Source organism: Streptomyces sp. NPDC030021, from assembly GCF_055574035.1.
The window spans coordinates 294,382-350,674 of sequence record NZ_JBVIAH010000006.1; the positions used below are offsets into that span (position 1 = coordinate 294,382).

Consider the following 56,293-nt stretch of genomic DNA (forward strand, 5'->3'; position numbering starts at 1 on the left):
CGCGTCCGGCGTCCTGGTCCCCGGTGAACTCCATCGCGTGCAGCTGGTGGTGCCCGCGCACCAGGGGCCGTACGCCCGGGATCGGGGTGAGCCCGGAGGCGTCACCGGCCCGTACGAGGTCCACCGTGCGCGCGGTGTCGGAGGCGGCCAGCAGCTCGACGGCCGTGGTCTCCAGCGCGTCCGCGACCCGCTCCAGGGAGCGCATGCTGGGCCGGGCCCGCTCGTTCTCTATCTGACTCAGGAAGGGCACCGACAGGCCGCTGCGCGCCGACACGGCGGCCAGCGTGAGATGGAGCGCCCGGCGCCGCTTGCGCACGGCCACGCCCACCCGGAGCGGCTCCTTGCCGTCCTTGTCCTTGCTCTTGTCGTCCCTGTCGTTCAGCTTGCCGTCCATGCCATCGCTGCCGTCGGTGCCGTCCCTGTCGTTCATGTCGGGGCTGCCCTCCCCATGTCTGTCGCACATCGGTGTGCTGTAAGCACCTTACGCAGCAACCGCCTCCGGTTTCGCGTGCACGGCTGTTCCCGTACTCATCCGCTCACTGTCCGTCCCGGCGCGGGCTGTCCGGGCGGCCGGGGCATCCGCCGGGGTGCGTTGCGGCATCATCGACTCCGTGACGACACGACGCCTGATGCTCCTGGACACCGCCTCCCTCTACTACCGTGCCTACTTCGGTGTGCCGGACTCGGTGAAGGCCCCCGACGGCACCCCGGTCAACGCCGTGCGCGGGCTGCTCGACTTCATCGGCCGGCTCGTCCAGGACCACCGGCCGGACGATCTGGTGGCGTGCATGGACGCCGACTGGCGGCCGCACTGGCGGGTGGAGCTGATCCCCTCCTACAAGGCGCACCGGGTGGCCGAGGAGACCGAGACCGGCCCCGACGTGGAGGAGACCCCGGACACGCTCGCCCCGCAGGTCCCGATCATCGAGGCGGCGCTGGACGCCTTCGGCATCGCCCGGGTCGGGGTCGCCGGGTACGAGGCGGACGACGTGATCGGCACGCTCACCGCCCGCGCGAGCGGCCCGGTGGACATCGTCACGGGCGACCGGGACCTGTACCAGCTGGTGGACGACGCCCGGCAGCGGCGGGTGCTGTACCCGCTCAAGGGCGTGGGCACCCTGCAGGTGACCGACGAGGCGTGGCTCCGCGAGAAGTACGGGGTGGACGGCCCCGGTTACGCGGATCTGGCGCTGCTGCGCGGCGACCCGAGCGACGGCCTGCCGGGCGTCCCCGGCATCGGCGAGAAGACGGCCGCCAAACTCCTGGACGCCTATGGCACCCTGGCCGGGATCATCGCGGCGGTCGACGATCCGAAGTCGAAGCTGACGCCGACCCAGCGCAAGCGGCTGGACGAGTCCCGGCCCTATCTGGCGGTGGCCCCGAAGGTGGTCCAGGTGGCCTCTGACGTGCCGCTTCCGGCGTTCGACCCGGCCCTTCCGGCGGCCCCGGCGCAGCCCGAACTGGTGGATGCGCTAGCCCGTCGGTGGGGTCTGGGGGGCGCAGTCGCTCGGCTGGGCAGCGTGCTGCGCCCATGAGGTGATAACTTAGGTAAGGCTAAGTTTCATGGAGTCAGGGGAGTCACCGTGGCAGAAGGACGCGCCCGCACCGTCGGCACCGCCGTCGTCGTACGCACCGAGCGGCTGTCGCCGCACATGGTGCGCCTCGTGCTGGGCGGTGAGGGCCTCCGGGAGTTCGGCGCGGGCGAGTACACCGACCAATACGTCAAGCTGCTGTTCGCCCCGGCGGGCGTCAGCTACCCCGCGCCGTGGGACCTGGACCGGATCCGCGCAGACTTCCCCCGCGCGCAGTGGCCGCGCCAGCGCGCGTACACGGTGCGGAGCTGGGACCCCGCGCACCTGGAGCTGACCCTCGACTTCGTGGTCCACGGCGACGAGGGCCTGGCCGGCCCCTGGGCGGCGCGGGTGCAGCCGGGCGAGCTCGTACGCTTCCTCGGCCCGGGCGGCGCCTACGCCCCGGACCCGGTGGCCGGCTGGCACCTCCTGGTGGGCGACGAGAGCGCCCTTCCGGCGATCGCCGCCGCGATGGAGCGGATGCCGGCGGGCGCGCAGGTCCACGCCATCGTCGAGATCGACGGCCCGGCCGACGAGCTGAAGATCGCCACCCCGGACGGCATCGTCCCGATCTGGCTGCACCGCGGCGACCGCCCGGTGGGCGAGGCCCTGGTGGAGGCCGTCACCGCCATGGAGTTCCCCTCCACGGACGTCCACGCCTTCGTCCACGGCGAGGCCGGCTTCGTCAAGGACCTGCGCCGCCACCTCCGCATGGAGCGCGGCGTCCCGCGCGAGCGCCTGTCGATCTCGGGCTACTGGCGCTTGGGCGAGACGGACGAGGGCTGGCGCGCGATCAAGCGCGACTGGAACGCCTCGGTCGAGGCCGAACAGGAACACCGCGCAGCCGCGTAAAGGTTTCTTTTCAGCCCCGCCGGCGTTCGAGGCGCGGGGCCGGGGGTGGAGCCCCGGTCTTTCAGCCTCGCCGGCGTTTGAGGCGCGGGGGTCCGGGGGCAGCGCCCCCGGCAACGGCGCCGCGCGCTGCGCGGCCCCCGGCAGGACAATGACCCCATGCGTACCCGCCACGCGCTCGGGGCAGCCGGGGCCGCGGTCTTCCTGACCACGGTGGTGGCGCTGTCGGCAACGGCCGCGCCCAGCCCGCCCCCCGCCCCGAAGCCCCAGATCACCGACGCCGCCGTCGACAAGGCCGTCGCCCGCCTCGACCGCACCGTCGAGGACATGATGCGCCGCACCGGGGTTCCCGGCGTGTCGGTGGCCGTGGTCCACGACGACAAGGTCGTCCACATCAAGGGCTACGGGCTCCGCAGGACCGGCGAGAGCGCAAAGGTGGGCCCCGGCACCGTCTTCCAGATCGCCTCGCTGTCCAAGCCCGTCTCCTCCACGGTCGTGGCCGGCACGCTCACCGGTCCCCAGGAGTGGGACGACCGCACCGTCCTGCCCGGGTTCTCCCTGAAGGACCCCTGGGTCACCGGCCACGTCACCACCGCCGACCTGTTCTCCCACCGCAGCGGCCTCCCCGACCACGCCGGCGACCTCCTCGAAGACCTCGGCTACGACCAGGCGTACATCCTGGACCACCTGCGCCTGGAGCCCCTCGGTCCGTTCCGGGCGAGCTACGCCTACACCAACTTCGGGTTCACCGCGGCCGCCGAGGCGGTCGCCCGCGCCAAGGGCACCAGCTGGCAGAAGCTCAGCGCCGACACCCTGTTCAAGCCCGCCGGCATGACCCGTACGAGCACCGAGTTCTCCGCCTTCGTCAACTCCCCCGACCACGCCGCCACCCACGTCAAGAACGCGGACGGCACCTGGAGCCCGCGCTTCGTCCGCGACCCGGACGCCCAGGCCCCGGCCGGCGGGGTCAGCTCCACCGCCACCGACATGGCCCGCTGGCTGCGGCTGCAGCTGGCCGGCGGCACCCTCGACGGGAAGCGGATCATCCCGGCCGATACCCTCGCCCGGACCCACGTGCCCGCGATCGTGTCGCAGCCGACCAACGCCGTCGGCACCACCAGCTTCTACGGCCTCGGCTGGAACGTCAGCTACGACAGCGCCGGCCGCCTGCGCCTGAGCCACTCCGGCGCCTTCGAACTCGGCGCCAACACCAACGTCACCATGCTCCCGCTGGAGCGGCTCGGCATCGTCGTCCTGACCAACGGCGCCCCGGTCGGCCTGCCCGACGCCGTCGCCCTGGACTTCTTCGACTACGCCGAGCACGGCAAGGTCTCCACCGACTGGCTCGCCCTGGCCGCCTCCGCCTACGCGGCGGCCCTCGAACCCCCGGACGGGTCGACCACCGACTACGCCCATCCGCCCGCCGGAGCGCAGCCGGCCCGGGACAGCGCCGCGTACACCGGTACCTACGACAACCCCTACTACGGCAAGGCCACCGTGACCGCCGACGACAAAGGCGCGCTCACCCTCGCCCTCGGCCCCGAGCCCCTGCGCTTCCCGCTGACCCACTACGACGGGGACACCTTCAGCTTCATGACCGCGGGGGAGAACGCGGTCGGCCGCACCGGTGTGATCTTCGCCGACGGCACCCTGCGCATCGAATACCTCGACGCCGGCCACCTGGGCACTTTCACCCAGCGGTAGCCGCATAGCCTGTTCCCCGATGAGACGCAGAGCCCAGCCACCCCCCTCGCCCCTCCCCCAGCGCGCCGGCATCGACCCGGTCCGGCTGCGGCTCCCGCCCGACCCGGACGGGACGTGGCACGATCTCGGCGACTACCTCGCGGCGCGCTACGCCGGCACCCGCGGCGCCGACTCGGTCGCCCGCCTGCTGGCCGCGGGCCGGGTGCTGGGCCCCGGCGGGCGGGTCCTGCGCGCGCAGGACCCGTACGAGCCGGGCGCCTACCTGTGGTTCCACCGGGACATGGAGCCGGAGCCGCGGGTGCCCTTCCCGATCTCCGTCGTCCACCGCGACGCGCACCTGCTGGTCGTGGACAAGCCGCACTTCCTGGCCACCACCCCGCGCGGCTCCCACATCACCGAGACCGCCCTGGCCCGGCTCCGCGAGGAACTGGACCTGCCCGGCCTCAGCCCCGCGCACCGGCTGGACCGGCTGACGGCGGGACTGGTGATGTTCAGCGTCCGCCCCGAGGACCGCGGCGCCTACCAGCTCCTCTTCCAGCGGCGCGAGGTGCACAAGGAGTATGAGGCCCTCGCACCCCACGACCCGGAACTCGCCCGCACCCTCCCGCGCACGGTCCGCAGCCGGATCGAGAAGGCCCGAGGGGTCATCGCGGCGGTCGAGGTGCCCGGCGGCGAGCCCAACGCCGAGAGTCTGGTCGAATGCGTCGAGGCCCGGGGCGGGCTGGCCCGCTACCGGCTGACCCCGCGCACCGGCCGCACCCACCAGCTGCGGGTCCACATGAACAGCCTGGGTCTGCCCATCCTCGGCGACCCGGTGTATCCGCAGGTCACCGACCCGGCCCCGGACGACTACCGCAGGCCGCTGCAACTCCTGGCCCGGATACTGGCGTTCACCGACCCGGTGACCGCGCACGTGCACCGCTTCGAGAGCGGCCGCACCCTCCAGGCGTGGGACGACCGCGCGGGCTGGGAGGCCGGCACGGGTGGCTAGTGCTGTGACCGGCAAGGTTCACCGGGTTGCGACGCCCGGCACGGCACTAGTCGCCGGGGAGACCGACACCCGCGATCCGCAGCGCGGCGTCCGCGGTGGCTTCGGCGAAGGCCACGGCCGGCCGTGCCGGATCCGCACGGTGGATCAGCATGACGCCCTCGATGAGACCGAAGACCAGATCGCCCCGGAGCATCAACCCCGCCTTGTTCTCGGCCAGTTGGGCCCCGACGCGGGTCCCGGCGAGCAGCACCCGGTAGGCGTCCTTGAGTTCCCCGCGCATCCGGCGGAACCGCGCGAGGCGCGAGCCGCCGAGCTCGGGCAGCAGGTAGAGCGCCCCCAGGCTGTACGGCCCGCCGCACAGGAGCAGGACGTCGGAGCGGCACAGCTCCCACAGCCGCCGCGCGGCGCACCGCCCCTCGTCCGCGAGCAGTTGCCGGGCCAGCACCAACGAGGGCGCGACCGTGGACTCCAGCAGTTCGGCGAGGAGTTCCTCCTTGCCGCCGAAGTAGTGGTACATCGTGGCCTGGCGCATCCCGGCCCGTTCGGCGACGGCCCGCGTGGTGGTCGCCGCGTATCCCTGGTCGGTGAACAACTCGGCCGCCGCGCAGAGGAGTTCCTCGCGCGGCGGCCGGCCGCTCTCCGGTCGCAGCCGGTCGGCACGTGGCCGACCGACCCGTCTCGGACCATCGTCCGCTTCCCCGCTCATGACATCGATCGTCGCACAGAGCAGGCCGATTCGATCATGGCAAGAGATCAGATCGAGCCATCCCTGCTCTCGGAGGAAGCCCCAAAACCGCCTAGCCGACCGAGCTGTAGGCCACTACACCCCGAAGCAGTGCGTCCACGGCCTTGCGGGCATTGCGCGCCACCGTGCTCCCGCTGTCGCCGGAGGCCGCCGGAGCCGCCGCCGCGACCTGCCCGAGCACGTCGATGACCTGCTTGCACCAGCGCACGAAGTCACCGGCCGGCATCTCCGCCTCGCGCAGCACCTCGTCCAGGCTCTTGTCGGAGGCCCACTGGTACGCCGCCCACGCGAAGCCGAGGTCCGGCTCGCGCTGGCCCACGCCCTCCGCCTGGTTGATGCGGTGCTCCTCCTCCAGCGCGTCGAGGCGGCCCCAGATCCGGACCATCTCGCCCAGCGCCTCCTTCGCCGCGCCGCCGGGCACCTTGGGTGCGACCGCGTCGTCGGACTGCCGCGCCTCGAAGACCAACGCCGAGACACAGGCTGCCAGTTCGGCCGGACTCAGGCCCTCCCACACCTTGGCACGCAGGCATTCGGAGGCCAGCAGGTCCAGCTCCCCGTACAGCCGGGCGAGCCGCTTGCCGTGCACGGTGACCTCGTCCTCGCGCAGGTAGTCCAGCTCGGTCAGCAGCGCGTGGATCCGGTCGAAGGTGCGGGCGATGGTGTTCGTCCGGCCCTCGATCCGCCGCTCCAGCTGCTGGGTGTCCCGCTTGAGCCGGTGGTAGCGCTCCGCCCAGCGGGCGTGGTCCTCGCGCTCGTCGCAGCCGTGGCAGGGATGCGCCCGCAGCTCACTGCGCAGCCGGGCGATCTCACGGTCGTCGGCGGCCGCGGCCCTGCCGCGGGAGCGCCGCTCCGGCGTGATGTGCCCGGCCTTGGTCCGCAGCTGGGACGCCAGGTCCCGGCGGGACTGCGGCGAGCGCGCGTTAAAGGTCTTGGGGATCCGCATCCGGTCGAGCGCCTCGACCGGGACCGGGAAGTCGATCGCGGCGAGCCGCTTGACCTGCCGCTCGGCGGTGAGCACCAGCGGGCGCGGACCCTCGGCGTACTCGTGCCCGCGATGCCCGTTGACCCGCCCGGCCGGTACGCCCGGGTCCAGGACCAGCGCCAGCCCGGCGAACTTGCCGGTCGGCACGTGGATGATGTCGCCCGGCTTGAGCTTCTCCAGCGAACTGGCCGCCTGCACCCGGCGCTGCGCCGCGCCCTGCTTGGCCAGGTCCGTCTCGCGGTCCTTGAGGTCACGGCGCAGCTGCGCGTACTCCTCGAAGTTCCCCAGGTGGCAGGTCATGCCCTCCTGGTAGCCCTCCAGGCCCTCCTCGTTGCGCTGGACCTGCCGGGAGATCCCGACGACCGAGCGGTCGGCCTGGAACTGCGCGAAGGAGGTCTCCAGGAGCTCGCGCGAGCGGTGCCGCCCGAACTGGCTGACCAGGTTCACGGCCATGTTGTAGGACGGCTTGAAGCTGGAACGCAGCGGATACGTACGGGTACCCGCGAGCCCGGCGAGCCCCGCCGGGTCCATGCCGCGCTGCCAGAGCACCACCGCATGGCCCTCGACGTCGATGCCGCGCCGCCCGGCCCGGCCGGTCAGCTGCGTGTACTCGCCGGGGGTGATGTCGGCGTGCTGCTCACCGTTCCACTTGACCAGCTTCTCCAGGATCACCGTGCGCGCGGGCATGTTGATGCCCAGCGCCAGGGTCTCCGTGGCGAAGACGGCCTTGACCAGGCCGCGTACGAAGAGCTCCTCCACGACCTCCTTGAAGGTGGGCAGCATGCCCGCGTGGTGCGCGGCGATGCCCCGCTCCAGTCCTTCGAGCCACTCGTAGTACCCCAGGACGTGCAGGTCCTCGGTGGGGATGGAGGCGGTCCGCGCCTCGACGAGCTCGCGGACCCTGAGCCGTGCGGACTCGTCGTTGAGCCGCAGGCCCGCGTACAGGCACTGCTGGACGGCGGCCTCGCAGCCGGCCCGGCTGAAGATGAAGTTGATGGCGGGCAGCAGCCCGTCGTTGTCGAGGCGGGCGATGACCTCGGGGCGGGACGGGGTCCAGATCCGGCCGCGGGAGCGCCGCTCACGCTCGCGGTCGGCCTCGCGGACCATCTTGCCGCGCCGCCGGTCCTTCGGACTGTAGGTGCGGCTGTTCTCCTCGCGCGCCATGCGCAGCAGATCGGGATTGACCTCCCGGCGCGCGGAGCCGCGGCCGCCGTGGTCGGACTCCTCCTCGAAGAGGTCGTAGATCCGGCGGCCGGCCATGACGTGCTGCCACAGCGGTACGGGCCGCTCCTCGGAGACGATCACCTCGGTGTCCCCGCGCACGGTGTCCAGCCAGTCGCCGAACTCCTCGGCGTTGGACACGGTGGCCGACAGGGACACCAGGGTCACCGACTCGGGGAGGTGGATGATCACTTCCTCCCAGACGGCCCCGCGGAACCGGTCGGAGAGGTAGTGGACCTCGTCCATCACGACGTAGCCGAGGCCGAGGAGCGACTGGGAGCCCGCGTACAGCATGTTGCGGAGCACCTCGGTGGTCATCACGACCACCGGCGCCTCGGAGTTGACGCTGTTGTCACCCGTCAGCAGGCCCACCTTGTCGGCACCGTAGCGCTTGACGAGGTCGGCGTACTTCTGGTTCGACAGTGCCTTGATCGGCGTCGTGTAGAAGCACTTTCGGCCCTGCTGGAGGGCCAGGTGCACGGCGAACTCGCCGACGATGGTCTTGCCCGAGCCGGTCGGGGCGGCGACGAGGACGCCTTTGCCGGCCTCCAGCGCCTTGCAGGCCTCGACCTGATACGGGTCCAGATCGAATTCGTACATCTCGCGGAAGGGGGCCAGGGCAGAGGCCTCTTCGGCGGCGCGGATCCGGGCAGCGGCGTACCGCTCGGCGGGTGAGAGTTCTTCGGTCATCTTGCTGTCGAGCCTACCCGCCACCTCCGACAACAGTCGCGATCATTTAAGTGAGCAGCCGGACCGCCCGGGGAACGCACTCCGCCGTCACCGGCAGCACCCCGAGCGGCTCCCCGTCCGCGTACGCGCCCAGGCCCGCCGCCTCCAGGGCGATCTTCCTGGCCCGGTGGACGGTCACCTTCGGATGGCCGAGGTGGCGGCCCTTGTAGACCTGCGGGAACACCTTGAGCAGGGTGGCCCGGCTGCAGTCGCCGACTACCGTGACGTCGAAGAGCCCGTCGTCGGGGACGGCGTCCGCGCAGATGCGCATGCCCCCGCCGTAGGAGGACCCGTTGCCGACGGCCACCAGCGTGGCCTCGGTCTCGATCACCGGCCCGTCGTCCAGCGTGATCCGGTACGGGAACGGCCGGAAGGCGGCCAGCTCCGCGACCATCGCAAGGTCGTACTTGAACCGGCCGACCGGCAGCCGCATCCGGTTGCCCCGGTCGTTGACCCGCGAGTCGAAGCCGGAGCACAGCACCGTCCCGAACCACTTCTCGTAGTCGGCACCGCCCACCCGGCCCAGGTCGATCTCCCGGATCCGGCTCTCCTTGAGGGCTTCGGCGGCCATCCGTCCGGCCCGCTCCGGATCCCGTACGGGCAGCCCCGTCGCGCGCGCGAAATCGTTGCCGGTGCCCACCGCGACCACCCCGAGCGGCACCGGCGTCCCCGCCAGGGCCTGGAGCGCCAGGGAGACCATCCCGTCACCGCCCACCGCGATCACCGCACCGGTGCCCTCCCGGACGGCGGCCGTCAGCCGGGCCAGCGCGTCCGGCGCGTCGGCGCCCACCACGGTCCGTACGGAGAAACCGGCCGCCCGGACAGCCGAAGCGGCCGGCTGCGCGGCGTGCGCGCCCCGGCCGCGTCCGGCTGTGGGATTGACGAAGAGGGTGACCTCGTAACTCATCCACGGGAATGTACCGGAGCCCGTTCCCGGGCCTCGGCCGCCCCCGGGGACACCTCCCGGCGGCAGCCGGGGGCGTACCCGTCAGGGGGCGTACCCGTCAGGTGGCGTCGTCGTAACCGTTGATCCGCTGGCGTCCGCCGTCGGCCTGCTCGGGCAGCGCCGCGGGAGCCGGGACGGATTCCAGGTCGCCGATCGGCGTCGGGGTGAGATCCAGCTGGGAGGCCTCGTCGTCGCCGAGATCCGCGTCGGGGTCGTTGCGCCTGCGCCTGCGGTCGTTGAGGAGACAGAGGCCGAGGGCGGCGAAGTAGAGGGCCACGATGGGCACGGCCAGCGCGAGCATCGTCGGCGGGTCACCGGTGGGGGTCGCGAAGGCGGCGAAGATCGTGATGCCGAGGACCATCCCCCGCCACCAGCTCGCCAGCCGCTTGCCGGTGAGCACACCGGTGAAGTTCAGCAGGATCAGCAGCAGCGGCAGCTCGAAGGCCAGGCCGAACACGATCACCATGCGGGTGACCAGGTCGAGGTAGTCGTCGACCGGCAGCAGGTTGCGCGCGTGGTCGGGGGTGAACTCAAGCATGATCGTCGCGGTCTGCGGGAGGATCTTGTACGCGATCACCGCGCCGGTCAGGAAGAGGGGCACACCGACCGCGACGAAACTCCGCGCGTACTTCTTCTCGTGACTGTGCAGCCCGGGCGCGGCGAACGCCCACAGCTGGTACAGCCACACCGGGGCGGACAGCACCACACCGGCCATCAGCGCGACCTTCAGGGCGATCGAGAACGCCGAGATCAGGCCGTTCACGGTCATGTCGGCGCAGGGGCGACCGTTGCGCTGGGTCACCACACCGTCCGTACAGCCGACGGAGTCCAGCATCGGCTTCAACAGGAAGTTGATGATCTCCCGGTAGAAGAACGCGGCGACGATCGTGATCACCACGATCGCCAGGACCGACTTCAGCAGGCGGTTTCGAAGCTCACGCAGGTGCTCGACGAGAGGCATGCGCCCTTCGGCGTCCTTCGCCTGTCGTTCCTTCTTCTCCTGCTTGCGGGCAGACTTGAGCAACCCACGTCCCTTGTCTCGTTGCAGATGACTGGCGTGTACGGCGGGTGTCAGCCCTGGGCGGTGCGGTTCGGCTCGCCGACCGGACGCGAGCTGCTGACGTCACCCGGAGCGGCCTGGATGGTACGCGGGGCGACGGGCTGCGCGGACTGGTCCGCGGGCGCGGCGGCGGCGACGTCGTCGCTCTCGCCGTCCTTCTTCATGGCCTTGGCCTCGCTCTTGAGGATGCGGGCCGACTTGCCGAGGGAGCGGGCCATGTCGGGAAGCTTCTTGGCGCCGAACAGCAGGATGACGAGTCCGACGATGACGAGGATTTCCCAACCCCTGAAGTTGCCCATAGGTATCTTCCTTTTTCTCCGAGGTTCACAGCACGCCGGACGGGCGCCTAGGACTTGCTCTACCGAGGATCGTAACCCCAGGGGGTTAACGCCCGGCAATCCCCGGGGGTCCTCCCGCTTGCACTCGGGCAGGTTCACAATGCCCCGGACGCACACATTCGTCCTGCGGGCAGGGGACACTCAGGTACGTACGCCGTGTCCGGCCCGGGCCAGGTCGACGGCCGCCCGCTCGAGATCCGCGGAGGCGTCGGTGACCCGGCGGCTGGCCTGCGCCACCTGGGAGGCCAGCCTGCGCACCTCCACGTACACCCGCACCGCGAGCACGGCGAGCACGGCCACTCCGAGGAAGCCCAGGGCAATTGCGAACATCGGCCACAGCATGGGGCGAGCCTAGGGCACCGGCCGGTCAGATGCTGCGCAGGGTGCTCACGCCACCACCGGTGAGCAGTTCCACGATCCGCTCGCCGGCGGGTTTGCGTACGGCGGCACCACATTCAGGACAGGTGAAGGAATAGAAAGTGGTCCGCCGGCTACCGCCGATGGCCAGCCGCAGGGCGCCCGCGTCCAGCTCGAAGCGGGCGCGGCAGTCGGGACAGGAAGCCTTGAAGGCGACGGGCCCGGACGTTGGCGACATCGACCGCGCTCCCCTCAGACCTGTTCCCCGTACCCCGCCAGCGCCTCCCGGGCCGCGCTGCGCGCGCTGTCCGCCAGCTCGGCCGGAGCCACGATCCGGCCCTCACGGCCCAGCCGCAGCGCCAGGCGGCGCAGCGAGGCCGGGTCCGGGCTGCGCAGGGTGATCCGCAGACCGCCCCCGGCCAGCTCCTCCGCGCTGTCGTGCGGGTAGTACTCGGCGACCCAGCGCCCGCCCGGCCCCACCTCGACCACGACCTCCGGGTCCTCGGCGGCCGGCTGGACCAGGCCCTCGGACAGGTCGCGCGGCTCGATGGCGGGCGGCTCGGCCCGCTCGTCCAGCAGCCGGATCTCCGCGACCCGGTCGAGGCGGAAGGTGCGCCGGGCCTCCGAGAGGTGGCACCAGCCCTCCATGTACGTGTGCCCCACCGCGAAGAGCCGGATCGGGTCGACCGTGCGCTCGGTGAGCTCGTCCCGCGCGGGCGAGTAGTAGCGCAGCCACAGCCGCCGGCGCTCCGCGATGGCCCGGTCGACGTCCGCGAAGACCCCGCCCTCGGACTCGAAGGTCACCGACAGCCGGGAGCTGGCCCCGGCCACCTCGCCCGCGGCCGCCTCCAGCTTGGCCGTGGCCCGCAGCAGGGCGTCCCGGTCGCTCTCGCGCAGCCCGGGCAGGGTGGCCACCGCGCGCGCGGCCACCAGCAGCGCGGTCGCCTCGTCGGCGGCCAGCCGCAGCGGCTCGGCGGTGGACTCCCCCGAGGCATCGGGATTGCGCCACCAGATGCGCTCCCCGTCGGTGTCGATGTCGAGCAGGTCTCCGCCCCGGAAGCTCGTCCCGCACATGGGCAGCACGTCGAGGTCCGAGATCAGCTCGTCCTCGGTGATCCCGAAGGCGCGCGCGACGTCCGCGACGTGCGCACCGGGGCGCTCGCGCAGGTAGGTCACCAGGGACAGCATCCGGCGGGTCTGGTCGATGGCGTTGGCAGCCATGCTGGTACGTCTCCCCCTCAGGGCACATCTGTGGATGTCGCTCGTGTGGAACGGTGCGGCCGCGGATCGGCCGCCGGGCCCGCGGCTCCGCGGGCCCCGGGATCGGCCCCGGTCAGGCCCCGGCCACGGCCCGCAGCCGGTCCACCACGTCCGCCCGCAGGTCGGCGGGACCGACCACGACGACGTCGGGCCCGAACTCCACCAGCCAGGCGTCCAGCCCGTGCCCGTACGGGATCTCCAGCTCGTCCCAGCCGTCCCCGCCCTCGCGCACCGCGGTGGCCTTGGCCCGCAGCGGGTAGCCCGCCCCGGCCCGCAGCCGGATCAGCGCGCTGCGGTCCGCGCTCTCCCCGGCCCAGCTCGCCACGGTCTCCCGTACGGTCACCACGTCCGGCACCTCGGCGGTGTACTTCGCGGCCCGGGAGCGGACCTTGCCGGTGATCCGGGAGAGCCGGAACACCCGCTCCGCCCCGCGGTCGCGGTCGTAGCCGGCCAGGTACCAGTGGCCGCGCCAGCACTCCAGCGCCCAGGGCTCGACCTGCCGGGTCTCGGGGCTGGCGGCGGTGGACTTGCGGTAGTCGAAGACCACCGGCCGGCGGTCCCGGCAGGCCAGCATCAGCGGCTCGAAGGCCGCCTCGTGGACCGGGATGCGCGGCTCGATCGCGCTGTGCTGCCCCGCGTACGGGTCCTCCGCCTCGGGCATCCCGCCCGCGCGCAGCTTCTGCAGAGCCCCACTGGCGGCCCCCGCCAGCCGCGCCTGCTGCCAGACCTTGGCCGCCAGCCCCAGGGCGGCGGCCTCCTCGGCGTCCAGCGAGACGGGAGGCAGCCGGTTGCTGTCCCGGCGGGCCAGATAACCGGTCTCGCCGTCCAGGTTCTCCACCGTCTCGATGACGAGGCCGAGTTCACGCAGGTCGTCCTTGTCCCGCTCGAACATGCGGTTGAAGGACTCGTCGTTGCCGGCCTCCATGTAGGCCTCGATGGAACCGCGCAACTCCCGCTTGCTGAGCGGCCGGCGGGTCCCCAGCAGACACAGCGCCAGATTCATCAGCCGCTCGGCCTTGGCAATCGCCATCGACGCCCTTCCGCCCTTCTCCGCCTGCACATCCGTCGGACCGTCACACGGGCCACGACCCGATACGGACGGACCCATTGACCGTTGACCGTACCGCCCCGGCGCGCCCGGGCAAAAAGCGAGGGGCCCCCGCCGGACGGCGGGGGCCCCTCGACCGATCGCGGAGGTCCGGATCAGCCGACCTTGACCAGGTCGCAGACGAAGATCAGCGTCTCGCCCGGGGCGATCGCACCGCCCGCGCCACGGTCGCCGTAGGCGAGGTGGGCGGGGATCGTCAGCTTGCGACGGCCGCCGACCTTCATGCCAGCGACGCCCTGGTCCCAGCCCGCGATGACGCGGCCGGCACCGAGCGGAAACTGCAGCGCGGAACCGCGGTTCCACGAAGCGTCGAACTCCTCGCCGGTGGAGAAGGCCACGCCCACGTAGTGGACGGAGACCATGGCACCGGCCTTGGCCTCGGCGCCGTCGCCCTCCCAGATGTCCTCGATGACGAGGTCCTTCGGGGCTTCGCCCTCGGGGAAGTCGATCTCGGGCTTCTCGAGCTTCTGGCTCACGGAACTGCTCCTCATACGTACGAAACGGTCAACCGGAACAGTCTTACATCACCGCGAGGATGTCGAGGCTGAAGACCAGCGTCGACTTCGCCGGGATGGTGCCCTGCTCCTTGTCACCGAAGGCCTGGTCCGGCGGGATGACCAGCAGGATGCGGCTGCCCGCCTTCTTGCCGACGATGCCCTCCTTCAAACCCTTGACCGAAAGCTCACCCAGCGGCCAGGTGACCGTCTGGTCGCTGGTGTAGGTGCTCTCGAAGGACTTGTCGTCCTTCCACGTCTTGCCGTTGAACTTGACGACGACGCTGTCGGTGTCCTTCACGACCGCGCCGTCACCCTCCAGGACGTAGTCCGAGACCAGCTTGGCGGGCTCGGCGGTGTCCTTCGGGACGGTCACGGAGACTTCCTTGCCGTCCGTGTTCGTGCCGACCTTGGGCAGGTCCTTGTTCTCCTGGGCGACTTCCTTGCCCGTGGCCGAGGCCGGGACGGTCGCGCCCTTGACGATGTCCACGACGAAGACCAGCGTGGCGTTCGGCTTGATCTTCTCGCCCGAGCCCTGGGCCCCGTAACCGAGCTCCGGCGGGATCACCAGCTCGACACGGCTGCCGACCTTCTGGCCCTCCAGGCCCTGGTCCCAGCCCTTGATGACGGCGCCGGCGCCGATCGTCACGTCGAACGGCGCGGGCCGCCCGAAGCTCTGGTCGAACGGCTCCTTGCCGTCCCACACCTGGCCGAGGTAGTTGACCTGCGCGATGTCGTTCTTCTTGAGCACCTGCCCGGCGCCCTCGCTGATGGTCACCACCTTGAGTTCCTTGGGCGGCGCGCCCTTCCCCTTCGACAGGGTGGGCGTCTCCCCGAAGGCGGCACCCTTGGTGATCGCGGGGGCCCCGTTCTTCATCTGGGCGGAGTCGGAGCCGCTGTCGTCGCCACACGCTGCGGTCGTCAGCAGCAGCAGGGGTACGACAAGCAGGCCGGCAAGTCGGCGCACGTGTTCCTCAGATCTCAGACGGCAAAGCGGTCGCTCGCCACTCTAAGCCGTGCACAGGGCCCCGTACGAGAGACGTACGAGGCCCTGGCGAGGAGTGCGATGTCACACTGCGGTCACTCTGCGGGTCCTACATGCCCGCGATCAGCTTCTCCACCCGGTCGTCCACCGACCGGAACGGGTCCTTGCACAGCACCGTCCGCTGCGCCTGGTCATTGAGCTTCAGGTGCACCCAGTCGACCGTGAAGTCCCGCCGCTGCTCCTGCGCCCGGCGGATGAAGTCCCCGCGCAACCGCGCCCGCGTCGTCTGCGGGGGCACCGATTTGCCCTCGAAGATCTTCAGGTCGTTGCAGATCCGCGCCGCCTGCCCCTTGCGCTCCAGCAGGTAGTACAGCCCGCGCCGGCGGTGGATGTCGTGATACGCGAGGTCTATCTGAGCCACCCGCGGATTCGACATGGTCATGTTGTGCTTGGCCCGGTACCGCTCGATCAGCTGGTACTTCATGACCCAGTCGATCTCGGTCCCGATCCGGTCCAGGTCCTCCGCGTCGATCGCGTCGAGCGTGCGACCCCACAGCTCCAGCACCTGGTCCACCACGCCGGTACGGATCCCCCGGCGCTCGGCGAAGTCCACCGCCTTGTCGTAGTACTCCCGCTGGATCTCCAGCGCCGAGGCCTCCCGGCCGCTCGCCAGGCGCACCTTGCGCTGACCCGTGATGTCGTGGCTGACCTCGCGGATCGCCCGGATCGGGTTCTCCAGGGTCAGGTCCCGCATCACCGTGCCCGCCTCGATCATGCGCAGCACCAGGTCGGTGGCCCCGACCTTGAGCAGCATGGTCGTCTCGGACATGTTCGAGTCACCCACGATGACGTGCAGCCTGCGGTAGCGCTCGGCGTCCGCGTGCGGCTCGTCCCGGGTGTTGATGATCGGCCGCGAACGGGTCGTGGCAGAGCTGACGCCCTCCCAGATGTGCTCGGCCCGCTGACTCACGCAGTAGACCGCACCCCGCGGCGTCTGCAGCACCTTGCCCGCGCCGCAGATCAGCTGCCGCGTGACAAGGAACGGAATGAGAATGTCCGCCAGGCGGGAGAATTCCCCGTGCCGGGCCACCAGGTAGTTCTCGTGGCAGCCGTACGAGTTGCCCGCCGAGTCGGTGTTGTTCTTGAAGAGATAGACGTCGCCCGCGATTCCCTCCTCGTGCAGGCGGCGTTCGGCGTCGACGAGCAGACCTTCGAGAATGCGCTCGCCTGCTTTGTCGTGAGTGACCAGCTCGGTCACGTTGTCGCATTCGGGAGTTGCATATTCCGGATGCGAACCCACGTCGAGGTACAGGCGGGCGCCGTTCCGCAGGAAGACATTGCTGCTGCGGCCCCATGACACAACACGGCGGAAGAGGTAGCGCGCCACTTCGTCAGGAGACAGTCGGCGCTGTCCCCTGAACGTGCACGTGACGCCGTACTCGTTCTCCAGCCCGAAAATGCGGCGGTCCATGACTGAACATTACGCCTTCTGCCCTCTTCTGAAACCGGGTTCGGGAGCGCCGTTTCGATCAGTCCCCCTCAGCGGGCCGATCGACGCCCCGATCACGGCCCGATCGGCCCATCGGGCGCACCCACCGATCAGGACGCCGACGGCACCTCCGACGGCACGTCAGAGGCCACCTCCGACACACCGTCAGGCGACGCCGCCACCGCGCGGCTTCGCCCACCCGTCGCCAGCGCCCCCTGAGTGACCATCAGAACCAGCAGCGCCGAGAAGCCCGCCACGCCCGCCACGCCGAAGCCCACCGCCGTACCGCCCAGCTCCACCGCCGGCCCCGCCGCCGCCGTACCGATCGCCGCACCCACCCCGAAGAACGTCACCAGCCACGAGAACGCCTCCGTCACCGTGCCCGCCGGAGCATGCCGGTCCACCACGATGAACGCACACGCCAGCGCGGGCGCCAGGAACACACCCGACAACGCCGACAGCCCCGTCATCGCCACCGCACCCGGAACCAGCATCAGCGGCAGGTAGCAGACCGCCAGCAGACCCACCAGCAGCCGCAGCCGCCGCTCGGGCGCACCGGCCCACTGCCGCGCACCGTAGAACACACCACCGATCAGCGCACCCAGCCCCAGCGCCGCCATCAGCCAGCCGTACACCGCCTGACCGCCATGATCATCCGCGTACGCCACACCCGCCACCGTGATCGAACCCAGCGCCATGCCCACGAAGAAGAACGCACCCAGCAGCGCCAGCAGCCCACGCGAACGCAGCGCCCCCAGCCAGTGCGCCTCCCGCGGCTCCGAACGCCACTTCCGGGACGGCTCGCTGACCACCACGGACAGCGCACCCAGCACACCGATCGCGTTCAGCGCCAGCAGTGCCCCCGCCGGCGACCACATCGCCACGAACAGCGTCACCAGCAGCGGACCGACGGTGAACATGACCTCCTGGGCCACCGCGTCCATCGCGTACGCCGCGTGCACCTTCTCCTCACGGCCGCCCAGCACCCCCGGCCACAGCGCCCGCAGCCCGCCCTCCAGCGGCGGAGTGAACAACCCCGCGACCACCACCGCGGCATACGCGGCCACCGCCGACCCCGTACCCGCGAGCGCCAGCCACACCATGCCCAGCGCCGAGACCACCGCGGCCGGCAGCTGCACCCGCGGCTGCCCGAACAGGTCCACGGCCCGCCCCAGCAGCGGCTGACCCACCGCGTTCGCCAGCCCGTACGCGGCGGCCAGCGCCCCCGCCAGGCTGTAGCTGCCGCCCTCGGCACGCGTGAACAGCACGATCGCGATCGGCCCCGTGGCATTGGGCAGCCGGCCCACGAGCGTGCCCACCAGCAGCCTCGCGGCGTGCCTGGTCCCCAGCAGCTCCGCGTATCCCGCGGCCATGTCGGCCCCCTTCTGCCCGGATCCAGCCGGGGAGTAACCCAAGTAATACGTATAACTAGACCCGTCATACGTACCATGGCCGCAGTCCGCCGGTCCACCCCGCAGACCCGCCCACACCCCCGACCTCGCACTTCAGGAGCACCCTGTGACGAGACCCACCAGCCGCGACGTGGCCACCGCCGCCGGGGTCTCCCAGGCCACCGTCTCCCTCGTCCTCGGCGACAAATGGCCCGGCCGCGTCTCCGAACGCACCGCCACCCACGTCCGCGAAACCGCCACCCGCCTCGGCTACCGCCCCAACCTCGCCGCCCGCAACCTCCGCCTCGGCACCACCCGCACCGCCCTCCTCGTCGTCCCCGCCCTCACCAACGAGTTCTTCGCCCGCGTCTACACCGGAGCCGCCCGCGTCGCCGCCGAACACGGCTTCGGCGTCGTCCTCTACCCCTCCCCCGACGGCACCGGCCCCGCCCGCGACCCCTTCGCCTCCGCCCGCGCCGCCCTCGACGGAGTCATCGCCTCCTCCATGGCCGCCCACACCCTCGACGCCATCGGCGGCAACACCCTCCCCCTCGTCATGCTCGACAGCGACCCCGCCGCCGACACCGCCGCCGCCCACGTCAACCTCGCCATGGCCGACGGCATGCGCCAGATCACCGAACACCTCCTGGCCCACGGCCACCGCCGCTTCCTCCACCTCGCCTCCGCCGTCGACTCCTGGACCTTCGACACCCGCGCCGAGGCCCTCACCGCCCTCCTGGGCCCCGGCACCGAGCTGCGCACCGTACGGGCCCCCCTCACCGTCGACGCCGCCCGCACGGCCACGGAGGCCGCCCTGGCCACCCCCCGGGACCGACCCACCGCCATCGTCTGCGACGACGACATCCTCGCCGCCGGCGCCTGCAAGGCCGCCCGCCGCCTCGGCCTGCGCATCCCCGAGGACCTCTCCATCACCGGCTTCGACGACCTCGCCCTCGCCACCGCCGTCGAACCCGAACTCACCACCGTCCACCTCCCCGCCGAACGCGTCGGCGAACAGGGCATGACCGCCCTCCTCGCCGTCCTCGAAGGCACCGCCTGGACCGCCCCCGACATCCCCGTCCGCCTCGTCGTCCGCGACTCCACGGGCCCCGCCCCCACCCCCTGAACCACCCCCCGGACACGACGAAGCCCCGGCCCGCCGAAAACGGCGAACCGGGGCTCCTTGCGCACTGCGACTACTCGGCGTCGTCCTCCGGCGCCTCGTCGTTCGACACGGCATCGGCCTGCACCGCCGCCGTCACATCCGCCTCCAGCAGCCGCGACAGCTGCCGGCCCCGGATCCGCTTGAACTTGCGCTGCTGCGCCCGCGTACGGTCCAGCACCGCGACCTCCAGCCGCTCCGCCGGAATCGCCTTGTCCGCACCGCTGGCCTGGCTGGACAGCGCCTGCACCGCCAGCTTCAGCGCCTCCGACAACGTCATCCCGTCCTGGTGACGCTGATCCAGGAAGGTACTGATCTGCTCGGCGTTGCCACCGACCGCGACCGAACCGTGCTCGTCCACGATCGACCCGTCGTGCGGCAGCCGGTAGATCTGGTCACCCGCGGCCGTCGCACCGACCTCCGCGACCACCAGCTCCACCTCGTACGGCTTCTCACCGGCCGAGGAGAAGATCGTGCCGAGCGTCTGCGCGTAGACGTTCGCCAGCCCACGGGCCGTCACATCGTCACGGTCGTAGGTGTACCCGCGCAGATCCGCGTACCGCACACCGCCGATCCGCAGGTTCTCGTACTCGTTGTACTTACCGGCGGCCGCGAAGCCGATCCGGTCGTAGATCTCGCTGAACTTGTGCAGCGCACGGGACGGGTTCTCGCCGACGAACACGATGCCGTCGGCGTACTGCAGCACGACCAGGCTGCGACCGCGGGCGATGCCCTTGCGGGCGTATTCCGCCCGGTCGGCCATGGCCTGCTGGGGTGACACATAGAACGGAGTCGACACCGGCTGTCCGTCCCTTTCTTCTGGGCGACGAGGAGACGAGAGTGATCAGAGCAGGGCCGCGCGCGGCCCGTCGGGCTGCTCCATGCGCCGCTCGGTGATGGCCCGCGCGAGTTCCGAGGACTCCTCCTCGCTGAGCCTGCGGAAGCCCTCGTCGGTGATGACGGTGACGATCGGGAAGATCCGGCGGTACAGGTCCGGGCCACCGGTCGCCGAGTCGTCGTCGGCGGCGTCGTACAGAGCCTGCACGACCAGGGTGGTGGCCTGCTGCTCCGTCAGGTCGTCGCGGTAGAGCTTCTTCATGGAACCGCGGGCGAAGATCGAACCGGAACCGGTGGCGGCGAAGCCGTGCTCCTCGGAGCGGCCGCCGGTCACGTCGTAGGAGAAGATCCGGCCCTTCTCCTTGGCCTCGTCGTACCCGGCGAACAGCGGCACGACGGCCAGGCCCTGCATGGCCATCCCCAGATTGCTCCGGATCATGGTGGAGAGCCGGTTGGCCTTGCCCTCCAGGGACAGGGTCGTCCCCTCCACCTTCTCGAAGTGCTCCAGCTCCAGCTGGAACAGCTTGACCATCTCCACGGCCAGGCCGGCCGTACCGGCGATACCGACGGCGGAGTACTCGTCGGCGGGGAACACCTTCTCGATGTCCCGCTGCGCGATCATGTTCCCCATGGTCGCCCGCCGGTCACCGGCGAGGACCACCCCGCCGGGGAAGGTGGCGGCGACGATGGTCGTCCCGTGCGGCGCCTCGATGACACCCTCCGGCAGCCTGCGATTGCCGGGCAGCATCTCGGGCGAGTGCGCGCCCAGGAAGTCCATGAAGGACGACGACCCCGGCGTCAGGAAGGCTGCCGGTAGACGCCCTGTGCCACGATTGTTGGCTTCCACGCGTGTCCCTCCAAGTATGAGACGACCCGACGAGCTGCGTCGGGATCGTCACCCAACTTGCCGATGGCCGTGTTGCAGTTGAAGCACAGTACGCCTCGGACCCTACCCGTCTTGTGGCAGTGATCCACATGGACCGCCGGGCGCTTCAGACAGATACAGCAGAGCCCGCCCTGAGCGGCGATCATTTCGTCGCGATCAGCCTCGGTCATGCCGTACGAGCGCTTGAGATGACCCGCCCGACTTTCGACCGCTCGGCACGCCTTGCAACACGTCGACAACCCGTCCGAGGCCGTCTTGTTCCGGTCCCATTCCGAGTGGGGCTTGATCCCCCCGCAGCGGCGGCAGTATTTGTGCCCCGCTGGGGCTTCGACTCGGGGACGCACGTTCTTCCCCTTGGCTATCTGACGCTGTTGGTGGTACTCGGCTGCGCATGGCCTGCAGTAGCACTGCAGGCCATCACGCATGGCCCGGTTCGAAGCGAAAGCATCGAGCGGCTTGACTACGCCACACCGCCCACACTTCTTACCCACCTCCGACACTCACCCTCCCCTGCGAGCGTCACCTTCGATTCGAAGGTGAAATCACTCGCCACCCTTCTGAACGAAGGAGCGCACGAAGTCCTCGGCGTTCTCCTCGAGCACATCATCGATTTCGTCGAGTACGGAGTCGACGTCGTCGGAGAGCTTTTCCTGGCGCTCCTTGAGGTCGGTCGATTCCTCGACCGCCGCCTCCTCGACCTCCTCGGTCGAGCGCGTCGCCTTCTGCTGTCCGCCGCCGGTGTCCTTGGTCGCCATGTCTACCTCACCCCGCTCGGTTCGCACGCTCATGTCGAGAGACCCCGGGATTCGGGATCTCTCAAGATCAGACCCTACGTCGGACCCTATAGGGAGGGTCCGACATTCGTCCCCGCACTTGTTCAAAAGGTCGCGGAACAACGTCCGGTTCTCTTCATGATTCCCGGACCGGAGGCCTTTCAGGCCCCCCAGGCGCCGCTCACTGCCCCGAAAGCACCCGCACCAGGTCCTCCGCCGTGCGGCAGCGGTCCAGGAGCTCCTTGACGTGGTTGCGGGTCCCCCGCAGGGGTTCCAGCGTCGGGACGCGCTGGAGCGAGTCCCGGCCGGGGAGGTCGAAGATCACCGAGTCCCAGGACGCCGCGGCCACGTCGTCCGCGTACTGCTCCAGGCAGCGGCCGCGGAAGTACGCCCGGGTGTCCTCCGGGGGCTTGCTCTGAGCCCGCTCCACCGCCGGCTCTTCCACCAGGCGCTTCATCTTGCCGCGGGCCACCAGGCGGTTGTACAGGCCCTTCTCGGGCCGTACGTCCGAGTACTGGAGGTCCACCAGGTGCAGCCGCGCCGCGTCCCAGCCCAGCCCGTCCCGGCGCCGGTAGCCCTCCAGGATCTCCCGCTTGGCGATCCAGTCCAGCTCCCCCGACAGGCTCATCGGGTCGCTCTCCAGCCGGCCCAGCACGTCCTCCCAGCGGCCCAGCACGTCCTTGGTCTGCTCGTCCGCGTCCGACCCGAAACGTTCGTCCACGTACTTCCGCGCCAGCTCGAAGTACTCCATCTGGAGTTGCACCGCGGTCAGTGTCCGGCCGCTGCGCAGCGTGATGAGGTGCTTGAGGTCGGGGTCGTGGGAGACCTGGTGGAGGGTGCGTACGGGCTGGTCGACGGCCAGGTCGACGTTGATGAACCCGTCCTCGATCATGGACAGGACAAGTGCGGTCGTGCCGAGTTTGAGGTAGGTGGAGATCTCGGAGAGGTTGGCGTCTCCGATGATCACGTGGAGCCGGCGGTACTTCTCGGCGTCCGAGTGGGGCTCGTCGCGGGTGTTGATGATGGGGCGTTTGAGGGTGGTCTCCAGGCCGACCTCGACCTCGAAGTAGTCCGCGCGCTGGCTGATCTGGAAGCCGTGCTCGCGGCCGTCCTGGCCGATGCCCACGCGTCCCGCGCCGGTCACGACCTGTCGCGAGACGAAGAAGGGGGTGAGGTGGCGCACGATCTCCGAGAAGGGGGTTTCCCGCTTCATCAGGTAGTTCTCGTGCGTGCCGTAGGAGGCGCCCTTGTTGTCGGTGTTGTTCTTGTAGAGGTGGATCGGCTGGGCGCCGGGGAGCTGGGCGGCGCGGACCGCCGCCTCGGCCATGATCCGCTCGCCGGCCTTGTCCCAGAGGACGGCGTCGAGCGGGTTGGTGATCTCGGGCGAGCTGTATTCGGGGTGTGCGTGGTCGACGTAGAGCCGTGCGCCGTTCGTGAGGATGACGTTGGCGAGGCCGATGTCCTCGTCGGTCAGCTGGCTGTTGTCGGCGGCCTCGCGGGCGAGGTCGAAGCCGCGGGCGTCCCGCAGCGGATTCTCCTCCTCGAAGTCCCAGCGGGCGCGTCGCGCCCGGTGCATCGCCGCCGCGTAGGCGTTGACGATCTGGGACGAGGTGAGCATGGCATTGGCGTTCGGGTGCCCCGGGACGGAGATCCCGTACTCCGTCTCGATCCCCATTACTCGCCGTACGGTCATGCGGCCCTCCTTGCCCGGCGGCGCTCCCCTTTCGGGAGCGGCGCTCAAGTACCGCTGGTGCTCCGGTGCGTGTGCCTGTGCGGTGCCCGTCCCCGCACTGCGCGTCCGGCGGTACGGAAGAGCCTAGAACCACTGCGCGCTCGTGGGGAGATCATTTCCGTCATTGGATCCGCCTCGTCACCGGCTGAAAAGCGGCCGGTAATGCGGTGGGGTAAAGCAGTCGGCTGCGGATGCCCGGGGTGGGCATCCGCAGCCGCCCCGCTTTGTCAGAGGTACTGACCGGTGTTCGCCACCGTGTCGATGGAGCGTCCGGTGTCCGCGCCTTGCTTTCCGGTGACGAGGGTGCGGATGAATACGATCCGCTCGCCCTTCTTTCCGGAGATGCGGGCCCAGTCGTCCGGGTTGGTGGTGTTGGGCAGGTCCTCGTTCTCCTTGAACTCGTCCACGCAGGCCTGGAGCAGGTGGGAGACCCGCAGGCCCTTCTGGTTGTGTTCGAGGAAGTCCTTGATCGCCATCTTCTTGGCCCGGTCGACGATGTTCTGGATCATCGCGCCGGAGTTGAAGTCCTTGAAGTAGAGGACTTCCTTGTCGCCGTTGGCGTACGTGACCTCGAGGAAGCGGTTCTCCTCGGTTTCGGCGTACATCTGCTCGACGACGGTCTGGATCATGCTGTGGACGGTGCCGTCCTTGGAGTCCTGGTGTTCGGACAGGTCGTCCGTGTGCAGGGGCAGCGAGGCCTTGAGGTACTTGGCGAAGATGTCCTTCGCGGCCTCGGCGTCCGGGCGCTCGATCTTGATCTTCACGTCGAGCCGGCCCGGGCGCAGGATGGCCGGGTCGATCATGTCCTCGCGGTTGGAGGCGCCGATGACGATGACGTTCTCCAGGCCTTCCACGCCGTCGATCTCGGCGAGCAGCTGGGGGACGATGGTGTTCTCCACGTCCGAGCTGACTCCGGATCCGCGGGTGCGGAAGAGGGATTCCATCTCGTCGAAGAAGACGATGACGGGGGTGCCCTCGCTCGCCTTCTCCCGGGCACGCTGGAAGACGAGGCGGATGTGCCGCTCGGTCTCGCCGACGTACTTGTTGAGGAGTTCGGGGCCCTTGATGTTCAGGAAGTAGGACTTCCCGGCGGGCTGGCCGGTCACCTCGGCGACCTTCTTGGCAAGGGAGTTGGCGACGGCCTTGGCGATGAGCGTCTTGCCGCAGCCGGGCGGGCCGTAGAGCAGGATGCCCTTCGGGGGCCGCAGTTCGTGTTCCTTGAAGAGGTCGGGGTAGAGGTACGGGAGCTCGACGGCGTCGCGGATCAGCTCGATCTGGTCGCCCAGGCCGCCGATCTTGTCGTAGTCGATGTCCGGGACCTCTTCGAGGACGAGTTCTTCGACCTCGCTCTTGGGGACGACCTCGTAGACGTAGCCGGAGCGGGGTTCGAGCAGGAGGGCGTCGCCGGGGCGGATGGTGATGTCCAGGAGCGGCTCGGCGAGCCTCACCACCCTTTCCTCGTCGGTGTGCCCGACGACGAGGGCGCGCTCGCCGTCCTCGAGGATCTCTTTGAGGGTGACGATGTCCCCGGCCCGCTCGAATTCCATGGCCTCGACCACGTTGAGGGCCTCGTTGAGCATGACCTCCTGGCCGCGCCGGAGGTCTTCCGGGTCGACGCTGGGGCTGACGTTCACGCGGAGCTTTCGGCCTCCGGTGAAGATGTCGACGGTGCCGTCCTCGTTCGCCTGCAGGAAGACACCGAAACCGGCCGGCGGCTGTGCGAGCCGGTCGACTTCTTCCTTGAGGGCCACGATCTGGTCTCGGGCCTCACGGAGGGTATTCGCGAGTCGTTCGTTCTGTGCGGATACGCCGGCCAGATTTGTCTGGAGCTCGACGATCCGCTCTTCGAGAATCCTCGTGTGTCGCGGAGAGTCGGCGAGCTTTCGTCGCAGGACGGCGATTTCCTGCTCGAGATAGGCAACCTGGCCGGCGGGGTCCTCGGACCCTCGCGCGGGCCGGATGCCGCGGTTGATGTCGTCGTCGTGGGCTGCCACGGTCCTCACCTCCTCCAAGGGGAGCTGGACGCTTCCTGACCCTACCTGGGCTGGTGGTGATTGAAACCCCTAGATCACAAAGACGGTAGAGGTGTGTCCGATCTTCACCCTTGCGTACTCCCTCACGCCAAGGAAATACCCACCCATCAAACTCGGGAAGCAGCCGGTTGTAAGGTCGAACCGTTCAACACCCGTCAGGGCCCGCGCGACTTGCTGCGGGTTTCGACCGGGATGGATCACTCAGCGCAGGGAACGGCAGGAGATATGACCGTGCAGCAGGAGGCTCCGACGGGCGGTGCCGGTGAGGCCGGCGAGCCGCTTGAGGTCTGGATCGATCAGGACCTGTGCACCGGGGACGGCATCTGCGTGCAGTACGCGCCTGAGGTGTTCGAGCTGGACATCGATGGTCTGGCGTACGTGAAGAGCCCGGAGGACGAGCTGCTGCAGGACGCGGGGGCGACCACTCCGGTTCCGCTGACGCTGCTCCAGGACGTGGTCGACTCGGCGAAGGAATGTCCGGGTGACTGCATTCACGTGAGGCGCGTTTCGGACAGGGTGGAAGTCTTCGGTCCCGACGCGGAGTGACGCTTCAAACACTCCTGGCGGCCGAGTCCGTCAGCTCCTGGCGGAATTTTCCGTCGCGCCAGCGCCACTTGGCGAGCTGTTTCGTGTCGGGGCTGTAGCGGGGCACGTCGGGTGAGGAGTAGCCGACGAGGGTTGCCGTGACGAGTCCGTCGCGCACGGTGAGCTCGGTGGCGGTCTGTCGTCGCGCGGTGTCGAGCAGGGTGGCGACGACGCGGGGGCGGGCGCCGTCGGCCCGGTCCCGGGTGAGTACGTAGATCGCGTGGGGCGGGGTGCCGGAGCCGGCGTCGCAGCGGACGGCGGCGACGGTCTCGGGGCGGCCGTCGCCGTCGAGGTCGCCCTGGGCGCTGGTGGTGACGGTCTGCGGGGCGCCCTTGCAGTCGAGGGGGTAGGTGACCCCTGCCGGGTCGGGTGCGGTGGCCTGGGGGCCCTTCGCGGGGGTTTCCGCGGTGCTCGCGGTGGTGTCGGTGGCCGGGGTGCCGGTGGCGGGCTGTACGAGTCCTGCGGCGGCTATGACGGCTGCCATGGCGGTGGCCGTGGCGAGCCAGTGGACTGGCCTGGTGCGGCTGTGCTCCAGGGTGTGCGGGAGCGGGGCCGTCTCGGCGTGGCTGTGCGGCACGCGGGGTGTCTCCTGTGCGAAGGGTGACGGGGAGCCAGCATCGTGCCACACCTCACAGGGAGGTGGAACGGCTGGGTCCGGGGCTGGTGCACGGGACAACGAAAAGGCGCTGTGGCGCAGTTCCCGGGTGGGTCGGGGGAACTGCGCCACAGCGCCTTTGTGTTGGGTCTGCGGGGCCGTTATGCGGAGCGGTCGCTGCCGGGGCCGTCGTAGTCCTCGCCGTAGGCGCCCTTGGCGGGGCGGCGGCGGCGCATGGGGGGCTCGACGCCGTCCGCGAGGCGGCGGGCGGTGACGAGGAAGCCGGTGTGGCCGATCATCCGGTGGTCCGGGCGGACGGCGAGGCCTTCCACGTGCCAGTTGCGGATCATCGATTCCCAGGGCTGCGGCTCGGCGAAGCAGCCGATCTCGCGGATGGACTCGACGGTCTTGGACAGCTGGGTGGTGGTGGCCACGTAGCAGCAGAGGATGCCGCCGGGGACCAGGGCCTTGGAGACGGCTTCCAGGCATTCCCAGGGGGCGAGCATGTCGAGGATGACGCGGTCGACGTCCGTGTCGGACAGGTTGTCCTGGAGGTCGCCGACGGTCAGCTGCCACGCGGGGTGGGGGCCGCCGAAGTAGCGTTCGACGTTGGCGGTGGCGATCTCGGCGAAGTCCGCGCGGCGCTCGTAGCTGTGGAGCATGCCCTGGTCGCCGATGGCGCGCAGCAGGAAGCTGCTCAGGGAGCCGGAGCCCACTCCCGCTTCCACGACGCGTGCGCCGGGGAAGATGTCGGCGAAGGCCAGGATCTGGCCTGCGTCCTTGGGGTAGACCACGGCGGCGCCGCGGGGCATGGACAGGACATAGTCGGGGAGCAGGGGGCGCAGCGCGAGGTATGCGACGTTGCCCGTGGTGCGGACAACGCTGCCTTCGGGAGCACCGATCAGCTCGTCGTGCGGGAAGGAACCCTTGTGGGTGTGGAAATTCTTCCCGGCTTCGAGCGTGAACGTGTAGTGGCGGCCCTTGGGGTCGGTGAGCTGTACCTGGTCCCCGACCTCGAAGGGCCCGCGTCGGCGGGCGGCACCGGTCGGTTCGGACATGTGACCAGTGTATTGGCTTCAGGACTGGGGCCGTGCCATGGCCTTCACGAAGGCCTTTTCGACGTCGAGGGTGGACAGGACGCCGTAGATGGCGCCGCCGGGTTCGAGGACGAGGTATTCGGTGGCGGGGGTGGCGCGGAGGCGGTCGAGGAGTTCTTCGCCGGTGAGGTCCGCTGAAACCTTCATGCCGTCGGTGAGGTCCTGGGCGAGGGTGCTGACGGCGACCCAGGGGCGGCGGTGTTCGGGGACGGAGGCGATGGCGGTTTCGCGGACGATGGCGGTGGGGTCGCCTTGTCCGTCGACGACGACGAGGGCGCGGGCGCCGGCTTCGTTGGCGCGGCGGAGCGCTTCGGAGAGGGGGGTGGCGTTCTCGACGGGGATGGCGCGTCGGGTGAGGGTGCGGGCGCGCAGTTCGGGGAGGTGTTCGCGCAGGCGGGCCATGCGCAGGCTGTTGCCGGCGCCGGTCCAGATGATGCCGGCGAGGATGGCGGCGAGCAGGGCGTCCATGACGGTGTTCATGCCGCCGATTTCCTCGGTGCGGTTGCCGAGGACTCCGGTGTGGGTGAGGAGGGGGAGGCCGAGGAGGACGGCGAGGGCGAGGCCGCGGCCGACCCAGGCGGCGGCGACGGTGCCGGCCATGGGTTTGCCGGTGATGCCCCAGATGACGGCGCGGAGCATGCGGCCGCCGTCGAGGGGGAGGCCGGGGAGCAGGTTGAAGGCGGCAACGAGGAGGTTGGAGATCATCAGGCCGGCGAGGAGGACACCGGGGACGGTGGCCGGGTCGACGGCTTTCATGCCGAGGTAGAAGGCTCCGGTGAGGAGGAGGGAGAGCAGGGGGCCGACGAAGGCGAGGACGAATTCGCGGCCGGGTGTCTCGGATTCCTTTTCGATCTCGGAGACTCCGCCGAAGAACTGGAGCTGGATGCGGCGCACGGGGAGCTTGAAGCGCAGGGCTGCGACGGTGTGCGCGAGTTCGTGGACCAGGACGGAGGCGTAGAAGGCGACGGCGAAGAAGAGGGAGACGAGGTAGCGGACGGGTCCGAGGTCGGGCAGGACGCGGTCGAGCTGGTCGCCGAAGACCCAGGTGATGAGGGCGGCGACGAGGAACCAGCTGGGCGAGACGTAGACGGGTACGCCGAAGGGGCGGCCCATGAGGAGTCCGCCGCCCGGTCCGGAGCGGCCGCCTGAGCGCTCGCCGGTTTCGTCGGTGTCTGCCACGGCTGTCCTTCGTTCGGTGCTGGTGTTTCCAGTGTGTTCTGTTCGCGTACGCGGTGGTGCTGTAGCGGGTTGTGATGCTCCGATCATGCAGTGCGAGGGGGCTTGGCGTCGATGGTATGCGCGTCCTGTCGGTGGCGGGTCGTAGGGTTTTGTGCATGACGACGAGCCCCGGTGCTGTGCCTGGCGCAGCCGATGCCGATGCGCGGAGCGCTGTGGCGCCCTCTTCGCTCTCCCCTTCGCGGGCGAGCGATTTCATGCAGTGCCCTCTCCTGTACCGGTTCCGGGTGATCGACAGGCTGCCGGAGAAGCCCAGTGCCGCTGCTACCCGCGGGACGCTGGTGCATGCGGTGCTGGAGCGGCTCTTCGATCATCCGGCGCAGGAGCGGACGGCGCCGCGGGCGAAGGCGTTGGTTCCGGGGCAGTGGGACCGGTTGCTGGAGTCGAAGCCGGAGCTGACGGAGCTGTTCCCGGAGGGTGATGAGGGGGCGGGGCTGGCGCGGTGGCTGACGGAGGCCGAGGCGCTGGTCGAGCGGTGGTTCACGCTGGAGGACCCGACGCGGCTGGAGCCGGTGGAGCGGGAGTTCTTCGTGGAGACGGAGCTGGAGTCGGGGCTGCGTCTGCGCGGGATCATCGACCGGGTGGACGTGGCGCCGACGGGTGAGGTGCGGATCGTCGACTACAAGACGGGGAAGGCGCCGCGGCCGGAGTATGCCGAGGGTGCGCTGTTCCAGATGAAGTTCTACGCGCTGGTGGTGTGGCGGCTGAAGCAGGTGGTGCCGCGGCGGCTGCAGCTGGTGTATCTGGGCAGTGGGGATGTGCTGACGTACGACCCGGTGGTGGCGGATCTGGAGCGGGTGGAGCGCAAGCTGCTGGCGTTGTGGGAGGCGATCCGGGAGGCGACGGAGTCGGGTGAGTGGCGGCCGCGGCCGACGAAGCTGTGCGGCTGGTGTGATCATCAGGCGGTGTGTCCGGAGTTCGGCGGCACTCCCCCGCCCTATCCTCTGGTGATCTCCCCGCGGCCGGGGGCGGAGCGCCCGGCGGAGTCCTGATCTTGGTGTCAGGGCAGAATGGTCGGGCCCGCCGTAGCCGTCCGACGAATACGAGGTAGACCCCGTGGCGATCCGCGTCCTTCTGGTCGACGACCAGCCGCTGCTGCGCACCGGCTTCCGGATGATCCTGGAGGCGGAGGAGGACCTGGCGGTGGTCGGTGAGGCCGGGGACGGTCTTCAGGCGCTGGACCAGGTGCGGGCGCTGCAGCCCGATGTGGTGCTGATGGACATCCGGATGCCGCGGATGGACGGGGTGGAGGCGACCCGGCAGATCACCGGTCCGGAGCGCGACGGGCCGGCGAAGGTGCTGGTGCTGACCACGTTCGATCTGGACGAGTACGTGGTGGAGGCGCTGCGGGCGGGGGCGAGCGGGTTCCTGCTGAAGGACGCGCCGGCGAACGAGCTGGTGCAGGCGATCCGGGTGGTCGCGGCGGGTGAGGCGATGCTCGCGCCGAGTATCACGCGGCGGCTGCTGGACAAGTACGCGGGGCATCTTCCGTCGGGTGAGGAGAGCCTTCCGAACACCTTGGGGACGCTGACCGAGCGTGAGGTCGAGGTGCTGAAGCTGGTGTCCCGGGGGCTGTCGAACGCGGAGATCGCGGCGGATCTGTTCGTGAGCGAGACGACGGTCAAGACGCATGTGGGGCACGTGCTGACGAAGCTGGGGCTGCGGGACCGGGTCCAGGCGGCGGTGTACGCGTACGAGAGCGGTCTGGTGCGCCCCGGGGCCCAGTAGGCCGGGCGGGGCCGTGCATGCGCGAAGGGGGCCGTACGTGCTGACACGTACGGCCCCCTTCGCGTGGTGCCGGGCCCGCTCCGGGGCGGGCCCGGCTCCGGTGGCTCAGCCCTTGCTGATCTCCCAGAAGCGGAAGACGGTGGAGGCGTCGAGGGACCACTGCAGGCCGCTCACGTTCTGGCGGGTGACGGCGTACTGCTTGCCCTGCCAGAGCGGGATGAGCGGGAGCTCGTCGGCGACGATGTCCTGGAGGCGGTTGTAGTCGGTGTTGGCCGCGGTGCGGTCGGACTTCGCGGAGGTCGACGGGATGATCGTCCCGGTGATCTCCTTGTTCTCGTAGTTGTTGTTCAGCACGTTGTCCGGGCCGAAGAAGGGCTGCGTGAAGTTGTCGGCGTCCGGGTAGTCGGGCACCCAGCCCTTGACGTACACGCCGTACTTGCCGGCCTGGATGTCCTTCTCGTACTGCTCGTACTCGACGGACTTGACGTCGGCGTCGAAGAGACCGCTGTCGTTGAGCTGCTTGGCGATGACCTCGAACTGCTGGTCCGTGGAGGGGCCGTAGCGGGACGGGGTGGAGTACAGGGTCAGCTTGACCTTGCCGTTGATGCCGCCGGCCTTGAGGACGGCCTTGGCCTTGTCGAGCTGCGGGGTGCCGCCGTAGCGGTCGAAGAACGGGGTCGTGTGGCCGGCGATGCCGGTCGGCACGATGGAGTAGAGCGCGGTGGCGGTGCCCGCGTACACGTCCCGGACGAGGGCTTCGCGGTCGATGAGGTAGGCGATCGCCTTGCGCACGGGGAGCTTGCCGACGACGGGGTCGCTGACGTTGAACACCATGTGCTCGACCTCGGCGCCGGTGCCCTGGACGACGTCGACCTTGTTGTCGCCGGTCTTGCTGGAGGCGAGGGCGGCGATGTCCTTGGCGGCGAGGCCGCGGAAGGCGAAGTCGACGTCGCCGCTCTCCAGGACGGTCTTGAGGCCGGCCTGGTCGCCGTTGAAGAACTTCAGCGTGACGCCGGTGTTCTTGGCCTTGGCCTTGCCGCTGTAGGACTCGTTGACGGAGAAGGTGGCGCTCTTCTCGCCGAACGAGTCGAGCTTGTAGACGCCGGAGCCGACGGCCTTGTTGTCGGCGCGCAGCTTGTCGGCCGGGTACTCGGTGTGGTCGACGATGGAGCCGGCGCCCGACGCGATCTTGCTGGGGAAGGTGGCGTCGGAGGTCTTGAGCTTGAAGACGACGGTCTTGTCGTCCGGGGCGTCGATGCTCGCGATCGACGCGAGCATCACGGCCGGGCCGTTCGCGTCGTTGATCTTCAGGGTGCGCTCGAAGGAGAACTTGACGTCCTTCGAGGTGAGGCTGTGGCCGTTGCTGAACTTCAGGCCGTCCCGCAGGGTGCACTTGTAGAGCTTGCTGTCGGCGCCCTCGAAGCCGCAGGCCTGGGCGGCGTCGGGCTCGGGGGTGGTGCCGCCCTTGGGGAAGCTCAGCAGCGACTGGAAGACGTTGTTGAACAGCAGCCAGGAGCCCGGGTCGTAGCCCGATGCCGGGTCGACGGACTTCACCTTGTCGGATATGCCCATGACCACGCCCTTGCCGCTGCCGGCATTGGAGCCATCGGTCGAACCGCAACCGCTGAGCAGCGCGGCGGCGGTGGCTGCGCCGAGCGGGGCCGCCAGCCACTGGTTACGTCGATTCACGCGAACGTCCTTCACAGTCGAACTGTTTCGTTGGTCCGGCCCGCGACTTCCGCTGCCGGTCGTTGCCTTGCTCAGCCGCTTACGCCACGGCCGAGCTCCCACAGCTGGAGGTCGGAGATGGCGTTGACCGACCACTCCACTCCGGTGATCCCGTCGCGTGCGGCGACGTACTGCTTGCCCTGCCACAGGGGCAGGACGGGCACGTCCTCGGCGACGATGTCCTGCATCTCCGTGATCGCGGGGACGGCGACCGTACGGTCGACCGCCCGCCGGGATTCGGGGATGAGCCTGCTGCGTACCGCGTTGTTGGCGTACGGCGTGCCCAGGAAGTTGTCCTGCTCCAGGAACGGGGCGAGGAAGTTGTCGGCGTCCGGGTAGTCGGGGAACCAGCCGAGCCCGTAGGCGGCGTGGTCGCCCTTCTTCTGGGCGGGGCGGAAGTCCGCCCACTCGCTGCCCTGGACGGTGATGTCGAAGAGCCCGGTGGAGTTCAGCTGGGCCTTGAGGGCCTCGAACTCGGCGGTCGTGCCGTCGCCGTAGTGGTCGCTGGTGTAGTGCAGGGTCAGCTTGACCGGGGTCTTGATCCCGGCCTCCTTCAGCAGGGCTGCGGCCTTGGGCGTGTTGGCGTCGCCGTACTTGTTGTAGAAGGAGTTGACGTGGCCCGTCACGGTGGTGGGGACCAGCGAGTAGAGCGGCTGGGCGGACTTGCCGTAGACCTTGGAGATGAGCTGGCCGCGGTCGACGGCGGCGGCGAGCGCCTGGCGTACGGCCTTGTCCTTGACGACCGGCGCCTCGGTGTTGAAGCCGAGGTAGCGGATCTCCAGGCCGGGCATCGGGACCAGCTTGACGCCCTTGGGCGGCTGGGCGCTGAACTCGGTGATCTGGGCGGGCGACAGGGTGCGGGAGACCATGTGGATCTTCCCGTCGGTGAGTGCCTTGCCCATGGCCGGGGAGTCGGGATACGTGCGCAGCTCGACCTTGTCGTTCTGCAGCTTGATGTCGCCCTTGTAGTGCGGGTTCTTGGTGAAGACGGCGCGGACCAGCTGGTTGCCCTTGACCTCGGCCTTCATCGTGTACGGGCCGGAGCCGTCCACGGCGAAGCCCTCGCGGAGCTTCTTGGCGTCGTAGTTCTTCTCGCTGACGATGCCGGCGGCGGGGGTGGAGAGCTTGAACGGGAAGGTCGCGTCCGGGGTCTTCAGGTGGAAGACGACGGTGTCGGCGCCCTTGACCTCGACGTTGTCGAGGGTGGAGAGCAGCGAGGAGGGGCCGTTCTCGTCCTTGATGGCGAGGACGCGGTCGATGGAGAACTTGACGTCCTTGGCGGTGAGGGACTCACCGTCGGCGAACTTCAGACCGGGGCGCAGGGTGCAGCGGTAGCTCTCGTTGCCGGCGTCGGTGAAGCGGCAGGCGGAGGCCGCTTCGGGGACGGGCTGGCCGCCGCCGCGCGGGGTGTGCATCAGCGTCTGGACGGTCTGGCGCAGGATGTTCCAGGCGCCGGCGTCGTAGGCGTAGGCAGGATCAAGGGGGGCGGGAGCGAAGTCTGCGGCCTCGAACCGATCGGTGGTTCCGACGACGATCGCTCCGGATCCTGCTCCTCCGCCGCTCGCGCTGCCGCAGGCGGCCAGCGCGGGGGTGAGCAGTCCGGCCGCGGCCGTCAGCACCATGGTCTTGCGGTTCATGCTGGAAGTACTCCCTGTAACCGGCACTTGTTCAAAGCGGCGTAGAGGACACTTCGCGACGGTCGCCCGTTCGGGGCGGAACGATCGGGCCGGTGTAGTGACGATCGGTCCACGCGGTTCCGGAACAGGGGTGTGTGTCCGGGACGCGGCTGGGTGCGGCGCAGTGCCCGGCTCGACACTAGTGGCCCGGGACGGGATGGCTGGAACTGGCCGGACTTGGGGCGTAATCGCACTGTGATCGGAGCGAACTGCCTGTCCACAGGCAGGCTGCGCAGATTCGGTCAGGGGCTGATCAATGCGGACACATTGGAAGCCCCGGAGGCCCCGGGACAGACCCGTCGGGGGTGCGGAGCGTGACCAAGGTCACCCTGCGCAACGACCCCGGAGGGGATGGAATTTCAGCCTCCGGGACCTAAGGCGGAAGATTCTTCCGTCATGGCGCAGCCAGGCGGCGTTCCGTTCGGCACGGAGCGTGCTCGGGGGGTTCCAGTGCGTGGCAATGCATACCGATGTGGGCCAGTGCATGCCGATGTGTCCGCTTGGGTTGAGTCCGCGCCTGCCGGAGGGCGGGGTCGTCACTCTCAGTTCATCGGGGCGATGAGCGAGCGCAGGAACGCCAGGTCCACGTCCTCCAGCGAGCGGACGACCGTGCGCCCGGGGGCGGGTTCGATCACGCCGACCGAGGGGATGGCCACGACCCGGCAGCCGGCGGCCTCGGCGGCCGCCACCCCGGTGCGGGTGTCCTCGATGACCGCGCACCGCGCGGGGTGCGCGCCCAGGGAGCGTGCGGCGAACAGGTACGGGTCGGGGTGCGGCTTGGTACGGGCCACCTCGTCGCCGGCGACGGTCATCGTGAAGCGGTCGCGGCCGAGGGTGAGCAGGACCTGGTCGATGACCCGGCGGTGGGAGGCGGAGACGAGCGCGGTGGGCACGTTGTGCCGGGCGAGCTCGGACAGCAGCCGCTCGGCTCCGGGCATCAGCGGCACCCGGTCGGCGATGCGGGCCTCGAAGCGCTCGTTGAGCAGGACGCTCAGCTCGGCGAGGCCGATGGCGGCGCCGGTCGCCTCGATCAGGAAGGTCGCGCTGCGGCTCATGGGGCCGCCGACGACCACGTCGCGCCAGGCCTCGTCGAGGCGGTGGCCCAGCTCGTGGAAGATCTCCGCCTCGATCTCCCACCAGAAGCCTTCGGTGTCGACGAGGGTGCCGTCCATGTCGAGCAGCACCGCCTGCAGGGCAGAACCGTCGGCCGTACGGGCGACGGGGGCGGGAACGGTGCTCGTCATGCGCATGCCTCTCAGAAGGGACGAGAAGGCCGGTCACCTCTTCCGCGGGGCATACGACCCCGGGGAACAGGCGACCGGCCTGTATGGGACCGACAAGTGTACGTCGGTTGACCTCAGCGTGCGTTGAAATACTTCGCTTCGGGGTGGTGAATCACGATCGCGTCGGTGGACTGCTCCGGGTGGAGCTGGAACTCCTCCGACAGGTGGACGCCGATCCGCTCCGGCTCCAGGAGGTCGGCGATCTTCGCGCGGTCCTCCAGGTCGGGGCAGGCGCCGTAGCCGAGCGAGAAGCGGGCACCGCGGTACTTGAGGTCGAACATGTCCTCGACCTGGGCCGGGTCCTCGCCGCCGAATCCGAGCTCGGCGCGGACGCGGGCGTGCCAGTACTCGGCCATGGCCTCGGCGAGCTGGACCGAGAGGCCGTGCAGCTCCAGGTACTCGCGGTAGGAGTCCGACTCGAACAGCTTGGCCGTGGCCTCGCCGATCTTGGAGCCGACGGTGACCACCTGGAGGCCGACGACGTCGGTCTCGCCGGACTCCTCGGGACGGAAGAAGTCGGCGAGGCACAGGCGCCGGCCGCGGCGCTGGCGCGGGAAGGTGAAGCGGGTCCGCTCGTTGCCGGCTTCGTCGAGGATGATCAGGTCCTCGCCCTTGGAGACGCAGGGGAAGTACCCGTAGACGACCGCGGCTTCGAGCAGGTTCTCGGTGTGCAGCTTGTCCAGGAGGCCGCGCAGCCGGGGACGGCCCTCGCTCTCGACGAGCTCCTCGTACGTGGCTCCGCCCGCGCGGGCCTGCTTGAGGCCCCACTGGCCCTTGAAGAGGGCGCCCTCGTCGAGCCAGGAGGCGTAGTCCTTGAGCGGGATGCCCTTGACCACGCGGGTGCCCCAGAACGGCGGGGTGGGCACCGGGTTGTCGACGGACACGTCGGAGCGGGCGCCGGACTCCTCCGGCTCCTCCACCTGGAGGGCGGGGGTGTCCCGCTTGGCGACGCGGCGCTGCTTGAGCTCGGGCAGGGTCGCGCCGGGGACGCCGCGCTTGACGGCGATGAGGGCGTCCATCAGGCGCAGGCCCTCGAAGGCGTCGCGGGCGTAGCGGACCTCGCCCTCGTAGATCTCGTGGAGGTCCTGCTCGACGTAGGCGCGGGTGAGGGCGGCGCCGCCGAGGATCACCGGGTAGTCGGCGGCCAGCTTGCGCTGGTTCAGCTCCTCCAGGTTCTCCTTCATGATCACGGTCGACTTCACGAGCAGGCCGGACATGCCGATGACGTCGGCCTTGTGTTCCTGCGCGGCTTCGAGGATCGCGGAGACGGGCTGCTTGATGCCGATGTTGACGACGTTGTAGCCGTTGTTGGTGAGGATGATGTCGACGAGGTTCTTGCCGATGTCGTGGACGTCGCCGCGGACGGTGGCGAGCACGATCGTGCCCTTGCCCTCGTCGTCGGTCTTCTCCATGTGCGGTTCGAGGTAGGCGACGGCCGTCTTCATGACCTCGGCGGACTGCAGGACGAACGGGAGCTGCATCTGGCCGGAGCCGAAGAGCTCGCCGACGACCTTCATGCCCTCCAGGAGGGTGTCGTTGACGATGTCGAGGGCGGGGCGGGTCTGGAGGGCCTCGTCGAGGTCGGCCTCCAGGCCGTTCTTCTCGCCGTCGATGATGCGGCGCTGCAGTCGCTCGTCCAGCGGCAGGGCGAGGAGTTCCTCGGCGCGGCCGGCCTTGAGCGACTTGGTGTTGACGCCCTCGAAGAGGGCCATCAGCTTCTGCAGCGGGTCGTAGTCGCCCTCGCGCCGGTCGTAGATCAGGTCGAGGGCGGTGGTGACCTGCTCCTCGTCGAAGCGGGCGATCGGCAGGATCTTGGAGGCGTGGACGATGGCGGAGTCCAGGCCGGCCTTGACGCACTCGTCGAGGAAGACCGAGTTCAGCAGGACGCGGGCGGCCGGGTTGAGGCCGAAGGAGATGTTGGACAGGCCGAGGGTGGTCTGGACGTCCGGGTGGAGCCGCTTGAGCTCGCGGATCGCCTCGATCGTGGCGATGCCGTCCTTGCGGGACTCCTCCTGGCCGGTGCAGATCGTGAAGGTCAGGGTGTCGATGAGGATGTCCGACTCGTGGATCCCCCAGTTGCCCGTCAGGTCGTCGATGAGCCGCTCGGCGATGGCGACCTTGTGCTCGACGGTGCGGGCCTGGCCTTCCTCGTCGATGGTCAGCGCGATGAGCGCGGCACCGTGCTCCTGGGCCAGTCGGGTGACCTTGGCGAAGCGGGACTCGGGTCCGTCGCCGTCCTCGTAGTTCACGGAGTTGATGACCGCGCGGCCGCCGAGCTTCTCCAGGCCCGCCCGGATGACGGGGACCTCGGTGGAGTCCAGGACGATGGGCAGGGTGGAGGCGGTGGCGAAGCGGCCGGCGAGCTCCTCCATGTCGGCGACGCCGTCGCGGCCCACGTAGTCCACGCAGAGGTCGAGCATGTGCGCGCCCTCGCGGATCTGGTCGCGCGCCATCTCCACGCAGTCGTCCCAGCGGGCCTCCAGCATGGCCTCGCGGAACTTCTTGGAGCCGTTGGCGTTGGTGCGCTCACCGATCGCCATGTACGAGGTGTCCTGGCGGAAGGGCACGGTCTGGTAGAGCGAGGCGGCGCCGGGCTCGGGCTGGGGGGTGCGCTCGGTGATCGCCGTGCCGCGGACGCGCTCGACGACCTGGCGCAGGTGCTCGGGGGTGGTGCCGCAGCAGCCGCCGACGAGGGAGAGCCCGTACTCGCGGACGAAGGTCTCCTGGGCGTCGGCCAGCTCGGGGGCGCTGAGCGGGTAGTGCGCGCCCTGCTTGGTCAGGACGGGCAGGCCGGCGTTGGGCATGCAGGAGAGCGGGATGCGGGCGTTGCGCGCGAGGTAGCGCAGGTGCTCGCTCATCTCGGCGGGGCCGGTGGCGCAGTTCAGGCCGATCATGTCGATGCCGAGCGGCTCCAGCGCGGTCAGGGCCGCGCCGATCTCCGAGCCGAGGAGCATGGTGCCGGTGGTCTCGACGGTGACGGAGCAGATCAGCGGGACGGTGACGCCGAGGGCTTCCATGGCCCGGCGGGCGCCGATGATCGAGGACTTCGTCTGCAGGAGGTCCTGGGTGGTCTCGACGAGCAGCGCGTCGGCGCCGCCGGAGAGCAGGCCCTCGGCGTTGATCTGGTAGGCGTCGCGGATCTGGGCGTAGCCGATGTGGCCGAGCGTGGGGAGCTTGGTGCCGGGGCCCATGGAGCCGAGGACCCAGCGCTGCTGGCCGGTGGAGGCGGTGAACTCGTCGGCGACCTCGCGGGCGATGCGCGCGCCGGCTTCCGACAGCTCGAAATTGCGTTCGGCGATGTCGTACTCGGCGAGCGCCGCGTAGTTCGTGCCGAAGGTGTTGGTCTCGACGCAGTCCACGCCCACCGAGAAGTACGCCTCGTGGACGGAGCGCACGATGTCGGGGCGGGTGATGTTGAGGACCTCGTTGCAGCCTTCGAGCTGCTGGAAGTCCTCCATGGTGGGGTCCTGCGCCTGGAGCATCGTTCCCATGGCTCCGTCGGCGACGACCACGCGGGTCGCGAGCGCCTCCCGGAGGGCATCGGCCCGGGTCTGGGTGTCAGCGGGCAAGGTGGGCAACGAAGCCATGGTTGTGCTCCCTGGGATGCGACGGCTGTCGGCTTTGCACCCCCTCTGTGTCAAGGGTGCACGCGGCCAGGGTAACCGCGCGGCACCCGCCCCGGTGTGGGTGTCCCACGTGGCGGACTGCATTCTGTGGCGGGGACTTCCCGGGGGGTGTCCGGGCGGCGGGTACGGCGAACAGCTGTCCGACGGTGCGCAAGGTCGACATCGACCGATACTGTTCAGCATTGTCGAACCGCGTCAAGATGGTCAGTAATACCGAAGGTCTGCAGGAGGCTGCGCGATGGCACGGAACATCCAGTCGCTCGAACGAGCCGCTGCGATGCTGCGACTCCTGGCCGGCGGCGAGCGCCGGCTGGGACTCTCGGACGTGGCGTCCTCGCTGGGCCTGGCCAAGGGCACGGCCCACGGCATCCTGCGCACCCTGCAGGCCGAGGGCTTCGTGGAGCAGGACCCGGCCTCCGGCCGGTACCAGCTGGGCGCGGAGCTGCTGCGCCTGGGCAACAGCTACCTCGACGTGCACGAGCTGCGCGCCCGCGCCCTGGTGTGGACGGACGACCTGGCCCGGGCGAGCGGCGAGAGCGTGTACGTGGGCGTGCTGCACCAGAGCGGGGTGCTGATCATGCACCACGTGTTCCGGCCCGACGACAGCCGTCAGGTGCTGGAGGTCGGGGCCATGCAGCCGCTGCACTCGACCGCGCTGGGCAAGGTGCTGTCGGCCTACGACCCCGTGGCGCACACCCAGGCACACGAAGTCGAGCGCGAGGCCTTCACCCCCCGCACGGTCACGGACGGCCCCGGCTTCGAGGAGATCCTGGGCCTGACCCGGGCGCGCGGCTGGGCCTCCGACGTCGAGGAGACCTGGGAGGGCATCGCCTCGGTGGCGGCGCCGATCCACGACCGGCGCCGGATGCCGGTCGGCGCGGTGGCGGTCGCGGGCGCCGTGGAACGGGTCTGCGGCGAGTCCGGTGAGCCCCGTGCGGCCCTGGTGGCCTCGGTGCGGGACTGTGCGCGCGCCGTTTCACGCGATCTCGGCGCAGGCCGGTTCTGAGCCTCCTTTAACAGGTCCAGGCCACACCCTGGCCTCTTTATGCCTGTTTTTCGCCGCATCTCGGCCTTGAGATGGCTGGTTTTGGCTGATCGCACCTACTGATAACGATCCGACACTCTGGCCTGGCCGACCCTTGACGCGTTCTTCACTTGGGCGGAAAACTGCCGTTCATCGGTCGGCATTGTCGAACACCTACCGGCAATACGCGCTAGGATGCGACAAGGCCACGGACCGGTGCAGCACTCACCGAGTGCGCGGAACCACCGGAGGGACCCGGTGTCCGCTCACCCCTGGACGTACAAAGGAGTCGCGGGTGTCCAGCTCCGACATCTTCATCGGCGAGACCATCGGTACCGCCCTGCTCACACTGCTCGGCGGTGGCGTCTGCGCCGCAGTGACACTCAAGAGCTCCAAGGCCCGCAACGCGGGCTGGCTCGCCATCACGTTCGGCTGGGGTTTCGCCGTACTGATCGCCGCCTACGTCTCCGCGCCGCTCTCCGGTGCGCACCTCAACCCGGCGGTCACCGTCGGCATCGGCGTCACGACCGGTGAGTGGGGCGACGTTCCCGTCTACTTCGCGGGCCAGCTGCTGGGCGCGATGCTCGGAGCGGTCCTGATGTGGATCACCTACTACGGGCAGTTCCGCGTCCACCTGGCCGACCCGGAGCACATCCGCGACGCCAAGCTCGGTCCCGAGGACCCGCACCCGCACGATGTGGCCGGTCCGGTGCTCGGCATCTTCTCCACCGGCCCCGAGATCCGTAACGTCGTGCAGAACCTGGCGACCGAGATCATCGGTACCGCCGTTCTGATCCTGGCGATCCTGACCCAGGGCCTCCAGGACGGCGGCAAGGGCCTCGGTGTCATCGGCGTCCTGATCACCTCGTTCGTGGTCGTCGGCATCGGTCTCTCGCTCGGTGGCCCGACCGGTTACGCCATCAACCCGGTGCGCGACCTCGGTCCGCGTATCGTTCACGCCCTGCTGCCGCTGCCCAACAAGGGCGGCTCGGACTGGGGTTACTCCTGGATCCCGGTGGTCGGCCCGCTCGTCGGTGCCGCGCTCGCCGGTGGTCTCTACAACATCGCGTTCGCCTGATCAGCAGTACCGGCAAGATCGTAAGATCCGCACCGCCCTCCTGATTCCGCCTACTCACCCGACCTGCCAGGAGCAGCCAACATGACCACCAGCACCGGTCCCTTCATCGCCGCGATCGACCAGGGCACCACCTCCTCCCGCTGCATCGTCTTCGACCGCGACGGCCGCATCGTCGCCGTCGACCAGAAGGAGCACGAGCAGATCTTCCCGAAGCCGGGCCAGGTCGAGCACGACGCCAACGAGATCTGGACCAACGTCCAGGAGGTCGTGGCCAGCGCGATCGCCAAGGCGGAGATCACCGCCGCGGACGTCAAGGCAGTCGGCATCACCAACCAGCGCGAGACCACGGTCCTGTGGGACCGCCACACCGGCGAGCCGGTGCACAACGCGCTGGTCTGGCAGGACACCCGCACCGACGCCCTGTGCAAGGAGCTCGGCCGCAACGTCGGCCAGGACCGCTTCCGCCGCGAGACCGGCCTGCCGCTGGCGAGCTACTTCGCCGGCCCGAAGGTCCGCTGGCTGCTCGACAACGTCGAGGGCCTGCGGGAGCGCGCCGAGGCCGGCGACATCCTCTTCGGCACCATGGACTCGTGGATCATCTGGAACCTCACGGGTGGCCCGCAGGGCGGTGTGCACGTCACGGACGTCACCAACGCCTCGCGCACCATGCTGATGAACCTGCACACCCTGGCCTGGGACGACAAGATCGCCGAGTCCATGGGCGTCCCGCTCAACGTCCTTCCGGAGATCAAGTCCTCCGCCGAGGTCTACGGCCACGTCAAGGAGGGCGTCCTCGCCGGTGTCCCGGTCGCCTCGGCGCTCGGTGACCAGCAGGCGGCCCTCTTCGGCCAGACCTGTTTCGCCGAGGGCGAGGCCAAGTCCACGTACGGCACCGGAACGTTCATGCTGATGAACACCGGCGACAAGATCATCAACTCCTACAGCGGCCTGCTGACGACGGTCGGCTACCAGATCGGCGACCAGAAGCCGGTCTACGCGCTGGAGGGCTCCATCGCCGTCACCGGCTCGCTCGTCCAGTGGATGCGCGACCAGATGGGCCTGATCAAGTCCGCGGCCGAGATCGAGACCCTGGCCTCCTCGGTCGAGGACAACGGCGGCGTCTACTTCGTGCCGGCCTTCTCCGGCCTCTTCGCCCCGTACTGGCGCTCCGACGCCCGTGGCGTGGTCGCCGGCCTCACCCGGTACGTCACCAAGGCGCACATCGCCCGTGCCGTCCTGGAGGCCACCGCCTGGCAGACCCGCGAGATCACCGACGCCATGACCAAGGACTCGGGCGTCGAGCTCGCGGCCCTCAAGGTCGACGGCGGCATGACCTCCAACAACCTGCTGATGCAGACGCTCTCGGACTTCCTGGACGCCCCCGTGGTGCGCCCGATGGTCGCCGAGACCACCTGCCTCGGCGCCGCCTACGCCGCCGGCCTGGCCGTCGGCTTCTGGCCCGACACCGACGCCCTGCGCGCCAACTGGCGCCGCGCGGCGGAGTGGACCCCGCGGATGCCCGCCGACCAGCGGGACCGCGAGTACAAGAGCTGGCTCAAGGCCGTGGAGCGGTCCATGGGCTGGGTCGACGACGAAGACGCCAGCTGACCGCACTCAGCTGAGTCAATCGACGAGGAGCTAAGAGAGATATGAGCAGCCTGCAGAGCGTTCCCGCACTGGGCACGCACCCGACCGCCGGTGCCAACGTCAGCCGCGCCCAGACCCGTGAGCAGCTGTCGAAGGCCACGTACGACCTGCTGGTCATCGGTGGTGGAATCCTGGGCACCTCCGTGGCGTGGCACGCCGCGCAGTCGGGCCTGCGGGTTGCCATGGTGGACGCCGGCGACTTCGCCGGCGCCACCTCCTCGGCCTCCTCCAAGCTCGTCCACGGCGGTCTGCGCTACCTGCAGACCGGCGCGGTCAAGCTGGTCGCGGAGAACCACCACGAGCGGCGGGTGCTGGCCAAGGACGTGGCCCCGCACCTGGTCAACCCGCTCACCTTCTACCTGCCGGTCTACAAGGGCGGTCCGGTGGGTGCGGCCAAGCTGGGCGCGGGCGTCTTCGCCTACTCCGCCCTCTCGGCCTTCGGCGACGGCATGGGCAAGGTCATATCCCCGGCCCGTGCCGTCGCCGACAACCCGGGTCTGAAGACGGACAACCTCAAGGCCGTGGCGGTCTACTACGACCACCAGATGAACGACTCCCGCGTCGCCGTCATGACGGTCCGCGCGGCCGTCGAGTCGGGCGCGGTCGTCCTCAACCACGCCGAGGTCACCGGACTGCGCAAGACGCGCGGCCGGGTCACCGGCGCCGAGCTCAAGGACCGTCTCGACGGAACCGAGTTCGGGGTCGACGCGCGCGTCGTGCTCAACGCCACCGGCCCGTGGGTGGACCACCTGCGGCGCATGGAGGACAAGCACTCCATGCCGTCGATCCGCCTCTCCAAGGGCGCGCACATCGTCATGAAGCGCAAGTCGCCGTGGAAGGCCGCCATGGCCACCCCGATCGACAAGTACCGCATCACCTTCGCCCTCCCGTGGGAGGACCAGCTGCTGCTCGGCACCACCGACGAGGTGTACGAGGGCGACCCGGCGGACGTGCGCGCCACCGAGTCCGACATCGCGCAGATCCTGGACGAGGCGGCCTTCTCGGTGAAGGACGCGGACCTGGACCGCTCGCTGATGACGTACGCCTTCGCGGGCCTGCGGGTGCTGCCCGGCGGCCCCGGCGGCGTCGAGAAGGCCAAGCGCGAGACGGTCGTCTCCGAGGGCGCCGGCGGCATGCTGTCGGTGGCCGGCGGCAAGTGGACGACGTACCGCCACATCGGCCGTGTGGTCATGGACAAGCTGGCGAAGCTCCCGGGCAGCCCGCTGACCGAGGACATGGAGCCGGTGAAGTCGCTGGTGCGCCGGATCGCGCTGCCCGGTGTCGCCAACCCGAACGCGGTCGCGCACCGGCTGCTGGTGGACCGGGAGCCGGGGACGCGGATGGACCCGCTGACGGCCCGCCACCTGGCCTCCCACTACGGCTCGCTGGCCTTCGACATCGCGCGCATCGCGAACGAGGACCCGGCGCTGGCCGAGCGGATCCACCCGGACGGTCCGGAGATCTGGGCGCAGGTCGCCTACGCCCGTGACAACGAGTGGGCCGAGACGGTCGACGACGTGCTGCGCCGCCGTACGACGGTGACGATCCGCGGCCTGGACGACGAGTCCGTACGTGCCCGGGTCGAGGAGATGCTGGGCCGTAAGGCATAGCTCCTACGCAGGTGGGGAAGAGGGGCGGTTCCGAGGGGAACCGCCCCTCTGTCGTGGGCTGTGGCCGGTGCCTCATCAAGGCTTAGGCTGACCCACGTACGCAAGGGAACTTCGGAAGGAGACCTGGGTGATCGAGCTTGAGGGCGTGCCCGAGCTGATCGACCCGGTCATGGTGGCCGCGTTCGAGGGCTGGAACGACGCGGGTGACGCGGCCTCCGGTGCGGTCGCACACCTGGACCGGGAGTGGAAGGGCGAGGTCTTCGCGGCACTCGACGCCGAGGATTACTACGACTTCCAGGTCAACCGGCCGACGGTGTGGCTGGACAACGGGGTACGGAAGATCACATGGCCGACGACACGGCTGTCGGTGGTCCGGATCGGCGGTGCCAAGCCGCGGGACCTGGTGCTGGTGCGGGGCATCGAACCGTCCATGCGGTGGCGGTCGTTCTGCAACGAGATCCTCGGGTTCGCGCACGAGCTGGGCGTGGAGATGGTGGTCATCCTGGGCGCGCTGCTCGGGGACACCCCGCACACGCGGCCGGTGCCGGTGAGCGGGGTCACCTCGGACGCGGACCTGGCGCGGACGATGGACCTGGAGGAGACCAAGTACGAGGGCCCGACGGGCATCGTGGGCATCCTGCAGGAGGCCTGTACGCATGCGGGTGTCCCGGCGGTGTCCCTGTGGGCGGCGGTGCCGCACTACGTCTCCCAGCCGCCGAACCCGAAGGCGACGCTGGCCCTGCTGAACCGCCTGGAGGATCTGATCGACATCCGGATCCCGCTGGGCGAGCTGCCGGAGGACGCGCGGGCGTGGCAGCTGGGCGTGGACCAACTGGCCGCCGAGGACAGCGAGGTGGCGGAGTACGTCCAGACGCTGGAGGAGGCGCGGGACACGGCCGATCTGCCGGAGGCCTCGGGCGACGCGATCGCCCGGGAGTTCGAGCGGTACCTGCGGCGGCGTGACCCTGCGGCGGGCCCGGAGACGGCCACGGACACGGGCTCGTACTTCCGGGACCTGTCAGGTGGCCGCCCCCAGCCGAAGCCGAAGCCCGAGGACGCGGCGGACCAGGACGGTCCGTCACGGCCGGACGCCACCCCCGAAGGAGACGGCGAGGGCGACAGCGAGGACAGCGGGGACACTCCCGGGTCCTGACCGGACGGGGCTGACCGGGTGTCAGTACGTCCTGCTTGGAGACGGGTTGCCGTCCGAGAGACGTAGCGGAGGTCCTCGCCGACGCGTCCGTGCCCGCGTACGTGGGCACGGACGAGCTGCGCTGCGGGGAGTGCGTGGCCGTCGGCGAGCCGCTGCTCGCCCTCGGCCACTCCGAATGGAACGCCGAGACGGTGAGCTAGCGTCCGGTCGAGGAGGCGGCCGACGCGTCCACGACCCCCACGGAGGTGACCGTGGGCCGCGGCTGCACCCTGCAGTTCTACGCGTGCCCCGCCGATCCCCGCCGGTCCCCGGCACCCGCCGGTGACCGTGATGCAGTGAGGCGGTGAAACGGCGAAGCGCGCCGCCGGCACGGGGCCGGGGGCGCGCTTCTCACGTTCCCTAGAGGGCCACGCCCAGCAGCGCGTCCACCGTGCGGGAGACCAGGCCCGGGGCCGACTCGTCGTCGCCGTCGGTGGCGTTCTGGAGCTCCGCCCAGCGGTCCACGGCCGCCAGCGCCGCAGGGGCGTCCAGGTCGTTCGCCAGGGCCTCGCGGACCTCTTCGAGCACCGCGTCCGCCGGGATGCCGTCCGGCCGGGACACGGCCGCCCGCCAGCGCTCCAGCCGGGCCACCGCCTCGGCGAGGACCTCGTCGGTCCACTCCCAGTCGGCCCGGTAGTGGTGCGACAGCAGCGCGAGGCGGATCGCCGCCGGGTCCACCCCGGAGCGCCGCAGCGCCGACACGAAGACGAGGTTGCCCTTCGACTTCGACATCTTCTCGCCGTGCAACGCCACCATGCCGGCGTGCACGTACGCCTTGGCCATCGGGAACTCGCCCGTCAGCGCCTGTGCGTGCGACGCGCCCATCTCGTGGTGCGGGAACGCCAGGTCGGAGCCGCCGCCCTGGATGTCGAAGCCCATGCCCAGGTGGTCGAGGGCGATCGCCACGCACTCGATGTGCCAGCCCGGCCGGCCGCGGCCCAGCGAGCCACCGTCCCAGCTCGGCTCGCCCGGACGCGCGGCCATCCACAGCATCGGGTCCAGCGGGTTCTTCTTGCCGGGCCGGTCGGGGTCGCCGCCCCGCTCCGCCGAGAGCAGCCGCATCGCCTCGGCGTCGAGGTGGGAGACCCCGCCGAAGTGCGGGTCGGCCTCGACCGAGAAGTAGGTGTCGCCGTCCAGCTCGTACGCCGCGCCCGCGTCCCGCAGCCGCTCGACCAGCGGCACGATTCCGGGTATGGCCTCGACGGCTCCGATGTAGTGCTGCGGGGGCAGCATCCGCAGGGCCGTCATGTCCTCGCGGAAGAGTGCGGTCTCGCGCTCCGCCAGCTCGGTCCAGTCCTGGTTGTCGCGCAGCGCCCGCTCCAGGAGCGGGTCGTCCACGTCCGTGACGTTCTGGACGTAGTGGACCTGCCGCTTGGTGTCGAGCCACACGCGTTGTACTAGGTCGAACGCGTTGTAGGTCGCCGCGTGACCGATGTGGGTCGCGTCGTACGGAGTGATGCCGCAGACGTAGATACGGGCGACGGGACCGGGGGCGAGGGTGATCGTCCCCTGGGTCGCGGTGTCGTGGATCTGGAGGTCGCGGCCCTTGCCAGGAAGGGCGGGGACCTCAGAAGCGGGCCAGGCATGCATGTGTCGAGCCTAACCGGACTGATGTTCCGGAAACGAACTGGACCTGCACTGTTGTCTTGATCGGCACTCTTGCGGTCTGGCCGGTTCTGTGCGTATGACCGGTGGCTGATTCAGACCGGCGGCCAGGGGATCGCCGGCCACTGCCCGGACGGCTGGGGATGGGTTCCGGTGCGCAGCAGGTGCTCCACCCGGTCCCGTACGGCGGCCAGCTCGACCGGTGTGATCAGTTCGGCCAGCCGGGTGGCGAGCGGGGCTCCCTCGGCCAGCCCTTCGGCCAGGGCGGCCAGCACCTCGCGCGCCTCGTCGGTCAGCGGCTCGCCCGCCCAGCCCCACAGGAGGGTGCGCAGCTTGTCCTCTGCGTGGAAGGTCACACCGTGGTCGATGCCGTAGAGCCGTCCGTCGGGCGCGGGCAGCAGGTGGCCGCCCTTGCGGTCGCCGTTGTTGATCACGGCGTCGAGGACGGCGAGCCGGCGCAGCCGGGGGTCGTCGGCGTGCACGAGCAGCGCGGTGCGGCCTTCGCCGACCTCGGCGAGGGCGACGGCCTTCCAGCCCTCCCCCGCCTCCTCGCCGTCGACGAGCCCGAGCAGCGCGCCCAGCGGGGAGTCCTCGTCCGGCTGCTCGGCGTCGATCCACCGCTGGACCATGCCCTCGCCGTACGGTCCGTCGCGCAGCACGGTGGCGGGGACCAGGCCCCATCCGGTGGCCTCGGAGATCAGGTAGGCGGCGACCTCCCGGCGGGCGAGGTTCCCGTCGGGGAAGTCCCACAGCGGCCGCTCGCCCTTGACCGGCTTGTACACGCAGTCGGCGCTCACGCCCCCGTACGTGACGCTGCACAGCAGGACCGCGTTGGACGCCTCGCGGATCCGGCCTATGACGGTGAGCTCGCCCTTGGCGAGCAGTTCCTCCAGCTCCCCCGTGTCCGTCACGCCTGGCGCCGGTAGCCGTTCTGGCGCGGGCACACGTGCCCCTCCGGGTCCAGCGGGAGGCTGCACAGCGGGCACGGCGGGCGGCCGGCGTTGACGACGTCCAGGGCCCGCTTGGCGAAGGCCCGGGCCTGGGCACCGGTGAGGCGGACCCGCAGCATCGGCGGGCCGTTCTCCTCGTCCTGGAGCAGCCGCTCCTCGGCCTCGGCGAGGTCCTCGTCGGAGTCGGCGTCGAGTTCGACCAGCGCCTGGGCCTCGACGATCATGCGCTGTTCCTCGCCGTCCCAGGCCAGGGCCATGGTGCCGACGCGGAACTCCTCGTCGACCGGGACGTCCAGCGGCGCGGTGTCGGCGGCCTCGGCAGGGGCGACGGCCGGGACCGGGGCGTTGCCCCCGGTCCGCCGTACGACCTCGTCCAGCAGCTCGTCCATCCGCTCGGCCAGCGCTGCGACCTGGGTCTTCTCCAGGGAGACGCTGGTGACGCGGGGGCCGGCGGAGGCCTGCAGGAAGAACGTACGGCGTCCCGGCAGACCGACCGTGCCGGCCACGAAGCGGTCCGGGGGGTCGTAGAGGAACACCTGACGGGGCACGTCCAGTCTCCAAGTCTCGGCGGCAGGGGCAGGTCTGCGCCCTTGTTGTTGGCCCGTCCACCCTACTGCGCCGGGCGATCAAGCCGCGCCCGCACCGCCTCCCACGACAGCGTTCCCGGCGTCTTCGGTGTCTTTGTCCGATGCGACCGTCTCCGGTGCTGCGGGGCGCCGGACGAGCGAGCCGAAGTCCCCGGTGTCGCCGAGCCGGAACACGAAGGGCCGGGTGGGGGTGTACCGGATGGCGGTCACCGAACAGGGGTCGACGTGGATGCGCTGGAAGAGGTCCAGGTGCATGCCCAGGGCGTCCGCGACAAGGGACTTGATGATGTCGCCGTGCGAGCACATCAGGAAGACGGCGTCGCTGCCGTGCTCCTGCTCGATCCGCGCGTCCCAGTCGCGTACGGCCTCGACGGCGCGCGCCTGCATGGCGCGCATGGACTCGCCGCCGGGGAAGGCGGCGGCCGACGGGTGCTGCTGGACGATCTTCATCAGCGGTTCGTCGGAGAGCTCGGACAGTTTGCGGCCGGACCATTCGCCGTAGTGGCACTCACCGATCCGCTCGTCGGTGTGCACTTCCAGCTCCGGCCGGGCGGCCAGCAGGGGTGCGAGGGTCTCCCGGCAGCGCTGCAGCGGGCTGGTGACGGCTGCGGCCAGCGGCACGCCCGCCAGCCGGCCGGGCAGCGCGGCGGCCTGCTCCGCGCCGCGCTCGTCGAGGGCCACTCCGGGGGTCCATCCGGCGAGCAGCCCAGCGGTGTTGGCGGTGGACCGCCCGTGTCGTACGAGGATCAGCGTGGCCATGGGGCCAGCGTATGCGCTGCCGCGGGTGTGCGGGCGGGCCGTGGGCAGGGAAGAATGCCCCGCGTGATTGTGGACTGCGCGATTTACCGGGACGGCCGCCGTACCAAGGGACCGGACGATTTCTCGGACGCCCTCGACGAGGCCCGGGCGACCGGTGACGCCTTCCTGTGGATCGGCATGCACGAGCCGACGGCGAAGGAATTCGACCACGTCAGCCAGGAGTTCGGCCTGCACCCGCTGGCGGTGGAGGACGCGCTGACCGCGCACCAGCGCCCGAAGCTGGAGGTGTACGACGATTCGCTGTTCGTCGTCCTCAAGCCGGTGCAGTACGACGAGGACACGGACACGGTGACCGCGGGCGAGCTGATGGTCTTCATAGGGGACTCGTTCGTCGTCACGGTCCGGCACGGCGAGGGGGCCCCGCTGGCCGCCGTGCGCCACCGGCTGGAGCAGGAGCCGGACGTGCTGCGGCACGGCCCGACGGCGGTGCTGTACGCGGTGTCCGACGCGGTGGTCGACCACTACATCGAGGTGGCGGCCGAGCTCCAGGGGGACCTGGAGGAGCTGGAGGCCGAGGTCTTCGCCCCGAACGCCTCGGACACCAAGAACACCGCCGCCCGGATCTACGGGTTCAAGCGGCAGGTGCTGGAGTTCCGGCGGGCGACGAGCCCGCTGCTCCAGCCGATGGACCGGCTGGCCTTCGGGGAGGTCCCCTTCGTCCACGAGCACGCCCAGCCGTTCTTCCGCGATGTCGCCGACCACCTGACCAAGGCGAACGAGTACATCGAGGGCCTGGACCGGCTGCTGTCGGACGCGCTCGCCGCGCACCTCGCGCAGATGGGCCTTCGGCAGAACGACGACATGCGCAAGATCTCGGCCTGGGCCGCGATGGCGGCCGTCCCCACGATGGTGGCGGGGATCTACGGGATGAACTTCGACCACATGCCGGAGCTGCGGCACGCCTGGGGCTATCCGGCGGTGCTGGTGGTCATGGCAGGGGCGTGCCTGGGCCTGCACCGGATGTTCAAGCGCCGGGGCTGGCTCTGAGTTCCCTCTCGCGCGGGGCATAGGCGAACCCGCCCGCGGCGGACGGTGCGCCGCCGAGGGCGTCCAGGCGCTCCGGCAGCCGCAGGTTCACCATCCGGTGCCAGCCGCTGAACCGCTCGTACGCGTACATCGCGCGGATGCCGGCGGCCAGCGCGGCCGCCTTCGGGGCGGGCCAGTGCAGCAGCCGTCCCATGTGGCTCATGACGGCGAGGCTCACGTCGCGGTAGACGGAGATCTCGGCGAGCGCGCTCTCGCGGAGCACCCGCTGGATGGTCCGGCCGTGGCCGGACCGGGCGAGGCGCAGCAGTTCCTCGTGGCAGTAGGCGAGGTGGTTGTCCTCGTCGTGGCTGATCATGTGGATCGCCTTGCCCACGTCGGGGTGGTCGCCGAAGTACCTGACCAGCATGTCCATCTGGTCGGCGGCTCGCTGTTCGGTGACGCGGCTGTGCGCGAGGTAGACGACGATGTCCTCCTCGGTCAGCGCCGCCTCGCGGCGCAGCTTCTCGTGCGCGAGGCCGATGCCGCGGCGCTCCAGCAGCATCGTGTAGTCGGTCTCGGGGGGTACCGGGACGGCGGGCAGGCCGCGCTTGCGGAGCAGGGCGTTGAAGATCCGGCCGTGCTTGTCCTCGTCGGCGCCGTGTCGGGTGATCTTGGGCGCGAGGTGGCGCATGCCGTCCGGCACCAGGGCCGCGATACGGGCGTTCTCCCAGCCGCCCTGGGTCTCCCCGCTCGCGGCGATGGAGCAGAACAGCTGGAAGGAGTCGTCGTTGTCGACGATCTCCTGGAACAGGCTGCGGGCAGAGAGCATGGAACGAGTCAAACGCCGGTGGGCGGGGCGGGCAACCGATAGGTCGCACTACTCGTCCGAATGAACGAAATCGCGGGTTGGGCCGCCACGCGTAACCCGGCGGGCGTCCCCGGCGTTGTTCGCTGTGCCGGCCGTGGCGGGGAAGACCCCCCGAGCCCCCACCACGGCCGCAGAAGCGTTCACCGGGGCCGGCGTCCGTCCGCCGGCCCCGGATCCGCCGGTCAGGCGATCAGGCGAGACCCGCCAGCTCCATCGCCTCGGTACCGGCGCGCAGGGCGGCGATCCGCTCGTCCAGGGTGAATCCGGCCGGGGCGAGCGTGAGGGTGGTGACCCCGGCCTCCGCGTAGGCCCGCATCCCGTCGGCGATCCGGGCGACCGGGCCGAGCAGGGTGGTCGAGTCGATCAGCTTGTGCGGGACGGCCTCGGCCGCGCCGGTCTTGTCGCCCGCCAGGTACTTGTCCTGGATCTCGGCGGCTTCCTTCTCGTAGCCCATGCGCTGGGCCAGCTGGTTGTAGAAGTTCTGCTTCCGGCTGCCCATGCCGCCCACGTACAGGGCGGTGTACGGGCGGAACATGTCCGCGAGCGCGTTCACGTCCTCGCCGAGGGCCAGCGGCACGGTCGGGCAGACGTCGAAGCCCTCCATGGTCAGTCCGGCCTTCTCGCGGCCCGCCCGGATGTGGGTGAGGGCGGTGGCCTCCAGGTGCTCGGCGGCCGGGAAGATCAGCAGGGCGCCGTCGGCGATCTCGCCGGTCTGCTCCAGGTTCTTCGGCCCGATGGCGGCGATGTAGAGCGGGATGTGCTCGCGCTCGGGGTGCACGGTCAGCTTGAGCGGCTTGCCCGGACCGTCCGGCAGCGGCAGGGTCCAGTGCTCGCCCTCGTACGAGAGCCGCTCGCGGGTCATGGCCTTGCGGACGATCTCCACGTACTCACGGGTGCGGGCCAGCGGCTTGTCGAACTTGACGCCGTACCAGCCCTCGGAGACCTGCGGTCCGGAGACGCCGAGGCCGAGCCGGAAGCGGCCCTTGGTCAGCGAGTCGAGGGTGGCCGCGGTCATGGCGGTCATGGCGGGCTGGCGGGCCGGGATCTGGAGGATCGCCGAACCCACGTCGATGCGCTCGGTCTGGGCGGCGACCCAGGCGAGCACGGTCGGGGCGTCGGAGCCGTAGGCCTCGGCGGCCCAGCAGACGTCGTAACCCAGGCGGTCGGCCTCCTGGGCGACGGCGAGGTTGTCGGCGTCCATGCCCGCGCCCCAGTAACCAAGATTGATGCCGAGCCGCATGTATCGTCCCCTTACCGGTTTACCGATCAGTAACGTTGGTGTGCGGGGACTGTAGCGCGCCAAGGTCCTCCGCGTCAGCGCCCCAGTAGTCTCAGCGCTCATGGAGCAGAGGCATCTCGGCCGCACCGGACTGCGCGTCTCCCGGATCGGCCTCGGCACCCTCACCTGGGGCCGCGACACCGGCGAGGAAGCCGCCGCCGAGCAGGCGAAGACGTTCTGGGAGGCGGGCGGCACGCTCGTCGACACCGCCGACGTGTACGGCGGCGGTGAGGCGGAGTACCTCCTCGGGCAGCTGGTGGGCGGGCTCGTCCCGCGCCGGGACCTGGTGATCGCGACCAAGGCGGGGAGCGTGCCGGACCCCGACCGGAGGTTCGACGGCTCGCGCGGGCACCTGCTCGCCGCCCTCGACGCCTCCCTGGACCGGCTCGGTACCGACTACGTCGACCTGTGGCAGGTGCACGCCTTCGATCCCGCGACCCCGCTGGAGGAGACCCTGCAGGCGCTGGACCTGGCGGTGAGCAGCGGCCGGGCCCGGTACGCGGGGCTGGCGGGCTTCTGCGGCTGGCAGCTGGCGAAGGCGGCGACCTGGCAGCTCGCGGCCCCCGGGGTGCGCACCCGGATCGCCTCGACGCAGATGGAGTACTCCCTGCTCCAGCGGGGCGTGGAGCGGGAGGTACTGCCGGCCGCGCTGGACCTCGGGATCGGCCTGCTGCCCTCCTCGCCGCTGGGCCGCGGGGTGCTGACGGGCAAGTACCGGGACGGCACCCCGGCCGACTCCCGGGGCGCCTCGGAGTCGCTGGCCGCCCTGGTGGACCCGTACCTCGACGAGGCGGCGGGGCGGATCGTGGACGCGGTGGTGACGGCGGCCCAGGGTCTGGCCGTGACCCCGCTCCAGGTGGCCCTGGCCTGGATCCGGGACCGGCCGGGGGTGGTGGCGCCGATCGTCGGTGCGCGGACGTCCGCACAGCTCGGGGCGGCACTGTCGGTGGAGGCCCTTAGTCTTCCGGAGGAGATCTGCCGGGCGCTGGACGATGTTTCGGCTCCGGTGCACCGCTACCCCGATCAGGACTGGAGCACGCTGTGAGTACGGACCCTCGGGCCGATGCCGCTGCCGCGGAGGACCCGGCCACCCAGGAGGCCGAGCCGTCCGCAGCCGGCGAAGCGGAAGCGGCCCCGGAAGACGCGCACGAGCCCAACCCGGCCGGGACAGAGGCCGAAGCGGGTGCTGAATCGGCCGCCGAAAGCGGGGACGGGGGCCCGGGTACGGAGCCCCCGGCTTCGGGAAGGGGCGGGGAGGGGGAAAGCCCCGCAGGGACCGAGGCCGACGCCGAAACCACCGCCGACGCCGCCGAAGCCGCAGAACCCGCCGGGCCGGCCGCCGAGGCCCAGGCGACGCCCGCGCTCTCCGAGGCCCAGGCCGAACTGGCCGCCCAGAAGATCGAGCGGGAGCGGATCGCCCGGCGCAAGGCCGAGCGGGAGGCGCCCGTCGAGGCCGGGGCGAAGCTCAGCGGGACGGCCGCCGACCTGCTGGCCGCCGTGCGGGCCGTGGAGAGCGGTGCGAAGCCCTCCGCCGTGTACTTCGACGAGGCCCCGGCCGCACCCCGCAGGCCGGCGGCGGCTCCCGCCGCGCCGCGCCCGGTCGCCCCGGCGCCGGTGGCTCCGACCGCACCCTCCGCCGACACCGTCGAGGGCGTACGGGCCGTACTGGCCCGCGGTGGCGCCCCCGAGGCCCTGGCCGCCCCCGCCGCGGCGGCCCTGGGCGAGGACGCCGCCGGGCAGCTCACCGAGAACCCCTGGCGGCTGCTGTCGCTCCCCGCCGTACGCCCTGCCCAGGCCGACGGCTTCGCCCGGGCCCTGCTGGGCCCCGAGGCGGGTCCCGGCGACGAGCGCCGCACCACCGTCCTGGTCGGCTGGCTGCTGGCCCAGGCCGGGCTGAAGGGGCACACCGCCCTGGAGGCCCCGGTGCTGGAGAAGGCCCTGGCCCAGTACGGCGTACCGGATCCGGCCGACGCGCTGGAACGGGCCATCGGCGAAGGCTCAGTGCTGGTCTTCCACGAGCCCCTGGGGCCGCCGGCCGGCAAGGACGCCGAGGACGCCGAGGACGCGGAGGACACCGAGCAGCCCGTAAGGGTGCTCGTGGGCCTGGAGGGTGCCGCCATGGCCGAGGAGAGCCTGGCCGACGGCCTGGCCCGGCTGGCCGCCGGCACCTTCGACGACGCGGCGGAGTGGGAGCGGGCCGGCGGGTCCGCGCCGAGCCCCTCCGCGGCCGAGCTGATCCGCGCGGTCGCGGGCCACGGCCTGGTCACCCACACCGGTGGCGAGGCCGCCCGCGCCGAACCGGTCGCCCTGGCCGCCGCGGCCCGGGAGCTGGGCCTGCGGGTCTGCGTGGCCGCGCACGCCCCCGGCGGTCCGGACCCGGTGACCGTGGCGGGGCTGCTGTCCGGCGCCGAGGGGCCCGGGCGGGACGCGGACGGCCAGTTCGCGCTGGACCTGCTGGTGGTGCTGGACGCGCCGCAGCTGGACGTGGAGACCGCGGCCGCGCTGGTGGAGTCCGTCCCGGACGGGGCCCGGCTGGTGCTCTCCGGGGACCCCGGCGTGCTCGGGTCCGCCGGCGCCGGGCGGGTGTTCGCCGATGTGCTGGCGGCCCGTACCTGCCCGCAGGTGGTCTCCCGCACCCCCGACCCGGGCCCCCTCGGCGAGCTCGTCTCCGGGGTCGGCATCGGGGAGCTGAACCAGGTCGACGCCCCCGGCAAGGAGGTCGTGATCGTCCCGGTCAAGGACGCCGGGGAAGCGGTGCACCGGGCCGTGCAGCTGGTGGCGGAATCGGTGCCGCGGGCCTTCGGGATCCCGGCGGACGGCGTGCAGGTGATCACACCGGGCCACGGCGGCTCGGCAGGCACCCGGGCGCTGAACGCCGCCCTGAAGGAGCGCCTGAACCCCGGTCCGGGCCGCTTCGGCGGCTTCGACCCCGGTGACCGGGTCGTCCACGTGCCGTCCGCCGGACGGGCGCTGGCGGCCCGGGTGGTGTCGGCCGACGCCGAGGGCCTGCACCTGGACCGGGCGGGCGCGCGGGTCGTCGTGCCGAAGGAGCTCGTCGAGTCCCAGGTGCGGCACGGCTGGGCGGTGACGGCGCACCAGGCCGTGGGCACGCGCTGGCCGGCCGTGGTCGTCGTACTGCCGGGTGACGCGGCGCAGGCGCTGTCGCGGGACTGGGTCTACACGGCGTTCGGGCGGGGCGAGCGGCACCTGTCCGTGGTGCACGGGGTCGACCAGGCGCTGCCGCACGCGGTGGCCGACGTGCCGGCGAAGCCGCGTACGACGCGCCTGACCGGCCTGCTGACGGCCCTCGCGACGGCGGGCGCGCAGCCGGAGTGAAACCGGCCGTGGGGGGGGGGGGGGGGGGGGGGGGGGGAGGGGGGAGGAGGGGAGGGGGGGGGGGGGGGGGGGGGGGGGGGGGGGGGGGGGGGTCGATACGAAGGGGCGACCCCCCATCCACAACCCAACCCCCCT

49 protein-coding genes (1 of these 49 cut by a window edge) are annotated in these 56,293 nt (G+C 70.6%); 16 read left to right on the plus strand and 33 right to left on the minus strand.

Going from position 1 to position 56,293, the window contains the following annotated elements:
- A protein-coding gene (locus ACZ4YL_RS14680; RefSeq protein WP_468116788.1) for a helix-turn-helix domain-containing protein crosses the window boundary here: on the minus strand, positions 1 to 394 show its 5' portion. The gene continues 221 nt to the left of window position 1, outside the view; the window shows 394 of its 615 coding nt (coding positions 1-394); its start codon is at positions 392 to 394; the stop codon falls past the left edge of the window.
- Positions 395 to 629: 235 nt separating this feature from the next.
- Here ACZ4YL_RS14680 and ACZ4YL_RS14685 point away from each other — a divergent pair, with 235 nt between their 5' ends.
- The 4 genes from ACZ4YL_RS14685 (at position 630) to ACZ4YL_RS14700 (ending at position 5,115) form a co-directional block, all read left to right on the plus strand.
- Positions 630 to 1,535, plus strand: coding sequence for a 5'-3' exonuclease (locus ACZ4YL_RS14685; RefSeq protein ID WP_468116790.1), 906 nt, complete (start codon positions 630 to 632; stop codon positions 1,533 to 1,535).
- Positions 1,536 to 1,583: 48 nt separating this feature from the next.
- A complete protein-coding gene (locus ACZ4YL_RS14690) occupies positions 1,584 to 2,423 on the plus strand; it encodes a siderophore-interacting protein (protein WP_390801666.1) in 840 nt (279 codons plus the stop codon).
- 156 nt (positions 2,424 to 2,579) lie between these two features.
- On the plus strand, positions 2,580 to 4,124 hold the full coding sequence (locus tag ACZ4YL_RS14695; protein ID WP_468116643.1) for a serine hydrolase: 1,545 nt from the start codon (positions 2,580 to 2,582) through the stop codon (positions 4,122 to 4,124).
- Between the two features lie 19 nt (positions 4,125 to 4,143).
- Entirely contained in the window at positions 4,144 to 5,115 is a 972-nt protein-coding gene (locus tag ACZ4YL_RS14700; RefSeq protein WP_468116644.1) for an RluA family pseudouridine synthase, read from the plus strand.
- A 46-nt stretch (positions 5,116 to 5,161) separates the two neighbouring features.
- Here the strand turns inward: ACZ4YL_RS14700 and ACZ4YL_RS14705 are convergent, their stop codons facing one another.
- The 13 genes from ACZ4YL_RS14705 to ACZ4YL_RS14765 form a co-directional block, all read right to left on the minus strand.
- Complete coding sequence (locus ACZ4YL_RS14705) at positions 5,162 to 5,821, minus strand: TetR/AcrR family transcriptional regulator (protein WP_468116645.1); 660 nt, start codon at positions 5,819 to 5,821, stop codon at positions 5,162 to 5,164.
- Positions 5,822 to 5,912: 91 nt separating this feature from the next.
- A complete protein-coding gene (locus ACZ4YL_RS14710; RefSeq protein ID WP_301372217.1) occupies positions 5,913 to 8,753 on the minus strand; it encodes a DEAD/DEAH box helicase in 2,841 nt (946 codons plus the stop codon).
- A gap of 46 nt (positions 8,754 to 8,799) precedes the next feature.
- On the minus strand, positions 8,800 to 9,699 hold the full coding sequence (locus ACZ4YL_RS14715; protein ID WP_468116647.1) for a diacylglycerol kinase: 900 nt from the start codon (positions 9,697 to 9,699) through the stop codon (positions 8,800 to 8,802).
- Between the two features lie 97 nt (positions 9,700 to 9,796).
- Positions 9,797 to 10,762 carry a twin-arginine translocase subunit TatC gene (tatC, locus tag ACZ4YL_RS14720; protein WP_468116649.1) on the minus strand — a complete coding sequence of 322 codons (966 nt, stop codon included), beginning with the start codon at positions 10,760 to 10,762 and terminating at the stop codon, positions 9,797 to 9,799.
- Positions 10,763 to 10,809: 47 nt separating this feature from the next.
- Positions 10,810 to 11,097 carry a Sec-independent protein translocase subunit TatA gene (gene tatA / locus ACZ4YL_RS14725; RefSeq protein ID WP_189739981.1) on the minus strand — a complete coding sequence of 96 codons (288 nt, stop codon included), beginning with the start codon at positions 11,095 to 11,097 and terminating at the stop codon, positions 10,810 to 10,812.
- Positions 11,098 to 11,277: 180 nt separating this feature from the next.
- Positions 11,278 to 11,478 carry a hypothetical protein gene (locus tag ACZ4YL_RS14730; protein ID WP_468116651.1) on the minus strand — a complete coding sequence of 67 codons (201 nt, stop codon included), beginning with the start codon at positions 11,476 to 11,478 and terminating at the stop codon, positions 11,278 to 11,280.
- Positions 11,479 to 11,503: 25 nt separating this feature from the next.
- A complete protein-coding gene (locus ACZ4YL_RS14735; protein WP_030011077.1) occupies positions 11,504 to 11,731 on the minus strand; it encodes a CpXC domain-containing protein in 228 nt (75 codons plus the stop codon).
- Between the two features lie 14 nt (positions 11,732 to 11,745).
- Positions 11,746 to 12,714 carry a helix-turn-helix transcriptional regulator gene (locus ACZ4YL_RS14740; protein WP_301372211.1) on the minus strand — a complete coding sequence of 323 codons (969 nt, stop codon included), beginning with the start codon at positions 12,712 to 12,714 and terminating at the stop codon, positions 11,746 to 11,748.
- Between the two features lie 112 nt (positions 12,715 to 12,826).
- A complete protein-coding gene (locus ACZ4YL_RS14745) occupies positions 12,827 to 13,783 on the minus strand; it encodes a helix-turn-helix transcriptional regulator (protein ID WP_301372210.1) in 957 nt (318 codons plus the stop codon).
- Between the two features lie 173 nt (positions 13,784 to 13,956).
- Positions 13,957 to 14,352: an FKBP-type peptidyl-prolyl cis-trans isomerase gene (locus ACZ4YL_RS14750; protein WP_468116654.1), complete on the minus strand. Its 396-nt coding sequence runs from the start codon at positions 14,350 to 14,352 to the stop codon at positions 13,957 to 13,959.
- 28 nt (positions 14,353 to 14,380) lie between these two features.
- Entirely contained in the window at positions 14,381 to 15,322 is a 942-nt protein-coding gene (locus ACZ4YL_RS14755) for an FKBP-type peptidyl-prolyl cis-trans isomerase (RefSeq protein WP_468116655.1), read from the minus strand.
- Between the two features lie 127 nt (positions 15,323 to 15,449).
- The gene (gene pafA, locus ACZ4YL_RS14760; protein ID WP_030016332.1) at positions 15,450 to 16,811 is read right to left on the minus strand and encodes a Pup--protein ligase; all 1,362 of its coding nucleotides are present in this window, start codon (positions 16,809 to 16,811) and stop codon (positions 15,450 to 15,452) included.
- A 128-nt stretch (positions 16,812 to 16,939) separates the two neighbouring features.
- The gene (locus ACZ4YL_RS14765) at positions 16,940 to 18,202 is read right to left on the minus strand and encodes an MFS transporter (protein ID WP_468116656.1); all 1,263 of its coding nucleotides are present in this window, start codon (positions 18,200 to 18,202) and stop codon (positions 16,940 to 16,942) included.
- Positions 18,203 to 18,347: 145 nt separating this feature from the next.
- Between ACZ4YL_RS14765 and ACZ4YL_RS14770 the strand changes: the two genes are divergently transcribed.
- Complete coding sequence (locus tag ACZ4YL_RS14770; RefSeq protein ID WP_468116657.1) at positions 18,348 to 19,346, plus strand: LacI family DNA-binding transcriptional regulator; 999 nt, start codon at positions 18,348 to 18,350, stop codon at positions 19,344 to 19,346.
- A gap of 70 nt (positions 19,347 to 19,416) precedes the next feature.
- On the opposite strand, the gene prcA is transcribed toward ACZ4YL_RS14770, so the two are convergent.
- From prcA to arc, 6 genes are all read right to left on the minus strand, one after another.
- Positions 19,417 to 20,181: a proteasome subunit alpha gene (prcA, locus tag ACZ4YL_RS14775; protein WP_390172725.1), complete on the minus strand. Its 765-nt coding sequence runs from the start codon at positions 20,179 to 20,181 to the stop codon at positions 19,417 to 19,419.
- Between the two features lie 45 nt (positions 20,182 to 20,226).
- Positions 20,227 to 21,066 (minus strand): proteasome subunit beta, encoded by an 840-nt coding sequence (prcB, locus tag ACZ4YL_RS14780; protein WP_468116659.1) that lies wholly within the window; start codon positions 21,064 to 21,066, stop codon positions 20,227 to 20,229.
- Entirely contained in the window at positions 21,018 to 21,530 is a 513-nt protein-coding gene (locus ACZ4YL_RS14785; RefSeq protein ID WP_468116660.1) for an endonuclease VII domain-containing protein, read from the minus strand. The genes prcB and ACZ4YL_RS14785 overlap by 49 nt, the downstream gene beginning before the upstream one ends.
- A 117-nt stretch (positions 21,531 to 21,647) precedes the next feature.
- Positions 21,648 to 21,860 carry a ubiquitin-like protein Pup gene (locus ACZ4YL_RS14790; RefSeq protein WP_030233608.1) on the minus strand — a complete coding sequence of 71 codons (213 nt, stop codon included), beginning with the start codon at positions 21,858 to 21,860 and terminating at the stop codon, positions 21,648 to 21,650.
- Positions 21,861 to 22,059: 199 nt separating this feature from the next.
- A complete protein-coding gene (gene dop, locus ACZ4YL_RS14795) occupies positions 22,060 to 23,571 on the minus strand; it encodes a depupylase/deamidase Dop (protein WP_468116663.1) in 1,512 nt (503 codons plus the stop codon).
- A 266-nt stretch (positions 23,572 to 23,837) separates the two neighbouring features.
- A complete protein-coding gene (gene arc, locus ACZ4YL_RS14800) occupies positions 23,838 to 25,604 on the minus strand; it encodes a proteasome ATPase (RefSeq protein ID WP_468116665.1) in 1,767 nt (588 codons plus the stop codon).
- A 264-nt stretch (positions 25,605 to 25,868) separates the two neighbouring features.
- On the opposite strand from arc, the gene ACZ4YL_RS14805 reads away from it, so the two are divergent.
- Complete coding sequence (locus ACZ4YL_RS14805) at positions 25,869 to 26,189, plus strand: ferredoxin (protein WP_030723362.1); 321 nt, start codon at positions 25,869 to 25,871, stop codon at positions 26,187 to 26,189.
- Between the two features lie 4 nt (positions 26,190 to 26,193).
- Here ACZ4YL_RS14805 and ACZ4YL_RS14810 read toward each other — a convergent pair whose 3' ends face one another.
- The 3 genes from ACZ4YL_RS14810 to ACZ4YL_RS14820 all read right to left on the minus strand — a co-directional run bounded on the left by ACZ4YL_RS14810 (position 26,194) and on the right by ACZ4YL_RS14820 (position 29,099).
- Positions 26,194 to 26,805: a hypothetical protein gene (locus ACZ4YL_RS14810; protein ID WP_468116667.1), complete on the minus strand. Its 612-nt coding sequence runs from the start codon at positions 26,803 to 26,805 to the stop codon at positions 26,194 to 26,196.
- A 179-nt stretch (positions 26,806 to 26,984) separates the two neighbouring features.
- Entirely contained in the window at positions 26,985 to 27,881 is an 897-nt protein-coding gene (locus tag ACZ4YL_RS14815; RefSeq protein ID WP_030016358.1) for a tRNA (adenine-N1)-methyltransferase, read from the minus strand.
- Positions 27,882 to 27,899: 18 nt separating this feature from the next.
- Positions 27,900 to 29,099, minus strand: a complete 1,200-nt coding sequence (locus ACZ4YL_RS14820; protein ID WP_468116669.1) for a site-2 protease family protein — start codon at positions 29,097 to 29,099, stop codon at positions 27,900 to 27,902.
- Positions 29,100 to 29,254: 155 nt separating this feature from the next.
- On the opposite strand from ACZ4YL_RS14820, the gene ACZ4YL_RS14825 reads away from it, so the two are divergent.
- Positions 29,255 to 30,148, plus strand: a complete 894-nt coding sequence (locus ACZ4YL_RS14825; RefSeq protein ID WP_301372193.1) for a RecB family exonuclease — start codon at positions 29,255 to 29,257, stop codon at positions 30,146 to 30,148.
- Between the two features lie 64 nt (positions 30,149 to 30,212).
- Entirely contained in the window at positions 30,213 to 30,884 is a 672-nt protein-coding gene (locus ACZ4YL_RS14830; protein WP_030016364.1) for a response regulator, read from the plus strand.
- A 105-nt stretch (positions 30,885 to 30,989) separates the two neighbouring features.
- Here the strand turns inward: ACZ4YL_RS14830 and ACZ4YL_RS14835 are convergent, their stop codons facing one another.
- The 4 genes from ACZ4YL_RS14835 to metH form a co-directional block, all read right to left on the minus strand.
- On the minus strand, positions 30,990 to 32,573 hold the full coding sequence (locus ACZ4YL_RS14835) for an ABC transporter substrate-binding protein (protein ID WP_382538388.1): 1,584 nt from the start codon (positions 32,571 to 32,573) through the stop codon (positions 30,990 to 30,992).
- A gap of 71 nt (positions 32,574 to 32,644) precedes the next feature.
- Positions 32,645 to 34,249, minus strand: coding sequence for an ABC transporter substrate-binding protein (locus ACZ4YL_RS14840; protein WP_468116672.1), 1,605 nt, complete (start codon positions 34,247 to 34,249; stop codon positions 32,645 to 32,647).
- Between the two features lie 581 nt (positions 34,250 to 34,830).
- Complete coding sequence (locus ACZ4YL_RS14845) at positions 34,831 to 35,532, minus strand: HAD family hydrolase (RefSeq protein WP_468116673.1); 702 nt, start codon at positions 35,530 to 35,532, stop codon at positions 34,831 to 34,833.
- 113 nt (positions 35,533 to 35,645) lie between these two features.
- Positions 35,646 to 39,158, minus strand: coding sequence for a methionine synthase (gene metH / locus ACZ4YL_RS14850; protein WP_468116675.1), 3,513 nt, complete (start codon positions 39,156 to 39,158; stop codon positions 35,646 to 35,648).
- A 277-nt stretch (positions 39,159 to 39,435) separates the two neighbouring features.
- Between metH and ACZ4YL_RS14855 the strand changes: the two genes are divergently transcribed.
- The 5 genes from ACZ4YL_RS14855 to ACZ4YL_RS14875 all read left to right on the plus strand — a co-directional run bounded on the left by ACZ4YL_RS14855 (position 39,436) and on the right by ACZ4YL_RS14875 (position 45,709).
- A complete protein-coding gene (locus ACZ4YL_RS14855; RefSeq protein ID WP_328791140.1) occupies positions 39,436 to 40,203 on the plus strand; it encodes an IclR family transcriptional regulator in 768 nt (255 codons plus the stop codon).
- Positions 40,204 to 40,516: 313 nt separating this feature from the next.
- The gene (locus ACZ4YL_RS14860) at positions 40,517 to 41,299 is read left to right on the plus strand and encodes an MIP/aquaporin family protein (protein WP_030723337.1); all 783 of its coding nucleotides are present in this window, start codon (positions 40,517 to 40,519) and stop codon (positions 41,297 to 41,299) included.
- An 81-nt stretch (positions 41,300 to 41,380) separates the two neighbouring features.
- A complete protein-coding gene (glpK, locus tag ACZ4YL_RS14865) occupies positions 41,381 to 42,907 on the plus strand; it encodes a glycerol kinase GlpK (RefSeq protein ID WP_468116677.1) in 1,527 nt (508 codons plus the stop codon).
- Between the two features lie 41 nt (positions 42,908 to 42,948).
- On the plus strand, positions 42,949 to 44,556 hold the full coding sequence (locus ACZ4YL_RS14870; RefSeq protein ID WP_301372185.1) for a glycerol-3-phosphate dehydrogenase/oxidase: 1,608 nt from the start codon (positions 42,949 to 42,951) through the stop codon (positions 44,554 to 44,556).
- Positions 44,557 to 44,683: 127 nt separating this feature from the next.
- The gene (locus tag ACZ4YL_RS14875) at positions 44,684 to 45,709 is read left to right on the plus strand and encodes a PAC2 family protein (RefSeq protein ID WP_468116678.1); all 1,026 of its coding nucleotides are present in this window, start codon (positions 44,684 to 44,686) and stop codon (positions 45,707 to 45,709) included.
- Positions 45,710 to 46,108: 399 nt separating this feature from the next.
- Here the strand turns inward: ACZ4YL_RS14875 and mshC are convergent, their stop codons facing one another.
- From mshC to ACZ4YL_RS14895, 4 genes are all read right to left on the minus strand, one after another.
- Positions 46,109 to 47,338, minus strand: coding sequence for a cysteine--1-D-myo-inosityl 2-amino-2-deoxy-alpha-D-glucopyranoside ligase (gene mshC / locus ACZ4YL_RS14880; protein WP_390801640.1), 1,230 nt, complete (start codon positions 47,336 to 47,338; stop codon positions 46,109 to 46,111).
- 110 nt (positions 47,339 to 47,448) lie between these two features.
- Positions 47,449 to 48,297 carry an SCO1664 family protein gene (locus ACZ4YL_RS14885; RefSeq protein WP_468116680.1) on the minus strand — a complete coding sequence of 283 codons (849 nt, stop codon included), beginning with the start codon at positions 48,295 to 48,297 and terminating at the stop codon, positions 47,449 to 47,451.
- Positions 48,261 to 48,851, minus strand: a complete 591-nt coding sequence (locus ACZ4YL_RS14890; RefSeq protein ID WP_030011536.1) for a DUF3090 domain-containing protein — start codon at positions 48,849 to 48,851, stop codon at positions 48,261 to 48,263. The genes ACZ4YL_RS14885 and ACZ4YL_RS14890 overlap by 37 nt, the downstream gene beginning before the upstream one ends.
- Positions 48,852 to 48,929: 78 nt before the next feature.
- Positions 48,930 to 49,649, minus strand: a complete 720-nt coding sequence (locus ACZ4YL_RS14895; protein WP_390801637.1) for a histidine phosphatase family protein — start codon at positions 49,647 to 49,649, stop codon at positions 48,930 to 48,932.
- A gap of 54 nt (positions 49,650 to 49,703) precedes the next feature.
- Here ACZ4YL_RS14895 and corA point away from each other — a divergent pair, with 54 nt between their 5' ends.
- Entirely contained in the window at positions 49,704 to 50,696 is a 993-nt protein-coding gene (gene corA / locus ACZ4YL_RS14900; protein ID WP_468116683.1) for a magnesium/cobalt transporter CorA, read from the plus strand.
- Here corA and ACZ4YL_RS14905 read toward each other — a convergent pair.
- Together ACZ4YL_RS14905 and ACZ4YL_RS14910 are read right to left on the minus strand one after the other, a co-directional pair.
- A complete protein-coding gene (locus ACZ4YL_RS14905; RefSeq protein WP_468116684.1) occupies positions 50,674 to 51,504 on the minus strand; it encodes a ferritin-like domain-containing protein in 831 nt (276 codons plus the stop codon). The genes corA and ACZ4YL_RS14905 overlap by 23 nt on opposite strands.
- 229 nt (positions 51,505 to 51,733) lie before the next feature.
- A complete protein-coding gene (locus ACZ4YL_RS14910) occupies positions 51,734 to 52,783 on the minus strand; it encodes an LLM class F420-dependent oxidoreductase (protein ID WP_351158326.1) in 1,050 nt (349 codons plus the stop codon).
- Positions 52,784 to 52,883: 100 nt separating this feature from the next.
- Here ACZ4YL_RS14910 and ACZ4YL_RS14915 point away from each other — a divergent pair, with 100 nt between their 5' ends.
- Both ACZ4YL_RS14915 and ACZ4YL_RS14920 read left to right on the plus strand, forming a co-directional pair.
- Complete coding sequence (locus ACZ4YL_RS14915) at positions 52,884 to 53,867, plus strand: aldo/keto reductase (protein ID WP_468116686.1); 984 nt, start codon at positions 52,884 to 52,886, stop codon at positions 53,865 to 53,867.
- Positions 53,864 to 56,158, plus strand: a complete 2,295-nt coding sequence (locus ACZ4YL_RS14920; RefSeq protein WP_468116687.1) for a helix-hairpin-helix domain-containing protein — start codon at positions 53,864 to 53,866, stop codon at positions 56,156 to 56,158. The genes ACZ4YL_RS14915 and ACZ4YL_RS14920 overlap by 4 nt, the downstream gene beginning before the upstream one ends.
- Positions 56,159 to 56,293: the final 135 nt, after the last annotated feature.

Bases quoted from the DNA above. Each gene is read 5' to 3' on its own strand.
- ACZ4YL_RS14685 (WP_468116790.1), top strand. From the start codon at position 630: ATGCTCCTGGACACCGCCTCCCTCTACTACCGTGCCTACTTCGGTGTG.
- ACZ4YL_RS14695 (WP_468116643.1), top strand. From the start codon at position 2,580: ATGCGTACCCGCCACGCGCTCGGGGCAGCCGGGGCCGCGGTCTTCCTG.
- ACZ4YL_RS14700 (WP_468116644.1), top strand. From the start codon at position 4,144: ATGAGACGCAGAGCCCAGCCACCCCCCTCGCCCCTCCCCCAGCGCGCC.
- ACZ4YL_RS14705 (WP_468116645.1), bottom strand. From the start codon at position 5,821: ATGAGCGGGGAAGCGGACGATGGTCCGAGACGGGTCGGTCGGCCACGT.
- ACZ4YL_RS14710 (WP_301372217.1), bottom strand. From the start codon at position 8,753: ATGACCGAAGAACTCTCACCCGCCGAGCGGTACGCCGCTGCCCGGATC.
- ACZ4YL_RS14715 (WP_468116647.1), bottom strand. From the start codon at position 9,699: ATGAGTTACGAGGTCACCCTCTTCGTCAATCCCACAGCCGGACGCGGC.
- tatA (WP_189739981.1), bottom strand. From the start codon at position 11,097: ATGGGCAACTTCAGGGGTTGGGAAATCCTCGTCATCGTCGGACTCGTC.
- ACZ4YL_RS14730 (WP_468116651.1), bottom strand. From the start codon at position 11,478: ATGCTGTGGCCGATGTTCGCAATTGCCCTGGGCTTCCTCGGAGTGGCC.
- ACZ4YL_RS14735 (WP_030011077.1), bottom strand. From the start codon at position 11,731: ATGTCGCCAACGTCCGGGCCCGTCGCCTTCAAGGCTTCCTGTCCCGAC.
- ACZ4YL_RS14740 (WP_301372211.1), bottom strand. From the start codon at position 12,714: ATGGCTGCCAACGCCATCGACCAGACCCGCCGGATGCTGTCCCTGGTG.
- ACZ4YL_RS14745 (WP_301372210.1), bottom strand. From the start codon at position 13,783: ATGGCGATTGCCAAGGCCGAGCGGCTGATGAATCTGGCGCTGTGTCTG.
- ACZ4YL_RS14750 (WP_468116654.1), bottom strand. From the start codon at position 14,352: ATGAGGAGCAGTTCCGTGAGCCAGAAGCTCGAGAAGCCCGAGATCGAC.
- pafA (WP_030016332.1), bottom strand. From the start codon at position 16,811: ATGGACCGCCGCATTTTCGGGCTGGAGAACGAGTACGGCGTCACGTGC.
- ACZ4YL_RS14765 (WP_468116656.1), bottom strand. From the start codon at position 18,202: ATGGCCGCGGGATACGCGGAGCTGCTGGGGACCAGGCACGCCGCGAGG.
- ACZ4YL_RS14785 (WP_468116660.1), bottom strand. From the start codon at position 21,530: ATGCGTGATGGCCTGCAGTGCTACTGCAGGCCATGCGCAGCCGAGTAC.
- ACZ4YL_RS14790 (WP_030233608.1), bottom strand. From the start codon at position 21,860: ATGGCGACCAAGGACACCGGCGGCGGACAGCAGAAGGCGACGCGCTCG.
- dop (WP_468116663.1), bottom strand. From the start codon at position 23,571: ATGACCGTACGGCGAGTAATGGGGATCGAGACGGAGTACGGGATCTCC.
- ACZ4YL_RS14805 (WP_030723362.1), top strand. From the start codon at position 25,869: ATGACCGTGCAGCAGGAGGCTCCGACGGGCGGTGCCGGTGAGGCCGGC.
- ACZ4YL_RS14815 (WP_030016358.1), bottom strand. From the start codon at position 27,881: ATGTCCGAACCGACCGGTGCCGCCCGCCGACGCGGGCCCTTCGAGGTC.
- ACZ4YL_RS14825 (WP_301372193.1), top strand. From the start codon at position 29,255: ATGACGACGAGCCCCGGTGCTGTGCCTGGCGCAGCCGATGCCGATGCG.
- ACZ4YL_RS14840 (WP_468116672.1), bottom strand. From the start codon at position 34,249: ATGAACCGCAAGACCATGGTGCTGACGGCCGCGGCCGGACTGCTCACC.
- ACZ4YL_RS14845 (WP_468116673.1), bottom strand. From the start codon at position 35,532: ATGACGAGCACCGTTCCCGCCCCCGTCGCCCGTACGGCCGACGGTTCT.
- metH (WP_468116675.1), bottom strand. From the start codon at position 39,158: ATGGCTTCGTTGCCCACCTTGCCCGCTGACACCCAGACCCGGGCCGAT.
- ACZ4YL_RS14855 (WP_328791140.1), top strand. From the start codon at position 39,436: ATGGCACGGAACATCCAGTCGCTCGAACGAGCCGCTGCGATGCTGCGA.
- glpK (WP_468116677.1), top strand. From the start codon at position 41,381: ATGACCACCAGCACCGGTCCCTTCATCGCCGCGATCGACCAGGGCACC.
- ACZ4YL_RS14870 (WP_301372185.1), top strand. From the start codon at position 42,949: ATGAGCAGCCTGCAGAGCGTTCCCGCACTGGGCACGCACCCGACCGCC.
- mshC (WP_390801640.1), bottom strand. From the start codon at position 47,338: ATGCATGCCTGGCCCGCTTCTGAGGTCCCCGCCCTTCCTGGCAAGGGC.
- ACZ4YL_RS14895 (WP_390801637.1), bottom strand. From the start codon at position 49,649: ATGGCCACGCTGATCCTCGTACGACACGGGCGGTCCACCGCCAACACC.
- corA (WP_468116683.1), top strand. From the start codon at position 49,704: ATGCCCCGCGTGATTGTGGACTGCGCGATTTACCGGGACGGCCGCCGT.
- ACZ4YL_RS14905 (WP_468116684.1), bottom strand. From the start codon at position 51,504: ATGCTCTCTGCCCGCAGCCTGTTCCAGGAGATCGTCGACAACGACGAC.
- ACZ4YL_RS14910 (WP_351158326.1), bottom strand. From the start codon at position 52,783: ATGCGGCTCGGCATCAATCTTGGTTACTGGGGCGCGGGCATGGACGCC.
- ACZ4YL_RS14915 (WP_468116686.1), top strand. From the start codon at position 52,884: ATGGAGCAGAGGCATCTCGGCCGCACCGGACTGCGCGTCTCCCGGATC.